We start from the raw sequence: 57,671 nt of genomic DNA, 5'->3' as shown, positions 1-57,671 counted from the left end.
TACTCCACGCCGGAGGACGCGTCTCTCCCGCACGGTTTGCGAAACCAGCCCGTCGCGCTCAAGTCTCTGAAGCGTTGCGGATACCGCGGTAGGACGTGGCACGTACGGCTGCGCGTCGCGCCGTGGCGTGTGCGAGGGATCGCTCGTGCATGCGTCCGTCTCAGTTGTGCCGTTGCCGCGTGTTAGAGGGGGGAGCGACCTTCCACTCGCGCAAGCAGATGCGTCACCAATGACGAAACTGTGTGCCGCGAGCGGCTTCGCTGTCGCATCTGAGCCACGTCTGACTGCCCGAGCTAGCGGGGAACGTGCGCGGGGAGGTGATCGAGCACGGATTTGCATCAAATTTGGATGCAAATCCGTGCTCAAGTAATGAGCGAGAGGGGATTTGAATAGCTGCGTTGATGGTGACCAGCACCTGAATCTGGCGTGGCTGCCGGGATTTGCCTGTCGCGGAAGCGGATTCTGCACGGTCGATGACTTCCCGGCTGAACAACCGCCGCCGTCAGGTGGTGCAGGACCGGGCCGATTGCCGTGAACCAGTGGACTCAACACAGCCTCATGGGTCCCGAGGACCGGGCATTGACTGTGGACCAATGTCGAAGAGTGCTTCCCAGTGGCTATCGCCGGCCTCGGGGCAGACAATCTGCCTGACCGCGTCGTTTATGTCGTCATATGGTTCTTCTGTGCCAGCGTGACCGTTGTGGCTAGGGGGTGGGGTTCCCCGGTGAGGTGGGCGAGCGCGGATGCGACTTCGTTGATTGTTGCCGTGGTGTAGACGCCGGTGGGTCCGGCGCTGCCGAGGGCATGGCGGGCGAATTCGCGTGCGGTCGCCCCGCCGTAGCGGCGTTCGACCCAGGTGGTTGTGGTGTGGCGCAGCCAGTGGATGGAGATGCCGTGGGTGATGACCCAGGGCAGATATCGGCCGAGGCGCTCGAACAGGTAGTTGTAGCGACGGCGAGTGATGGGTTTTCCGTTGCGTGCAGATACATTGAAATTCTGCCCAGTTCTGGCTGTAATATCGATTACTAGCGTTGGTATGCGTGGGATTCGTTGGTTGACGTCAGCCATTAAATGCTGGTTTTGATGACAGCCCCGACGGCTGGCCAGCAACCATGCTGGAGATGAGCGACCGGACGAGAGTGCAGTTTTGCCATCTCATGGCCGTCGACCCCTTGCAGTTGGCCTTGTCGTAGGTTCGTGCCCTGGGCAGGAAACGCAAAACACGGGCAACTGGGAAACGCCTGGTCATCGTGGGTACGTATCCCGTCTGAGGGATCGCGAAGCCCTGCGGAAGTTGGTCAACCGGTCCCAGCTATATTGCGCCCCAGGTGGAGCGCGTTGATGTCAACTCCGGTTGAATCGTCTTCAGGCTTGCTCGAGAAGACGCAGATCCCGATGCCGACGCCTGGACTCGCGCGTCGTCCAGATCATCCGGAATTGAGCGCAGCAACATGGCGCGACTGCAGAACGGCGCGAACTGACCTGCTGAGCGTAAACCGTCCTTCCAGCTCCGACTGGCGACGACGGCAAACTGTGGCGATAGCGGCGCAACAGCGTGCCGGATGCACTGGCCGCCGCTCATGTCGACAACACCAGCGGGCGGTCGCCGCAGAAGTCGGCGTTCGCGATCGGTGAGATGCCCGACACCCGACCGGCAATCCCATCAGCACATCCAACAGATCCATTTGCGTCACCGCCGCCAAGCCAGCCGCCTGGCGCCGTGCAATCTCCGCAGTATTGGAGAGATAGGCAACCCCCACTGCGGTGTTGAACATCCGCACAACCGCGGAGGAGGATCGCTCCAGCGTGTCGGTTGCGTGCCGGGGCCGTAACGACAGCCCGTGCCGCCTCGGCCACACCAGCACGACTCACGACGCCTCCACCTCTACTTCCGCCAACCGTTGCGCAAGAGACGAAACGGTGTTCCAGAATTCATACTCCCGCCGTCGGTACCAGCAACGACGATCACCAGTGATCTGACCCAATCGTTCAACCAAACCTGCGGCCAGCAGATCACGAATCGGACCGTAGTACACGCTCGCGGCGACTGTCCGGTCTTCGGCGAGCTGGGACAGGTTAACTCCCTGATCATCGCTCTCGGCCAGTGCCACCAGTAGTTCGAGCCGATAGCGATTGCCGAACAAAGCAGCCGACATCTGTCGATCCGGCGGGCATTCAGCTAGAACCATGAGCGAAGAAGATTAGTGATTAGCGAATCATGAATCAAGCCTCCTCTGGGGCAACACACCGAGCGCGATCCCCCAGTGAGGGTTACGGTAGCGATTGTCAGCGTGCCGAAATCACGTGAACCGCAGGATATTGCACCGAAATTGACGTGCGAGCATGGGGAACCGGGAGTTCAAGTCCCCTTAGCTCCACCAGGAATTCCATTTCAGGGCTCCAACCTGCATGTTTGTGATTCCAGCGGACCTTTCGCTTGTCACGTGAGCGAAGGTTTTCGCAGGTCACGAGCGTTTTCTGGGTTCTGTTCCTGTAAGGGGCCGGGGTCGTTCCCCTGCTGCTGGCTCACCAGGCCATGGCACATCACTATTCGACAGCGACCTGCCACTGGGGACATCACCCGCAAGCCCGCCGATGTCGTGCCCCGGGATTGGCCACCGGTCACGGCGATATCGTGACCGCCCTCGACTGCCCTGACCGGCTGATCGTGTCGGTACCCGCTGCGATACTTCCGTCATGGGGTATGAGGCTGTCCAGCCGAGAGCTCGCAGGGGATGCAAGGTGGGCGGGCACTCGGTGCGCGGGTACCACCGTTACACCGACCGCCCTCGCCGGCCGCCGCGCTACCGGTCGATGCATATCCACAGCCACCGCAGTGGGTCGGCCGTGCCGATACTGGTGGGCCGGCGGGTCGATCACGGGCGGTATGGTCCTGTGCGCGTGACCGGGCACGCGGTCTCACGCAAGCGGGTGTGGCGGTTGATGCGTGCGGCCGGGCTGCTGGGCAGGCATCCGAGTCGCCGACGCCTCGTCGGCGACTCGGCGCGGGTGTCTTCCCAGCGGAACGGCTGCATCGCGCCGCACCGGCGGAATGCGCGCTGCGGCTGCAGGAACAGCCGCCGGCTCAGCGGAGACGAGGCGGTGCCGGTGACCGCATGCACACCGACCGCGACCTGGCAGTTGCCGGCCTTGCCGAGCATGCCCGAGTACTGCCGGGTTGCGCACAGTAAAGCGTCACAATCCTTGGCGAACCCGGTGTCGTCGACCACCCAAGCCAGTGGTCGACTACCTCACATGTCTTGCGGGACAAGATTTTCCGCACCGTCACCGCCTCCCGTGGCGAGGTGGTGACGAACCGCTGGTGATCAGTCCACAGCCGCGGCGCCATCGGCTACCAGAGACTGCGAGCGCGGTGGTCACTCCGCGGGGACGACCGGAATGTCGAACAGGTGTCCCAGCCGGTCCCGTTTGGTCCGCAGGTAGGCGAGGTTGTCGGGAGTGACGATCGGCGGGCTGGGCACGCGTCCCACCACCTCGATGCCGAATCCGCCGAGACCGCCGTACTTGTGGGGATTGTTCGTGATCACTCGAATCCGGCGCACGCCCAACTGAGCGAGGATCGCGGCCCCAACGCCGTATTCCCGGCTGTCCACGGGCAGTCCGAGGGCAAGGTTCGCGTCCACGGTGTCGCAGCCGGATTCCTGCAGGGCGTAAGCCCGGAGCTTGTGGCCCAGCCCGATGCCACGCCCCTCGTGCCCGCGGAGGTAGACCAGAACCCCGACCCCTTCCCGCGCGATCTGCCGTAGGGCGGCGTCGAATTGGCCGCCACAGTCGCAGCGCAGCGAACCGAGCAGATCGCCGGTGATGCACTCGCTGTGCACACGCACCAGCACCCCCTCCGGGCTGCTTCCCGCAGCCACGACGTCTCCCATCGTCAAGGCCAGATGTTCCGTGCCGTCCAGCACCGAATCGAAGGACCATGCGGTGAACTCGCCGTAGCGCGTGGGCAGCCTGGCTGGGCCGCTCGGCTCGACGAGCCGATGGGTGTGCAGGCGGTACTGGACGAGATCGGCGATGGCAAGCCAGGGCAAACGATGCTCGGCGACGAAGGCGCGGAGCCGTTCTCCGGTCATCGGCATGCCGTTCGGGTCCATCAGTTCGGTGATCACGGCGACACCCGTGCCGCCTGCAATTCGCGTCAGGTCCACGGCGGCCTCGGTGTGGCCGGCGCGTTTCAGCACGCCTCCCCACCGGGCGCGCAGCGGGAACACGTGTCCCGGCCGGCGCAAATCCGTATGCCGGGTGTCAGGGGAGGCGAGCGCCCGGATCGTCGCCGCCCGGTCCGGCGCCGAGATGCCCGTGCCGGTGCTGACGTGATCGACGCTGACGGTGAACGCGGTCCGATGCTGGTCGGTGTTGTGATCCACCATCGGGTCCAAGTGGAGGCGGTCGGCGTGTTCGGCGGGCATCGGGGCACAGACGATGCCGCTGCCGTGACGCAGAAAGAAGGCCAGGACCTCGGGTGTCGCGTGTTCGGCCGCAAGCAACAGATCGGCCTCGTTCTCCCGGTCGGCATCATCGGAGACGATGGCCATTCCGCCCGCTGCCAGCTGGTGTGTCGCCGCCTCGACCCGTGCGGTGTTCATCGCCGGTTTCATCCTGCCCTGTCAACGGCCGCATTCAGCCGCCAGAACCGGCTCCGGTGGAACACCAGCGGTGAGCTCTCGCCCACCGCACGCGCAGCTGCCACTTCCAGCAACACGATGCTGTGGTCGCCCGCCGGTACCTCTGCGGTGATCACACAGTCGAACCAGGCGGTGGCACCGTGGACGAACACGGCGCCACCGTCGTTCGCCACCCAGCGCACCTGGCCGAAACGATCCCCGGTCTTGCGGCCGAGGGACCGGCACTGGACCCGCTGCTCTTCCGCCAGCACACTGATTCCCAGCCGCGGCGCGGCACGCAGCAGCGGCCAGGTCGCGGAGGTGTGCTGCGCACAGACTGACACCAGTGGTGGGACCAGAGACACCGGGACGAAGGAGCTCGCCGCGATACCAGCCGGTACGCCGCCGACGAGAGCGCACACGGCGGTGACCCCTGTCGGGAACTCGCCGTAGATTGCGCGCAGCGCCCCCTCGTCGCCCGTGATCGGTTCCAGCAGCGGCTGCGCGGTGTCGCACCCGGGATTGTTCATGCTCATCGACTCACCAGTTGTCCCTGGGGCCACTCGGCCGCACGCCCGGTGCGAACGTGAGCCCGGAAGCCCGGCCGATGCCGGCTTTGTCCTGTACCAATCCGCTCATGGATCAGCTCTCCTTGGTAGTGCTCGGGGCGGCGGGGCTCACGCCGCGCGCGCCGCCATTTCACCTTCATAGATGGCTTCATCGACGTGCCGCGGCGCGAGACAGTCGCCGATCCGGCGTACCTCGGCCACCTGGCCCCGCAGGGCGTGGTAGAGCTCGTCGTTGGGGCGGCGCAGCATGATGGGAATCAGCGAATCGATGCCGGTCGTCCGCCGCTGCCCGTCCCACAGCCGCGCGAGCACGGCCCCTGCACCGGTTACCTCGGCCACGTGATGCTGCGGGGTCAGTACCACACCTGCGGCGTGGACGCGCGGGTACAGGTGCCCGACGTCGAGGGTGTGCGTGACGTTCTCGCCCACGAACAGGTGCGTGCTCACCACTTCGACGGAACGCCCTTGCATGGCGAGCAACTCCGCCAGCCCCAGCGGCAAATAGTCACCGGTGTCGTCGACGATGAGCACGCGCTGCCCGCAGGCTCCCGGGCGGGCGATCGCTTCGACCGGGGTGAGGACCTTCGTGTGGGCGAGCCCGGGAATGCCCTCCCGGTGTGCCGAGGTCATCGAGAACCCGTCGGTGTTCCAGCTGGAGCCGGTGGCAAGGATGACTTCGTCCGGCAGCTCGGCAAAAATCGATTCCGGTCCCGCCTCGGTGCCGAGACGGATGTCGACGTTGTGCACGTTGAGCATGGTGGTCAGGTTGTCGATCAGCACCGACCAATCTCTGCGGGTGGGCAGCTTCGCCGCGTAGCGAACCTGACCGCCCAGGGATTGCTCGCGCTCGATGAGAGTTACGGAATGGCCACGGGCGGCGGCGATCTCGGCGGCCTTCATCCCCGCCGGCCCACCGCCGACGACCAGAATCCGCTTGGGGCTGGTCGCGCGCCGGAGTGTGCCGGCACCGAGTTCGCGTTCCCGGCCGGTCGCGGGGTTCTGCGTGCAGGTGATCGCCTCGTTGTGGAAGAGCCGGTTGATACACCCCTGGTTGATGTTGAAGCACCGGCGGATTTCGCGGGCGCGGCCCTTCCTCGCCTTGCTGATCAGGTGCGGGTCGGCGATGTGCGCCCGGGTCATCGCCACCAGGTCCGCGGCACGGTCGCGCACGATACGGGCCGCGGTGTCGAGGTCGACGATGCCGTTCGCGGTCAGTACCGGCACATCGCCGACGATCTTCTTGGCGCGCGCGGCGAATGGGACGAGCTGACCCGGCGTCTCGCTCATCGGAGAGATGAACTTGTGCAGGGTGTGGTGGTTGCCGCCGGAGATGCTGAAGTAGTCGAACAATCCGGTCTCGAAGAGCACGCGCAGGATTCGTTCGCCCTCGTCTGCGTCGATACCGCCGGGGAGGAACTCGTCGAAGGAGTACCGGAAGCCGAGGGGGAAGTCGGGCCCGCAGCGGGCCCGGATTGCCTCGCCGGTCTCGATCGCCATGCGGCAGCGGTTTTCCGTGCCGCCCCCGTAGCGGTCGGTGCGCCGGTTCGTCAGCGGCGACAGGAAGCTGGCGGCGAGATAACCGTGGGCGGCGTGGATCTCGGCGCCATCGAGGCCCGCGGTCTTGGCGTTGTGCGCGGTGGTGGCGTAGCCGTTGAGCACCTCGGCGATGTCGGCTTCCTCCATCACCTTGCCCATCTCTCGGTAGATAACCGACGGCAGTCCGGAGGGGGTCCACAGGGCACGCCAGTTGTCGAGGAACATCGTGTTGTGGTCCTCGCCGCCGAAGTGGGCGAGCTGGACGAATGCCTTAGTGCCGTACGGATGCACGGCTTCGGCCAACTTCCGGTAGCTGTCGATGCTTTCCTTCCGCCAGCCCTCGTGGGTCCCGTGCAGACCGCCCTTGCTCGATCGGTGCACGGCTTGGGCCTCGGTGATGATCAGCCCGACGCCACCCTTTGCTCGTTCCTCGTAATAGGCGACGCTCTGCTCGCTCATGAGATTCTCGTGCCCGTATCCCAGCGCGTGCGCGGTTACGACGACGCGGTTGGCGAGTGTGGTGGAACCGACGCGCAGCGGCTGCCACAGGCTGTCGAGTTCGGACATCGGATGCTCCTCAGGCGTTCGCGGTGACGGTTCCGGCACGGACAGAGGCGGTGCCCGTGGGTGTGCGCAGGCCCGCCTCCTCCATCAGCGGGAGAATCTGCTCGCGAAACTGCTCGAGTCCGGTCTGGTAGTCGAACCAGGACAGCGTGATGCCCGCCAGGCCGCTGGCGGCCATTTCCTGCATGCCCGCGACCACTTGTTCCGGCGTACCCACCAGCGGCAGCGCTCCCCATCCCGCGATGAGGTTCTCGGCGAGGGCCTGGCGTTCGTATTTACCAACGTCCTGGTTAGGGATCAGCGCAGCAAGCAGGTTGTCCACTCCGGACCAGTCGCCGTGGTCGTGCACGTAATGCCGGTAGAGCCGCTTGGCCTCGGCCTCGGTGTCGGCACACACGATATGCCCCATCCCGAACACCGAAAGCTCGCGGCCGTACTTGGTGCGTGCATTGTTCTGGGTGTCAGCGACCATCTTCGCCGCGGTGTCCAGGTTGTCGACGAGGATGAAACTGACGTCGGCGTACTTGGCGGCGAAGTCCCGGCCACGCGGACTCACCCCCGCGCTCATGATCACCGGATAGGGAACCTGGATCGGTTTCGGCTCACTGAAGCCACCGGGTATCCGCAGGAACTCGCCCTCGTGGTCGAACGGTTCGGTTTCGGTCCACAAGCGCTCGAGCACCTCGAAGACCTCGGCCGCGTAGTCGTAGCGGACGTCGTGTTCGCGCTGTGTCAGGCCGAACATCTCGATCTCTTTCGCGACCCACCCTGCCACGAGATTCAGCCCGAACCGGCCGCCGGAGATGTGGTCGATAGTGGCGACCTCCTTGGCCACCCGCACCGGATGCGCGGTTGGCACGTGCCAGGTCGAGAAGATCTGGATGCGCTCGGTGATCGCGGCGAGCCCGGCCGCCCAGGTGAACGTTTCGAAGGACCGGCCATTGAAATCCGTCGCACCGCCGAACCCTCGCCACCGGGCGACGGGGATGATCGCTTCGATGCCGGCTTCGTCGGCGGCGATGGCGATCTTCTTACTTTCCGCCCAGCTGACGGCGATCTCGCCGCCGCCGGAGGTCATCGAGCAACCTCCGCTGCAGTTGGGACCGAACACGGCCAGCTTGAACGCGTTCGGGCTCCCCAGGATCGGGGTTTCGCCGCGCTGCACACGACCATCGCTCATGACATTCCTCCGCTCGAGACGGCCGACGGCACCCTCGAGTACCACACCGTCGTGATATTTGAGATTCCACTCAACGGATTTCAAGTCCGCTTATCGGAGACTAGATAGCCTGTATATGTACGTCAAGCCCTCAGCATCGTTCACTTTACTTCTTGACAGCTTCCATTGAGTGGATCTAGATTCCATCTAGTTGAAATAGACGCGGGATGGAGCTGTAGTGACCTGGTTGGCGGACCGGCTGCACGGTGGTGGCGAGATGCTTGTGGCTCCCGGGGCCTTCGACGCCATGTCGGCCCGGGCGATCGCAGATCACGGATTCGAGGCGTTCTACTGCGGCGGCTACGCCGGCATCGCCAGCGCATGGGGGCTGCCCGATCTCGGTCTGCTCGGCCTCGGCGAGATGCGCGGCATCTACGAGCGGCTGCGTGCGTGCTGCTCGTTGCCGATGATCGTCGACGCCGACACCGGATACGGCGGGCTGCTCAACGTCGCGCGCACGGTGAGCACGCTGGCCGCCCTGGGCGTTTCCGCGGTGCAGATCGAGGATCAGCTCAACCCCAAACGCTGCGGGCACATTGCGGACAAGGAGGTCGCTCCGCTGACCGAGGCCGAGCAACGGGTGCGTGTCGCGGTCGAAGTCGGCGCCGAGCACGGCGTGGCGATCATCGCCCGCACCGATGCGCTTGAACGGCACGGGCTTGCCGCCGCGCTGGATCGCGCCAACCGGTTCCTGGAACTCGGTGCGACGGCCGCGTTCATCGATGCCTTACACACGGTCGAAGAGATCGCGGCGGTGCCGCGCGCGCTGCAGGGTCCCGCCGTCTACAACGCCGCCGACACCGGCCTGGCACCCCGGCTGTCCACGGCGCAGTTGAGCGAGTTCGGCTACGCCATGACCTTCTTCCCCATCGAGTTGCTCGCCGCGTCCGACACTGCCGTGCACGCAGCGTTGGACAACCTGGCCGAGCACGGGCAGCTCGACGGTGTGGCACGCACCAGCTTCACCGCCCTCAACTCCTCGCTCGGCCTCACCGATCTAGTGGCCTGGGAAAAGGCCATCGCAGACGAGCAAGACACCACAATCGGCAGCTACAGAGAGGAAGCGTCGTGACGCTCGCACAACCCACCGAGACCGGCCGGCTCGCCCAGTACCAGATGGTGATCAATGGGGAGCGCATCCCTGCGGCTTCAGGAGGGACGTTCGACAGCCTGAACCCCTTCACCGGCCGGCCGTGGGCCACCGCGCCGGACGGTGACGCCACCGACGTCGACAAGGCCGTGGCCGCCGCGCGCGCCGCGTTGTCCGGGCCCTGGGGCAAGCTGACCGGTTTCCAGCGCGCCGCTCTGCTGCGCAGGCTCGGCGACATCCTCGCCCGGGACGCGGACGTGCTCGCCGAGTTCGAAACCCGCGATTCGGGCAAGCTGCTTCGCGAAATGCGCGGGCAGATGGCCTACATGCCGGAATGGTTCTACTTCTTCGCAGGAATGGCGGACAAGATCGAGGGCAGTGCGATTCCGTCGGACCGGCCCAACTTCTTCGCCTATACGCGCCATGAGCCCATCGGAGTGGTCGCCGCCATCGTGCCGTGGAACTCACCACTGCTGCTGCTGGCATGGAAGCTGGCACCCGCGCTGGCCGCGGGTTGCACATTCGTGGTCAAACCCAGCGACTACACCCCGATCTCCGCGCTCGAACTCGCCAAGCGCGTCGAAGAAGCAGGATTCCCGCCCGGGGTGTTCAATGTCGTAACCGGTTACGGCCCCACCGTGGGCAAGGCGCTGGCCGCCCACCCCGACGTGGACAAGGTGGCCTTCACCGGGTCGACCGCGACCGGAATCGACGTTGCGCACTCCGCCGCGGACCAGCTCACCCGCGTCTCCCTGGAACTGGGCGGGAAATCCGCTCAGGTCGTGTTCGCCGACGCCGATCTCGACGCCGCCGCCAACGGCGTGATCGCGGGCGTGTTCGCCGCGACCGGACAGACTTGCATGGCCGGTTCACGGTTGTTGGTCGAACGGTCGGTGCACCAGACGCTGGTCGACCGTATCACCGCCCGGGCGAAGACTATCAAGCTCGGCGACCCCACTGCGGAATCCACGGAGATGGGTCCCCTGGCCAATGCGGCGCAACTCGAGAAGGTTCTGCATTATTTGAACGAGGCCAAGCAGTCCGGCGCGACCATCGCGACCGGCGGCGGCCGAGAAGAGTCGCTCGGCGGCTATTTTGTTCAGCCGACCGTCGTCACGAACGTCACACCGGACATGTCGGTGGTCTGCGAAGAGATCTTCGGCCCGGTCCTGTCGGTGCTTCCGTTCGACACGGAGGAGCAAGCCGTCGCACTGGCGAACGACTCGAAGTACGGCTTGGCCGGTGCGATATGGACGAAAGACGTACACCGCGCGCATCGTGTCGCTCACCGGCTGCGGGCCGGCACGATCTGGATCAACGCCTACCGCGTCGTCGCACCGAACGTGCCGTTCGGCGGCTTCAAGGCCAGCGGCCTGGGCAGGGAAAACGGCATCGACACGGTCCGCCAGTACACCGAGACCAAGGCCGTCTGGGTCGAACTGACCGGCGCGACACGGGATCCGTTCGTCATCGGATGACTTCCCGCCACCATGTTCACGCTCCGCGCCGTCGGCGGATACACTGCACGGCGTGGAGCGTGGCAACACCAGTGCGGGCGACGCCATGAAAAGTGACACGTTGGGCCCGGTCGCGCGAACCCTGCAGCTGCTCCAAGCGCTGGCCGAAGCCGCGGAGCCGCTCTCGCTCACGCAGCTGGCGACACAGCTCGACCTTCCCTCGAGCACGGTCCACCGCCTGCTGAAGCTCCTGCGCGAGCGAGGATTCGTGGAAGCCGATCCGGAGAGCAGGCGTTACCGCGTCGGCTGGGAATTCTTCCGGGTCGGCGCCCTGGTGGCCGCACGCCAGCCGTTGAACGAAATGGCGCGGCCGATACTTGCCGAGCTCACGGCGAAGTGCAACGAGAACAGCCAGCTTGGGATCTACCGTCCCGACGAACGGTGCATGATGTTCGTGGAGCAGGCACGCTCCACGCACCATCTGTCCTTCTCCATCCCGATGTACAGCCCGCAGCCACTGCTGTGGGGCTGCTCGGGGCGGGTGATCGTGGCGCACCTCGCGGATCCGGTCGTGCGGGAGCTGCTCGAGCAGGCAGGACCGGCGCCGGCCAGCGGAGCGCCGCCGCCAGATCCGGATCAGTACGCGACCGAGCTGCGCCGCATCCGGGCCCAGGGCTGGGACACCACGAGCGCGGAGAAGATCGCGAACTCGGTCGGTTTCGCCGCGCCCGTGTTCGACGCCAACGGGGTTGTCGGCAGCATCAGCATCACCATTCCCACGCTGCGATACCACTCCTACCAACAGGCTCAGTACGCCGAGCTGGTCACGGACGCCGCCCGCTCGCTGTCCCACTCGCTCGGCTACCTGCCCACGTCCGCCTGAGCCGAGTCGACACGCATCAGCTCAGGCAGGTGACGCCTAACGCTGGTTTCGCCGCCATCAACGGCGATGGTCTTCTGGCCGGTCAGGAACGTCAGGGCCTCGAGCGCCAGATACCGGACCACGTTGGCGATCTCTCCAGTGTCAATGCTGTCCGTCGATACCGATGGAAAGGGTTGCCAAGGCACGTCCATGCCGGCCGCAAGGCCGAGCCAGCCGTTGTGGTTGGGGCGATCAGCGGCGATTGAAGGGGCTCGACCAGTGTCGAAGTCCACGTGACCACCGGGCGGGCGCGGTATTCTCTTGCTCAGCCCGAGCGGTGTATGCGAGCGACTGATGACGGACATCGATCCATTCCAGACGCAACGTGATCTTGGTGCTGATGCGGTCACGGAGTTGAGTGCTGTCGGGTTGGAGAACGCCGACGAGATCGGGCGGGGTGGTTTCGGCGTCGTGTACCGCTGCACCCAGCCTGTTCTGGATCGCATGGTGGCCGTGAAAGTCCTTACCTGCGAACTCGATGAGAGCCGGGAGCGTTTCTTTCGCGAGCAACGAGCGATGGGCCGGCTGACGGGCCACCCGAATATCGTCGGGGTGCTCGAGGTCGGCGAAACCGAGACCGGTCGGCCATATCTGGTGATGCCGCATTATCCGCAGGGCTCGCTGCACGCTCGGATCCGCCGCGATGGCCCGCTGTCGGTGCAGGAAGTACTCCGCCTGGGGGTGAAGATGGCCGGTGCGCTGGAAACGGCGCATCGCGCGGAAGTTTTGCACCGGGACGTCAAACCGTCGAACATTCTGCTCACCGACTACGGTGAGCCAGCGTTGACGGACTTCGGCATCGCCCATCTCACTGGGGGCTTCCAGACGGCCACCGGTACGGTCACCGGTTCGCCGGCCTTCACCGCGCCCGAGGTCCTCGGCGGGAATTCACCGAGCCGTGCTTCGGACGTGTACGGACTGGGCGCCACCCTGTTTTGCGCGCTCACCGGTCACGCGGCGTTCGAGCGCCGCAGCGGCGAGCAGATCGTGGCGCAGTTCCTGCGGATCACTACCCAGTCGGTTCCGGATCTCCGCGAGCGCGGAATCCCCGAGGACGTGTGTGCAGTCATCGAGACGGCGATGAGTCGCGACCCGTGGGACCGCCCCACGGCCGCAGTATTCGGCGAACAGCTTCAACGGGTTCAGCTCGCTCACGGTTTCGGGGTCGACCAGATGGCGCTGCGGGCCGAACCGGGCGGCGAGCGGGCCCCGGCGGCCACGGCGGTGCCTGCACACTGGGCCAGTGTTCCCGGCCGCAGCGGCGTTGGGCTGCGCGACGGGGGTGCGGGGAACCTGCCACTGGAGCTGACCAGTTTTGTGGATCGGCGTAGCCAGGTGTCGGAGGTGAAGAACCTGCTGTCGGGGTCGTGTCTGGTGACGCTTACCGGAATCGGTGGTGTCGGCAAGTCACGGCTCGCGCTGCGAGTCGCCCAGAAATTGCAGCGGGATTTTGCGGGCGGTGTCTGGCTGGTCGAGTTGGGTGAGTTGCGCGATTCCTCGTTGCTGGCCGATGTCGTGGCCGCCACCTTCGGTGTGCGGCATCAGGTCGGCAGACCGATGCTCGAGGTGCTGGTGGAATTCTTGTCTGCGCGCGAGGTGCTCTTGGTACTCGACAACTGCGAGCAGGTGATCGAGGGGGTCGCGAAACTGGTCGAGTCGCTACTGCGGGCCTGCCCGCAGCTGCGGATTCTGGCTACCAGTCGTGAGGCCCTGGGCATCGGCGGGGAATCGGTGCTGCCGGTGCCGCCGCTGAAATTTCCGGACCCGAGAGCCGGGTCATCCCTGCGGGGAGCCGCGAGCTACGACGCGGTGACGCTGTTCGCGGAGCGAGCCGCCGCGGCGGTGCCGGGATTCCAGCTGACCGAGGACAACCGGCTCAGTGTGGCCGGGATCTGTGCACGGCTGGACGGGTTGCCGTTGGCGATCGAGCTGGCGGCGGCGCGGCTGCGGACGATGTCTGCCGAGCAGATCCTGGTGCGGCTGCACCCGGTTTGCCCTGTTGACCCGCGGCAGTCGGAGTGCGCCGACACGGCAGCAAACGCTGGGGTGGTGCATCGGCTGGAGCTATGACCTGTGCGCGCCCGAGGAACAGCGGTTGTGGGGTCGGCTCTCGGCATTCGCCGGAAGTTTCGACCTAGACGCCGCCGAGGACGTGTGCGGCGGCGACATGACCGAGCCCGAGTTCCTCGATGCACTGTCCGCGCTGGTCGACAAGTCGATCCTGATCCGGGAGGAATCGGGCACCGCGGTGCGCTTTCGGCTGCTCGAGACCGTGCAGGAATACGGCATGCAGAAGATCAAGGACGCCGGCGAGTATGCAGAACTGCGCAGGCGTCACCGGGACTGGTACGAGCGGCTGGCGCTCGAGGCAGAGGCAGACTGGGTGAGTCCACGCCAGCTCGAGTGGATCGCCCGTCTCACACGAGAGTTACCGAACCTGCGCAAGGCACTGGAGTTCAGCCAGTCAGAGGCGGACGCGGCCGGGTTGCGTACCGCCGCCGCTCTCTACAGTTTCTGGCTTTCGAGTGGGCGTCTCAGCGAGGGACGCCGCTGGTCCGAGCGCACGCTTGCCCGTAGGTCCGCCGCCGCGGCGGCGGCCGACCGTGCCGTGGCCCTCTACACGGCCAGCGTGTTCGCCGCGATTCTCGGTGACGTTCCGGCCGCGACCGGGCACGTGGCCGAGCTTCGCACCCTTGCCGAGCAGACGGCCGATCGCACAGTTGGTGCCCTGCTCGCTTATGCTGACGGGTACGCCGCTCTCAGCAGTGGCGATCTGGCTGGTGCGAGTGCTCGGTTGAACGATGCCGTCGAAGCATTCGGCACTAACGCTGATGTCTCATTCCAATTGAGGGCGCGGATCTCCCTCGGCTGGGCTTATGTACTACGGGGAGATATGCCGCGCGCCCTCGCTTGCCTCGAGAAGGTGCTGACCGTCGCGGAATCTCGAGGCGATACGGCGTACCGGTCGCTGGCACTGCGGACCATGGCACTTGCCGTCTGGCAGCAGGGGGAGCGGGAGCGGGCGGTGCAGCTGTTGGAGGAGGCCATTCGCTTGGCGCGACGGGTGGTCGATCCGCTCGTCGCCGCGGTCAGTACGGAGATACTGGCCTGGATCGCGGCTGAGAAGCGCGATGCGCGGCGCGCGGCCGTGTTGTTGGGCGCCGCGCAGGGGCACGGTCACGCGGTCGGCGGCTCCAGCATCATTTATCCCCATTTCGTTGCCTACCATGAGGAATGCGAGCGCCGCGCCCGCGAAATACTCGGCAGGCGCGGATACGACTCCGCCTACCAGGAGGGCATCGCGATGAGTTTCGAGGCGGCAGTCGACTTCGCGTTGGGTGAGCACCATCGAGCAGCAGCCGACTCTGTGTCGGCGAATTTGACCAAGCGCGAGCGTCAAGTCGTCGACCTCGTCGCGAAGGGATTGACCAACAAGGCAATCGCCGCCCGGCTGGTGATTTCGCAGCGCACAGCGCAAGGACATGTAGAGCACATCCTCGCCAAACTGGGGTTCACCTCGCGGACCCAGATCGCAGCCTGGGCCGCAGAGCACTCCCGCGACGAGCTCGCATGAGCGAATGGAGAGCGCAGTCACGACTCGTCGGCCACTCATCACCAGCGCTGGGGATGAGAAGCCCAAGAATCGGGATACATTCGCCAGGCCCACGTCAGTGAGTCGAACAAACTACGTTTCACCGCTCGCACATCCCTGCCGTCACCGGCACGTGGACGCAGGGCCTCGCGAGTCAGCTGCACGAAACGCCAACGATTGACGCCGAAGGCAACGAGCAGTTCGCCGGCGCTGGCGCCGCCGAACGGTGCCCATCGAATCGCGAATTCGAGTACCGACCTCGCGTCCGCATTCACCGATTTCACCGACTCCAGGAAATCGAATTGGTTCAGTGAGGACCTGACCCATGCGGGGTCGTAGGTAGCGTCTGTCGTCATGTGAGTCCTCGATCCCGAGCGCTCCGGATCGGCCGCGTGCCGATGGTCCGGTGCGGTACCGTCGTCCGGATGCCGCCTGCCTGTCGCGCAGGTGGCGAATACGGGGAACCTGTCCTTGACCGGTCTGGATTCGAACCTCACTCGGACCGGCTGGTCGGATGGCGGTGGGATCTCGCCTTCGATTGTGGTGTAGACCCAAGGTCCGCCGTCCAGTTCGACGATGGCGATTATCGACGGCTCCCATTTCTCGGAAGGTCTGTCGGCGCGGTGCACCACCTTCCACGACACTATCCACCCCGCACCGGACGAAGGCACCCATTCGAGAGCCTTCGACTGGCACGACGAACACGTGATAATCGGCGGCGCGAGCAGCACTGCGCAGTTCTTGCAACGCCGAATCATCAAGGTTGTCTCACCATCCGGCTCGACCGTGCTGTTGCTGCATTGCGAATTCTGTGGATTCATCGGAATCCTCGCCTGATAGTGCCTCCGCTGCCGACTACAGCCTCCTTGGCGCCAGGCGCTATCCGGACGGCCGAACTGCCACGGACATACCTATTTCTGGTAAGCGGTTCACCATGAAGGGGCAGGGTTGGCAACGCCTGCGATGACCACCGCCACATCGACACTCATTCGGACCGACGCCGGATCAATGTCCGTCGACAATGCGATCTTCAAGATCAAGGCAACCGACGACAGCGTGCTCGCCGACGCAAAGTTGTTATCCGTGCGGACGAATGTCTGCTCGGCGGAATTGCTGGTGCGACGGTCGCGTCGGCCGCCATCATCGAGCCGTTCGGCGGATTCGTCATCGGCTGCCTCGGTGGCATCGTCGCCGTCGGTGCTGTGGGCACCTGGCCGGCCAACTGCTGTCGGCACCGAGACAGCCAGCTGTCTCGGTGCCGAGGCCAGCGCGTATGCAGACCTGGCAGTACGAACGCCGCGCTGCTGCGCTGCGTCTCGACGACGGGGCCTCCTATGCTCGCTGTAGTGCTTGCGTTTCACGGCGTATGCCGTTATCCCGGTGCCTCAGCGCGGCACATACCGCTCGCAAAGGATTTTCAGTGACTCCGCATGCCGTCCAGCAGGGTGTCGAGAAAGTCGTCGGCGAGCTGCTCGGAGCTGGTCCGACCATCCGGCTCGAACCACAGGTAGGTGTAGTTCAGCATGCCGAGGATGCCTTTGACCAGCAGCCGAGGGACTGGTTTGAGCGTTCCGTCCGCAACGCCTCGGTCGATCGCTTGGCGCCAGTATCCCTCGTACCGCTCGCGCGCCGCGACAACGCGATCGCGGTTGTCTCCGGTCAGCGACGTGTACTCGCGGAAGAAGACCGCCCATTCGGCGCGATGTGTGGCGATGTTGCGGATCAGTGCCCTGGCCATCTCGCGTAGCAACTCGTCGGCGGGCAGGTCGGCCTTCAGCAGTTCCTCGGCGTGGTCGTTCATCCGGTCCACCTGAGTCTTGCTGATGTGGAACAGCAGTGCTTCCTTGCTTCCGATGTAGCGATACAGCGCGCCGCGCCCCAGGCCGACAGCGTCGCAGAGCTCGCTGATACCGGTGCCGTGGTAGCTGGTGCGAGCCCAGAGCTCGGCGGCTTTGCGGACAACTCGCTCCTGCTTGGCCTCGAACGTGCTGGTGGTCATCGGCTTCGCTTCCGTGTCATGCTCCCCATTGTCAAGCTGATTGTCCGGCAGGGGGAAGCACATCCCATCATGGTCAGCCGGCGGTCAACAGGGCGCCCGTGTCGGCGGAGTCGTAGCCCGACAGCAGTTCACGCGCGATGACCAGATACTGGATGGTAGGAGTACCCTCTTCCAGCCAGTTGAGCCGGGCATCCCGGTAAAGACGTTCGATGGGGTATTCGCGGGTGTAACCGATGCCGCCGTGAATCAGCAGAGCGCGGTCCGTGACGCGCCCGACGGCCTCCAGGCCGAACTGTTTGCACATCGCGGACTCGGCTGGGATCCGTTGGCCCGAATCCCACTTGGCCGCCGCGTCGACCAGCATCCTCCGCAGCGCGTAGACGTCGATGGCCATTTCCGCCAGATATCGCTGTATCGCCTGTCGGTCTCCGATCGGCCGCCCGAAGGTTACCCGGCTCTTGGCGTAGGAGGTCGAGAGTTCGAGGGCGCGTTCGGCGGTACCCAGTGAGCTGGCGGCGATGAACACGCGACTGATCTCCAGCGCCCGTTCGAGGTGCTGCTGCCCCTCGCCCTCGGCGCCGATCAGGGCACTACCCGGAACGGCCACGTTGTCCAGTGTGATGATCCCGTGCTGACCACCCTTGCAGCCCATCGTCTCCGGCAGTGGTCCGATGTGCAGCCCTCGGCTTCCACGCTCTACCAGGAACGCCGACACACTCGTCTCGCCGGTCTTGGCGAAGACCATGAAGTGCGTGGCGAGGTCGGAGTTGGTGATCAGCCACTTTCGTCCGTTGAGGACATAACCGGTCCCGTCGATGTCGGCGGTAGTGCCGAGGTCGGCGCCGGTGCCGTGATCCGGCTCGGTGAGGGCGAAGGCCACGGACTTCTCGCCGGTCGCCGCGCCGGGAAGAACGGCTTTGCACTGCCCCGCGCTACCCATCTCGGACAGCGCGTGGGCGAAAGAGTTGTGGACGTGCACGATCACCCGGAGCCCGCCTTGGATTTTGGCGAATTCGGCGATGATCGGAAGATACTGCCGAATCGAGAGCCCGCTACCACCGTATTCACGTGGAACCAGTAGTCCGAACGCACCGGACTCGCGCAGCGCCGGAAGGACCATGTCGTAGGGGATGCGCTCTTCGTTCTCGATTTGCTGCTCCAAAGGAGCCAGGCGGTCCCAAATGGTTGCGTGGATTCGTTGGGACAGCTCCTGGTACTCGCCGGGATCGATTCCTTCGTTAATCATGCGGATTCTCCTGTGTGAGTGAAACTTGCGGCGGTCAGAGAGACCAACCACCGTCGACTGTCAGAACCGTTCCGGTGCAGTAACTTGCATCCTCCGAGAGGAACACCGCGGCACCCGCGATCTCGTCGACCGTGCCGAATCGGCCCAACGTTGTTCGTCCCGCGATGTCTTGGCGTACCCGGTTGGAGACGCCGGCGGTCATGTCGGTATCGACGAAGCCGGGCGCGAGCACGTTGACGCGAATACCGTCGCGACCGACCTCCTTGGCCAGCGACCTGGCGAAGCCGATCATGGCGGCCTTCGCGCTGGCATAGGCGGTATCACCCGCGTGTCCGATGATGCCGACCACCGAAGAGATCAGGACGACACTGGGATCGTCGCCGCGAGTCAGTGCGGGGAGCGCGGCTCGCGTAAGGTCGGCAGCCCCTTTGAGGTTGTGTTCGACGACGTTCCACCAAAGGTCGGCGGCTGTGGATGCCAACCGGCCGCCCTGCCATTGACCAGCATTGAGGATCAGGCTGTCGAGCCGGCCCCATCGTGCGAGCACCGCATCGACGACCGTGTCCGCCGATGACGGAACCGACGAGTCGTAATGCACGGGCCGCACACGTTCGGGCAGGTCGGCAGCCAACTTCTCGGCGCCCTCACGGCTGCTTCGGTAGCTACAAGCGACGTTGCGACCGCGTTCGCCGAGCAGTCGAGTAATGCCTGCGCCGATACCGCGCGATCCGCCGGTGACCAGGACCGTCCTTACCGCATCAGAGTCGTTCTGCATCATGTCGATCATGGTAACGATCGGTACAACTTTTTGCCAGCCGTTCGATGATCGGCAGTAAATACAGTGTTCAAAGCATCTTTCTAAGATCAAATGCATGTGCCCTGCGTTGTAATGATCAGTACATTTGGTCTTGTGTTCCACCCGGAAACCTGCTTCTCTTGTGATCCAGCGCACTACCTCGCAGACACGGAGCAACTGAGGGGCGGACGCGCGCAGTACTCGTTCACCGCCCGCCACCGCAGTTGGGAGACCACCAGTGACAACAACAGCAGAGTTCGACGCCACGGATCAGCCGGTTGCGAACGCCCGGGCGAAACCCGCGCGCGTCGCGTTCGCCAGCTTCATCGGCACCGCCATCGAGTGGTACGACTTCTTTCTGTTCGGCACCGCGTCCGCCCTCGTGTTCAACAAGCAGTTCTTCCCGACGATGGACCCTGCGGCGGGCACGCTGGCGGCATTCGCCACCTTCGGCGTCGCGTTCGCGGCGCGCCCGGTCGGCGGAATCGTCTTCGGCCACTTCGGCGATCGCCTCGGCCGCAAGAAGATGCTGGTAGGTTCGCTGCTGCTGATGGGCTTCAGCACCGTTGCCATCGGACTGCTCCCCAACTATTCGCAGGCCGGCGTCGTCGCGCCCGCCTTGCTCGTTTTCGCTCGGCTGGTTCAAGGGTTTGCCGTAGGGGGTGAATGGGGCGGTGCGGTGCTCATGGCGATCGAACATGCGCCGGCGAGGCGAAAGGCGTTCTACGGCAGCTGGCCGCAGGCCGGGGTGCCTGCCGGTCTGGTCCTGTCCTCAGCTGCCTTCCTCGCGGTGAGCACCCTGCCGAATGATCAGCTGGTGTCCTGGGGATGGCGCGTGCCATTCGTGGCGAGCATCGTCCTCGTGGCCCTCGGGCTGTACGTCCGGGTACGCATCGTCGAGTCACCGGACTTCCGGGAGGTCCGGGAATCCCGCACGATCTCTGCGTTTCCGCTCCTCGATGTCCTTAAGGAAGCGAAACGCCAAGTGCTGGTGGGGATCGGTGTCCAGGCGGCGGCCAGTATCCCGTTCTACCTCGTCACGGTATTCACGTTGTCGTATGGCCCGACCCGGCTCGGGATTCCGAAGAACGACATCCTGCTGTGTCTGATCGTGGCATGCCTGCTCGATATCGGGACCGTCCCGGCTGTCGCCATGATCGCCGATCGGTTCGGCAATCGGAAGATCTTGATGATTGGTTCCGGGTACATGGCGGCGATCGCGTTCCCGTTCTTCTGGCTCATCGGTACTCGATCCCCCTGGCTGATCCTGCTCGCGATGATCCTCATCGTGACAATCGGACATGCCGTCACCTACAGCGCGATGGCGGGCTTTCTCGGTGAGATGTTCCCCGCCCGGCTGCGCTATACAGGCGCATCCGTCGCTTATCAGATGAGCGGGCTGATCACCAGTGGGCCCGCGCCGTTCGTCGCGGCGGCGCTCATTGCCACGGGGATCGGCTTGTGGGCCATTTCCGCCTACATCGTGGTGGGCTGCGCGATAAGTTTGCTGGCCCTCACCGTCGGTCCCGCCCGCTCCTAATGGAATTCGGAGAAATCGATGAAGACACCCGATGATGTCTGGGCACATGTGGAAGCCCAGCTCTCCGAGAATCCCGCCATTTCGTTGAACACCGCGCAGGAAGCGTGTGGCCGCTACGTGACGCAACGGGGTCGACTGGCGTTGACAGTCCGGCATGCGGACGGCTCGAGGGAACGCTGGACCTACCAGGAGCTGTATACGGCGGCGGCGAAGACGGCGCGCATGTTCGCCACGGCGGGACTCCGTCCCGGTGATCGGATCGCCGGTGTGCTGTCACGTCAGGTGGAGAGCTGGATAGTCGCGCTGGCCGCGTGGCGCAGCGGACTGGTGTATGTCCCCGTGTTCTGCGGTTTGGGCACCGACGCCATCGCCTACCGGCTTCGTTCCTCCGGAGCCGGACTGGTCGTAGTGGGCCACCGGTGGCGAAACACACTGGAGGCGGCATTGTCCGCCATGCAAGCCGATATCGCCGTCGTCACGGTAACCGGCCCGAAGGGAACCGGTTTGGTTCGGGGTGACCGGAGTTTCTGGGCGGAATGGGAGCGGAGCGCAGCAGACGGGCCGGAGGTGTCCACGGGGGCCGGCGATCCGGCGACACTCTTGTTCACCAGCGGTACGACGGGTGATCCGAAATCCTGTGTCATGCCGCATTCCGCGTTGCTGTCTGTTATTCCTTTCGCGCGATATTCGCTGGGCGTGACCGAACGGGATCTGCTGTTCACCACGGCAGACCCGGGATGGGCGTACGGGCTCTACTCCACAGGCGCCGCGCCGATGGCACTGGGTGTCCCGCGCGTCGTATACGACGGGGACTTCGATCCCGCAGCATGGTGGGCATTGCTGACCGAAGACGGTGTCACCTGCATTGCCGCTGCTCCGAGTGCCTACCGGAAACTGCTGACTCCTCTGCGCCGGCGAGGCGCGGCCGGCGATCTGCACGTGGCCGCCGCGGCCGGGGAGCCATTGGACGCCGCTACCGCGGCGGCATGGTCCTCGAACGGCGCGCCGGCGATTCGAGATGGCTACGGGCTCAGCGAAGTCGGAATGGTGCTCGCCGACCTGGCCGACGGTCCGCCGCCGATACCGGGCGCTCTCGGTGGTCCGATCCCGGGATTCTCCGTGCGGCTGGTCGACCATCAGGGGCGGTCGGTGGATGAAGGCGAGAGCGGATTGATCGCCATCGAACGACCTCGATACCAACTGAGCAGTGGCTATGAGAATCGGCCTGAGGCGTGGCGGGCGCGGTGGATCGACGACATGTTCGTCACCGAGGACCGGGCATGCCGGCGGCCCGATGGTCGCTGGAACTTCCTCGGCCGGGAGGACGACATGATCGTCACCTCCGGCTACAACGTCAGTCCGGTCGAGGTAGAGCGGGTGTTGTCCGAACATCCCGGTATCACCGAAGCAGCCGCGGTCGCAGCCGGCGGACCGCACGGCGGAACGATCGTGCGCGCCGTGCTCGTGCGTGCCGATGACACCCAACCGATAGCCGAACTGGAGAAGGAACTGCGTGTGGCAGTGACCAAACGCGTAGGGGCGCATGCCAGTCCACGGTCGTTCGACTACGTCGAGACGCTGCCCCGCAATGAAGTCGGGAAGTTGCGCCGTGCGGCACTTCGGAAAGACGTGTGAGAACAGTGAAGTACAAACGAACCTCTGTCGTCCTCAGCATTCTGCTCGCCGTGGCCGGCTGTGGAACCGAAGCGAAGACGCCCAAACGACCATCCGAGCCGCGTGTCGTGTCCTTCGTGCACGACATCCCGCAGGGACATCCACGCTTGCCGTATTTCGACGACTTCGCCGGCACTGTCGATTCGCGCTCGCGGCACGAAGCCGTGGTCCGGATCAATCCACAGCAGCAAGTTCTCGCCGGTCGCGCGTCGCTGGAGGCGGTACTGTCCGGACAGGCGAACATCGCCGCGGTGAATATGGCGCACCTCGAGGCGATCGAACCAACCACCGGCTTCATGAATCTGCCTTTCGGCCTCGATGACACGGTCATGTCGGACGCGGCCACCCGGGACGCGATTGTCGGCGTGCTCGCCGACCAGGTCAGACCGCACGGTATCGAGCTGCTGGGGCTGATGCGGGGCGCTGACCAGCTGTTCGCCTTTCCCCAGAACAACATCCGTCAGCTCGAGGACCTCCACGGCAAGCGGATACGGGTGGCCGGCGGCGGATTGTACGAACAATTGATGCGCAGTCTCGCCGCCGAGCCGGTGCCGATTCCGATTCCACGCCTCGGCGCGGCGATGGCGAATGGTGAAGTCGACGGAGCCTTCACCTCACCTGGGGGTTGGTCCACCGAGATCATCGGCAAGGCTCCACACGCAGTTCAGGTGCCAGGCCTGATGTTCATCAACTACGCCGTGGTGGCCGATGCCAAGTGGCTGGCCGGACTGAGCGCCGCGGAGCACACCGCCGTCACCGAGGCCGGACACAACCTGACCAACCGGTGGACTCAGATGGCTGGTGACGATGCTGACCTCGTGTCCCGCATGGTATCCAACCGGACTGGCACGTACTCGATCGTCCCGGAAGCCGAGGTGGTCCGCTGGCGACATCGAGTCGCCGATATCTCGGCCCGGTTCCTGAACGATCATCCCGAACTCGCCACCCGCCTTCGGCAGGAAGGGCTGTTCCGGAGATGAACCAACGGCAAGCCGGGAGGCAACCGATGCATGAGGCCGTGATCGTGGACATCGTCCGTACACCCAGCGGTCGGGGAAAGCCAGGTGGTGGATTGTCCACCGTGCATCCCGTCGATCTGCTCGCGACCGTCCTGCGCGAAGTGACCGGTCGCACCGGCATCGACCCTGGAATCGTCGACGACGTGATCGGCGGGTGCGTCACCCAGGCCGGAGTCCAGTCCGCGAACATCACCCGTCATGCGGTGCTCGCCGCCGGATTTCCGGTCGAGGTACCCGCGACGACGGTGGACCGCCAATGCGGATCCAGCCAGCAGGCAATGCATTTCGCGGCGCACATGATCTCGGCCGGCGCCGCGGAGGTGGTAATCGCCTGTGGGGTGGAGTCGATGAGCCAGGCTCCGCTGTGGTCGAACATCGGCGGCGCCGACCCGTACGGCGTCCAGGTGCCTGCCAGGTTTCCGGGATCACTGGTGCCGCAGGGAATATCAGCCGAGCTGGTGGCGGCCCGCTGGAAACTGAGCCGTCAGGAGCTCGACGAATACGCCTGCCGGTCACATGAGCGGGCCGCCCGCGCCGCAGCGGAGGGTGTATTCGCCGCGGACCTGGTCACGGTGCCCGGATGTGCCATCGACTCCGACGAGACCGTCCGGCCGGACACCACTGTGTCACTGCTGGAGCGGCTGACACCGTCCTTCCGCAACGACGAGATGCTCGACAGATTCCCTGAAATCGACTGGTGCGTCACTGCCGGAAATTCGTCACCGCTTACCGATGGCGCCAGTGCGGCACTGGTGATGTCGGCAGAGAAGGCGGCGGATCTCGGTCTGCGTGGTCGCGCCCGGATACATGCCACCGCCGTAGTAGGTGACGATCCGGTCCTGATGCTGATGGGTGTCGTGCCTGCGACGCGCCGGGTTTTGCAGCGGGCCGGCCTGTCCCTGACAGACATCGGCGTGTTCGAAGTAAACGAGGCTTTCGCCTGCGTTCCCCTTGCCTGGCAGCGAGAACTCGGCGTTGCACACGACAAGGTGAATGTCCACGGCGGCGCGATCGCGCTCGGGCATCCCCTCGGCGCCTCCGGCGTACGGATCATGTCGACGCTGATCGAGGCGATGGAGCACGACGAGGCGCGATGGGGTTTGCAAACCATGTGTGAGGCAGGCGGGATGGCCAACGCGACGATTGTCGAGCGGCTGCCACCCGACTGATTGATCGACCACACACCGTCACATCCACATACGCCGCCTTATCGCGGGCACTTGTAATCACCTCAACCGAAATCGCTACCCACCATAGGCATGGCCGTCGTTTCGCCACGCCTCCGAAACCGAGGAATGTCATGCAAATAACGAAACTCGCCCTGGCCGCCGCATTCACGACCGCCGCGGTGGGCATAGCCGTGGGCGGGAGTTCTGCCGCGCCCCTCGGCGGCGCCCCCGGCGGCGCTTCGTCCGTCGCGACCACCTCCGCCGAGACCGAGGCCGTCGGATTCACCGCGCACGCCACCGACACCCAGTCCATCGTCACCACCGACGCCGGATCGATGGTAGTCGAGAACGGCGTCTTCAAGATCGCGGCCGCGGACGGCACCGTGCTCACCGGCATGCCGCTGAAGGTGCGCGTCGACGACTTCGAATTCCCGATCGCAGCCGACATCGCCGGTCGCACCGCGACCCTGACCCCGCAGTTCGACATGGCTCACGCCACCTACAAGCCCGTCGCGCTGCCATACGAGGATCAGGCGCCGTGGAAGAACCAGTACGACCGTGAGCAGGCCGCCTGGACCCGCCTAACCAGCACCATCACCATGGGAGCCACACTCGGTACCCTGGTCGGCGGACTCGGCGGCGGCGCGGTCGGCTGTGTGCTAGGCGGTATCGCCGGCGCCACCGTCGCTTCCGCGACGATCGTCGGGCTGTTCGGCGCGTTCATCCCGGCCGCGGCCATCGGCTGCCTCGGCGGCATCATCGCAGTCGGTGCCCTCGGCACCGTCGCGGGCCAACTGCTGATCACCGCCCCGGTCGCCATCGGCGCGGCCATCCAGTACTTCTCGACGGTCAATTCCCCTCTCCCGGGTAAATGATCCGACCTGGGAAACGGGTGAATCGCAGGCTCTGAGTATCCAACAAGGCTGGTTAGGTCCACGTCGAGATCGAGGATCCGCTTCGGCAGCCGCAGCATAACCAGCCGTGAAACCCGGTTCGCCAGATACAGGTGCGCGTCGTAGAAACGCCGCGTCCTTGGCGAGCAGCTCATCCATGGCGAGCACGTACAGGTGCTCGATACCGTAGGCGTCGACTCAATTCAGACAGTTAATCCCGATGCGCCACAACAAGTTCCGCCAGCAGCAGGGGGCCACCGAGGGCGGGGATGGGCAGCATCCGTCGATCGGTGATTCTCAGTGCGAACCGGCCTTCTTCCGGCAGGCTGCCCGGACCCGATTTCTGGGGCATATCTGCCACAATTTTGTGTCCGGAGGGGGACACATGCGCTAACCACACGGATCGACCTGCGGAAACGCTAAGAGTGTGGCACAGCTCTCTGTTCCAACACCTCTCGGTGCTCGAGAACGTCGGCTTCGGATTACGCGCCCGCAGTATGCGCTGGGCTCGAGCCCGCACACACGCCGCTGATTGCCTGGCCGTGGGTGCCGATGCCGAATGCGTAATGCGCAGCGGCAGGCATGACCGGCATAGTCGTGAGATCTGTTTCTAGACAAGAAAGTTCGCTGTATCACCTATGCGACGACTTGATGAATCCGAGGTCAAAGGCCTGCTGTCCCTCGATACTGCCGCACATTTTGGCGACGATCGACTCGGAGGGATACCCGCACGTCACCTCGATCTGGTTTTCGTGGCTGGCGAGGTCCTCTATCTGACGAGCTACGCGGGTCGGCCCGCATCTGGATCGGATCATGCGAAACCTCGAGTCGGGCTCGGCATCGAAGTGGAGGCCGCTTTGCGCGCCGACGGTGAGAGGCCGAACAAGCAGGTCCGGGTTATGGGCGACGCTGCCGCTTCCCTCGATCGGGATGGGATGTGGATTAAGCGTTCGGGTTGGTTGGCGACGCCGTGTGCGGGTGCGCCGGGGCCGAGTTCGGGATCGCGCGATGCTACCCCGCGGGCAGGGTGGTAGCCGCCGAGGAGCCGGCCCAGTCGGCCGCGAGGGCGCCGGCCAGTGCCCAGGTGCGGTGCTGATCGTCCGGGCCGGCCAGATCCGTGGTGGTCAGCACGACCTCGGTGGCGCCTGCGTCGTAGTAGCGCTGGATTCCGGCGGCGATGGTCTCCTCGTCGCCGATGAGCGCCAGTTCCGCTGCCCGCGAGGCACCTTCGAGTTCGATGACCCGGCGATAGGACGGCACCTGCTCGTAGAACGCCAGCTGTTGTACCGCCGTCGCACGGGTGCCCTCGACATCGGAGGTGACGACTGCCGGGACGAAGGCGACGATGCGTGGTGTGGTTTCCGACGTCTTCGTGATCACCGGGACGATGTGCTCGCTCAAGGTCTTCGGGCCCGCCAGATACGGCAGGGTGCCGTCGGCGAGTTCGCCGGTGACGCGTAGTGCTTGCGGTCCCATCGCGGCCACCAACACCGGTACGCGTGGTTCTGCCCCGGGAACCGCGGTCGGCAGCGGCGGTGTGACCGTCAGCAGTTCGCCGTGGAAGTCGGCGGTGCCCGTGTCGAGCAATTCGCGCAGTGCGGTGAGGAACTCGCGCAAGCGGGTAATGGGCCGATCGAAGGCTGTGCCGAACGCGCTGGCGGCGAGCGTCGAACCGAGGGCCAGACCTAGATGATAACGCCCGTGCGTCGCGGCTTGGGCGGTCTGCGCCTGAGAGGACACCAGCAACGGATGGCGGCCGACCACGGGGATGGCCGAGGTGCCGACCTGCAGGCCCGGCACCTCCCGGCCCACGATGGCGGCGAGGGCGGGGGAGTCGTAGTCCATCCGCTGTCCGAACCACACCGACTCGATACCAAGCTCGGCGACCGAGCGGGCCTGCGCCACGATCTGGTCGACGTAGTTGCCCGAATTCGAGGCAGCGAGCGCAATTCCGAGAGTCATGGCAGGAGCAACCCGCGCGCGCGAGCGCCTGTTCCCGCACGGCGAGATGAAATCAGCTTGATCACAACGGTTTTCGTAGCCCCGGAGTCTTGGACCGCTCTTCTGGGGAGGCGACACACCGATGCGGCAGTGGCGACCGGGCGCGCTGTCATGTGTCCGACCGCCGCGCGACGCGCGTGGCGGACCTGCTGGAGCGGTCGTCGACGGCTCGGCACAGGTTAACCAACCTCACAGATACCTTTGCGCGGCAATATGTTTGGGCGTCATTCGCCGGTCTGGTCGGCGGCGAAGCGGGCGGCGATCTCGGCGGCGGTCACCTTGGCCAGCTCGACGAGGAACGGGATGCGCTCGGGGATCATGAGGGTGGTGGGGCCGCGCAGGCCGAGGGCGAAGCGGGCGTCGCCGGTTGGGGTCAGAATGGGCAGGCCGACGGTGCGGAAGCCGGGGTCGAGTTCTTCGTCGTTGTAGGCGTAGCCGCGGGATCGGGTGCGGGTGAGTTCTTCTCGCAGTTCGGCGGCGGTGGAGACCGAGCGGGCGGTGCCTTCGTCGTAGGGGAGGGTGGCCAGGAAGTCGTCGGGGGTGTCGGACCAGGCGAGCAGAGCTTTGCCCAGGGCGCTGGCGTGCAGGGGAAGTCGAACACCCATGAGGCGGTGGCCGTCGCTGTCGCGCCAGCGGCTGGTGCCGAGCAGCACGGCGTGGATGCTGTGGCGGATGGCGACCGAGGCGCTGGCGCCGGTGGTGGCGGCGAGCTGTTCGAGGCTGGGTTCGGCGAGGTAGATGCGGTGCTGGCGGTAGGCGATCTGGCCGTATTCGGCGAGGGCGCCGCCCATGCGGTAGCGGCTCGAGGTTTCGTTCTTGTCGAGGAATCCGGCCTGCACGAGGGCGCTCAATAGCCGGTGGGTGGTGCTGACCGCCAGGCCCTGCTGGCGGGCGATCTCGGATACGCCGCGTTCCTCGCCGCCGCGGAAGCAGTCCAGCACAGACAGGGCACGGGCGACGGTCTGCACTCCGGAAGCTTCCACGCCGGGGACGGTAACACGGCGCGGCGGTGCCGCTGGGCGACAGTCCTATCCGATATGTGGAAATCCTGGCGTGATCGGGTTTCCGCTCACGGTGAGCGAAAAGTGGTACAGCAGCGGAGCTTTCGCCCGGTCGGCCGAAAATAGGTGTCCGATAACGCTTCCATTGTGTACGTGTCAAGCTTTCCGATCCTCGGAAAGGATTACCTCGCAACGCTGCGGCTGCGCCCCTACTGTCGCTGCTCATTGATTGGCTTCGATCCCTGATTCGGAAGAGGTATTCCACGATGTTCCGCACGCGCAGGCCAAGCCGTTGGCGTCTCGCGCTCGCGCTCGCCCCTGTCGTTGCTCTGGTGGCGGCGTGTGGCTCGGGAACCGCCACCGAGGCGGGCCCGCAGGCGAAGCTGGTGCTGAAGGTAGCCGACCCTGGCAATTCCGGTCCGCTGGCGGTGGCCAAGCGCGACGGCACCTTCGACAAGGCGCTCGCGCCGCTGGGTGCGAAGGTCGAATGGGTCATCACCACACCGGGATTCAGCTCAATGCTGAAACTGTTCAACACCAAGGAACTCGATGTCTCCGGTGCCGCGTTCAGCCCGGTAGTCGGCGCGCTGTCCAAGGACGTGGCCGTGCGCATCGTCGCGGTGCAGGACCCGGCGGGCAAGGATCAGAGCGGCATCATCGCGGGCAAGGATTCCGGCATCCACTCCGTCGCGGATCTGGTCGGCAAGCGGGTCGCGGTCAATCCGGCCGGAAAGGGCGAATACATCCTGCTCAAGGCGCTGGCGCAGGCCGGCATCCCGGCCGACAAGGTGACGCGAGTGCCGTTGCAGCAGAAGGACGCGGCCTCGGCGTTCGCGACCGGCAAGGTCGATGCGTGGGCCTCGTTCCTGGTGCCGTATCAGGAGGCCAAGGCCAACGGCGGCGTGGAGATCGCCACCGAACAAAGCATCGGCTCCAAGGACAACTCGGTGGTGGTGTTCCGCACCGAGATCCTCGACAAGCGCCCCGAAGTCGCGGCCAAGTACCTCGAAGTGCTGCAGAGCCTGACCGCTCAGCAGCACGACAATCCCGCCGGGTTCGAGAACGTCTTCGAGCAGACCGGTCCGCGCGCGCTCAGTGGTGTGCGCCTGTCCGACGCTGTGCGGGTCGGGGCAGAGGCGACCGTGCCGCGGCTGCCGGCCGATTCCGATGCCGCCGATCTGGCCGATGTAGTAAATCTGTTCGCCGACAACGGCGTGATAGCCCGCAAGATCACTGCCTCCGACATCTTCTACGACCTGAAGGCCAAGCTCACTCCTGAGCAACTGGCCGCGCTGAAGACAGGCCGCTGACATGGCTGTGCTCGCCGTCCCCGCCGCCGAGGAAGACCTCGGCACTCTCGCTCCGCCGCGGACCCGGATCGAGAAGTCCAGGCCCGCATGGCTGTCAGTACCGTTGCGTGTGCTGCTGCCCACGTTGATCGTCGCCGCCTGGTGGATCGGCTCGGCCACCGGTGCGCTCTCGCCGCAGGTGCTGGCCGGACCGTCCAAGGTCTGGTCGGCGTTCACCGAACTGCTGGGCAGTGGCCAGCTGCTCGACTTCGCGGTGGCCTCCTTCACCCGCGCCGCGTTCGGTGTCGGGCTGGGTGTCGGTGTGGGGCTGCTGCTCGGCCTGATCGCCGGATTGTCCAGCCTCGGTGAGGAATTGGTGGACTCCACCATGCAGATCGTGCGGGCGGTGCCGTTCCTGGCGCTGGTGCCCTTGTTCATCGCCTGGTTCGGCATCGACGAGCTGTACAAGGTGGCACTCATCGCTGTGGCCACCGTCGCGCCCATGTACGCGTACACCTATCTGGGAGTGCGCAATGTGGACCGCAAAGTGGTCGAGGCTGCGCGCGGATTCGGTTTGAGCGGGGCGCGGCTGGTGCTGGAGGTGATCCTGCCCTCGGCGCTGCCGGGGATCCTGATGGCGCTGCGGGTGTGCTTGTCCATCAGCATCACCGGCCTCATCGCCGCCGAACAGGTCGGTACCACCGAGGGTGTGGGCTATCTGGTCACGTTGGCACAGGAGTACAACCGCACCGACTACATGGTGCTGTGCGTGGTGCTGTATGCGGTGCTGGGCTTGATCTTCGACGTCGTGGTGCGGTTGGCCGAACGGTATGCGATGCCCTGGCGGCGGCAGTTGGCAATCCGATGACCGCCGTCGAACAGTCGCCGCGTGCCACCGCGCCGGTCGCTGTGCGGATCACCGGACTGCGCAAGGCCTTCGGTGACAAGATTGTCCTCGACGGGGTCGATCTGACGATTCGCCGCGGCGAGTTCGTGGTCCTGCTCGGTCCGAGCGGCACCGGCAAGACGACCCTGCTGCGCCTGCTCACCGGCCTGGAAACCCCGGACGCAGGGCAGGTGCTGGCGCCCGCGGTGCGCACCACCGTCTATCAGGAGCCGCGGCTGATCCCGTCCAAGCGGGTACTGGCCAATGTGACTGTCGGGCAACGCCGTTCGAAGCAGATCCGGGAGGCGGGCCTGCGCGCGCTGGCCGAGGTGCATCTGGACGGCAAGGCTCGGCAGTGGCCGGCGACCCTGTCCGGTGGTGAAGCCCAGCGTGCGGCGCTGGCGCGGGCGCTGGTGCGCGAACCCGAACTGCTGTTGCTGGACGAGCCGTTCGCCGCGCTGGACGCGCTGACCCGGCTGCAGATGCAGGACCTGGTGGGGGAGTTGGTGACCCGCCATCACCCGGCGGTGCTCATGGTGACCCATGACGTGGACGAGGCGGTGCGCCTGGCCGACCGGGTGCTCATTCTCGATCGCGGCCGCTTCGCGGTGGACACCGAGATCGACCTGGCCCAACCGCGCGACGGCAAAGACCCTGCCGCGCTGCGCTATCGCGCGGCCTTCCTCACCGAACTCGGCGTCGGCGCCGCCCCCTCGAAGAACTCAGGAGCATAGATGACCACCACAGCACAGCCCGATCCTGCCGGCACCCTCTGGTACACCCGCTGCCCGGTGCCGACCGCCAGCGGGCTGGCTCACAGTCTGGGCTGGCTGGGCGAGAGCGCCCGTATCCACGGCCTGGACTTCGGGGTCCTGCAAGACGCCAGCCCGGAGCTGGCCGCCCGCCACTTCGACCACACTCTCGAGGGTTTGGTGCGTGAAGGCGGCAACGTGCCCGCGCTGGCCGCGCGCGCTCAGGGCTCACCGACCCGGCTGATCGGGCTGACCTGGATCGACGAAGCGCAGGCCATTCTGGTCGGCCCGCAGTCGCCGGTGAGTTCACCCGCCGAACTGGCGGGGCTGCGGATCGGTATCCCGGCCTGGGCGCAGGATCAGGCGCGCAGCTTCCCGCGAGCGATGGCCCTGCACGGGTTCACCAGCGCCCTGCGCCTGGGTGGGCTCACCCTCGCCGATGTGCAGGTCGTGGAGCTGCGTGTGGAGCGGGATCCGCAGGTGCGCACCGAGGTTCAGCAACGTGCCCGGTCCATCACCTGGGGCGCCGACGAGTTGCTGCGCGGTGAGGTGGACGCCATCTACGTCAAAGGTGCCCGCGCTCAGGAAGTCGCCGCGCAGCACGGGCTGCGGGTGGCGGTGGACCTGGACGCCACCGACACCAAACATCTGCGCGTCAACAACGGCACCCCACGCCCGATTACGGTGCATCAGGATCTGCTCGACACCAACCCGGACGCGGTGATCGGGTTCCTGGCTCAGAGCCTGCGAGCCGCGGACTGGGCGACCGACAATCTCGACGGCGTGCGGGAGGTGCTGCAACGCGAAACCCTGTCCGGGCCTGAGGGAGTCGCGGCCGCCTACGGCACCGAGTTCCATCATGGTCTGCATCCGTCGCTGGATCCCGAACGCCTGGAGCTGCTCGGGGTGCAAAAGCAGTTCCTCTATACCCACGGTTTCCTGGCCGCCGATTTCGACCTCGACTCCTGGGTCGCCCGCGAGCCGCTGGCGCGGGCGCGGGAGCTGGTCGCCGCCGGGCAGGTCGCGGCATGACCGAGTATCTGTGGCGACTGCCCAGCCATGGTGACGGTCGCCGGGCTCGCCCGCAGTTGCGTCACCGCGGTGGATTCGGTGACCCGGTCCCGACACCGGCGTCCGGGCGCTTCGTACGCCCGGACGACCGGGAGCCGACCGATGTACGTCCCGGGCACTTCGGGCCTTTCGACGATCTGCACCAGGTGATCAACGCCGCCGAGCTGGCGGGCCTCGACGGTGTGCTCGCGCCGTACGACCCGCTGGGCGAGGAATCGTGGATCGTGGCCGGCGGTGCGTTGCGCGCCACCCGCCACGCGCGCGTGATCGTCGAATTCCAGCCTGCGTTCGGCACTCCGGTGTACGCGGCGAAGGTCTCGGCCACCCTGCAACGGCTGTCCGCGGGACGGCTGGGCTGGCGGCTGGCCGTCGACACCGACGCCGAGGAAGCGCGTACCCGCGGCGACCGGGTCAGCGGGGACGACCGATATGCGCGGGCAGCAGAGTTCCTGACCGTGGCGCGCGGGGTGTGGAATGCCGATCCGGTGCCCGGCGCCGGATTCCAAGGCACCGGGTTCGATTTCGCGGGCGAATACTACGACGTGATCGACGGCGGCTTCCGCGGCATTCTGTCCGGGTTGTCGTTCCCGACGGTGTACATATCGGGCACTTCGGAACCGGCACTGGATCTTTCGGCCCGCCACGCTGATGTGCACCTGTTCACCGAATCCACCGGCGGTCCGGCCGCGGCGCTGGCGCGGCTGCGAGAGCGTACCGCCGAGACCGGTCGCCCTGTGCGCGCGGGGCTGGAGCTGCCGGTGATCGCCCGGGAAACCGAGGACGAGGCGTGGGCACGCGCGGAACGCCAATGGCGCGAAGTACATCCCGACGGCCCCGGCGCGCGGTCGCTGAGTCTCGACGATGCCCGCTGGGCCGGGTTCGCCGAACTCGGCTACCCGCAGCCGGTCGGCCTGGTCGGCAGCTACGAGCAGGTCGCCCAGCAGCTGCAGGTCTACGAGGCCGTCGGCTTCGACAGCATCGTGTTGTCCGGGCACCCGCACATCGAGGAAGTGCACCGCGCCGGTGAGCATTTGCTGTTCCTGGCCGATCCGGCCGGCCGCACCCTGCAGGAGACCACGGCATGAGCATCGACATCTATTGGCGCATCGGCATGGAAGGCGACCATGCCTCCCTGCGCACCCCGCGCCGCTACAACCGCGGCCACGCCAACGGCTACGGCCCCGGCAATATCGCCCCGGCCGTGCGCGGGGGCGCACTCGATGGCTACAGCTACATCGACCACGTCGCCGCCGTCGCCAAAGCCAGTGAATCGGCGGGTTTCCTGGGCGGTCTGTTGCCCTCGTTCCCCGTGACCGAGGACCCGTGGGCCTTCGCCGCTGCGCTGGCCCGCGAGACCACCACCTACCGGTTCATGGTCGCCTTCCAGCCCGGGTTCCTGCATCCGGTGCAGGCCGCGCGCATGTCGGCCAGCCTGCAACGCGCCACTGGTGGACGGCTGGTCTACAACATCATCAGCGGAGGCGGTGGTCCGGCCCAATTGTGGTGGGGCGACAAGGTATCCCACGACGACCGCTACGCACGCACCAGCGAATTCCTCGACGTGCTGCGCGGGGTGTGGGACGGACAGCCCTTCACCCACGACGGCCGGTTCTTCGGCACCGACGCCGCCGCCCTGCCGCCGGGCCTGGCCGGGCAACCCTTCCCGGAGGTCTACTTCTCCGGGTCCTCGGGTGCGGCAGTGCAGGCCGCCGGCCGTCACGCCGACTACTACCTGTCCTGGCTCGAGCCCTACGCCGATCTGCGCGCCAAGTTCGACGGGGTGCGCGCACACGCCGAAACGATCGGGCGCACCCCGAAATTCGCGGTCCGCATCGACATCGTGGCCCGTCACACCGAGGAAGCGGCCTGGGCCGAGATCCGCAAAGGCTGGGCCTTCGTCGATCGCGACGCCGCCAACCGCGCCGCCCAAGGTGATTCGGTCGGTGCGGCCCGCATCAAAGGCTGGGTGCCCGAAACCATCACCGGCTACCGCGATCTGGAAGTGCAGCCCAACGTCTGGTGCGGGTTCAGCCTGATTCGCGGCGGGCCCGCCTTCGGTCTGGTCGGCAGCCACGAACAGGTCGCCCAACGCCTCGACGAGTTGATCGATCTCGGTGTCGACGCCTTCATTCTGGCCGGCAACCCACATCTGGAAGAGGCCTACCGGATCGGTGAGGAAGTTCTGCCGCTGCTGGGTCGCACCCGTCTGACCACCCCGACCACTCCCGTGCTCACCCACGCCTGACCAGGAGAAACCATGACCACCACCGAGATTCGGCTCGACGAGACCGTGCAGGCCTTCGTCGACGGCGCGACCCGCGACGCGGAGAAGGCCTTCCGAGTGCTGCGTGCGACCGGCACCGTCACCGGCAACGGCACCGTCAATTTCGTCGAACGCGTACCGGGCACCGAGATCGCCATCGCCCTCAACGAACCGGGCCCATGGGCCGACGACCGCACCGTCGCGCCGGTCGTGGCCGGCTTCGACGGTGACGTACTCTCGGGCGCCGGATCCGCCGGGTTCGTCACCGGCTACGCCAAGGTGTTCCGCGCGCACCCGGAGATCACCTCCGTGGTGCACGTGCACAGCCCGTGGCTGGGCGGCTGGGCCCAGACCCACCGCGTATTCCCCATCCGCTACGCCGCGGTGCAGCGGCTGACCCTGTCCCGGCAGATTCCGCCGCATATCGACCGCAGCATCGGCGCCGGGGATTTCATCCTCGACCAGCTCACGCGGGACCCCGACCTGATCGCCATCTTCGAAGCCAACGGCGGCGCCAACGTCATCGGCCGCGCCGGACTGCTGGAGCTGGCCGAGCTGGTGGTGCTGCTCGAGGAAGGCGCCCAATATCAGGCCATCGCCGAAACACTCGGCGGCTCGGTCGATTTCGACAAATCCAACCTGGCCGTCCAGTGGGGTCGCACCGGCCTTGCCGACGAAGCCCGCCGCCGCGGCCTGATCTGACCACTTCCCAGCATCCCCAGGAGCCTTTCCATGACCGTTCGTGTCGGCTACTTCCCGCACAACAACTCCCTGTTCGTCCTGCGCCACCGCGGCATCCTCGAGCGCACCCTGCCCGAGGTGGAATGGGTGGATCTGCGTGCCCTGCCGCAGCCGAAGCGCGTGGATGTGAAAACCGCACTGCCGTCGATGCATTCGGACTTCTTGTTCACCGATCCCGGCTACGACTTCATCGGCACTGGCTTCACTCCACCGGTCACCGCCTTGGCCCACGGCCGCGACATCGTCTACGTCGGCATCTCCGGTCCGCGCATCGAGAACGGGCGCCTGGTCACCAAGGCCGACAGCGGCATCCAATCGGTCGCCGATTTGAAGGCCAAGCGCGTCGGCATCGCCCACGGCTCTTGGCAGACCACCCTGCTGCTGTTCGCGCTGGAAAAGGCCGGACTGGGCTGGGCCGACATCGAACCGGTCGACACCGACGTGCACGACGGCGGCGCCGCGCTGACAGCCGGCGACCTCGATGCCTGGGTCGGCGCCTACCCGGGTTTGACCGCCGTGGAGGCCGTCACCGAACTGCGGACGCTGATCGACACCGAGTCGCTGTTCAGCCACCCTTCGCTGTGGTTCACCCGCCGCGACTTCGCCGAGAACAATCGCGAAGCCCTCGGGGCGATCATTGCCGCGCTGCAGGAATCCGATGCGTGGATCGCGCAGAACCCGCGCGCGGCCGCCCAGTACTTCGTCGACGACATCGTCGCCCGGGGTGGCAGCGCCGATCTGGACGCCTGGGAGGCGGCGCTGCGCGGGCGGCCGTTCGGCATCGGCCCGGTGACCGAGGAATTCCTCGACGAACAGCAGCACGCCGCAGACCTGCTCGCCGCGAACGGGCTACTGCCCCAGACGATTCGCGTGCGCGAAGCGGTCGACGCATCTATCGGTGAGTTCATCGTCGCGAGCCACAAACCGGCGACCGCCAACTGACAAGCACTGTCCGGCCGCTCGAGTGAGCGGCCGGACAGCATCGGTGCGACCACGGACAGTTGGGTGCTGAGCGAGAATCCACCCCGACAACCAGTCTCGATGCGGCCGATTCTTTCGGGCGCTCATGAAGCATGCTGGGGACGCACGATCTCTCCTGTAGCGCCAACTGGACGAGACTCTAAATCTGGTGATCTGGGCGTACCGCCGCCGCCAAGCAACGCAGCCCGTCTGTGAGGGCGGCTCGCTGGTCTGCGGTGAGGCATTCGGTGAGAGAGGTTTCATAGTCGAGCAACTCGCGGACTATCCGCTCGATCAGCTCATGGCCCTCGGGAGTAAGGGTGACCAGGACGCCGCGGCGAGACGCGGTGGTCGGCTCGCGGGTGATCAAGCCTGCGGTTTCGGCACGGGCCAGCCGCTGAAAGACCTTGCAGCGCAATGGAATGCCAACATTGCCGCGAATCTGCTCACCGCGGTGCTGACCACTTCAGCCCTGCGCGACCGTCTCGGCCCGGGAGGGTCGGTGATCAATGTCGGCTCGATAGGCGCCGAATACGCCTCGACTTCATACGGCGCGGCCAAGGCCGCCCTGGCCGCCTGGTCGGCGGGCCTTTCGGCCGAGCTGGCGCCGACGGGAGTAACTAGCTTCCCCACACGCCCGCCACATCACCGGCCAGACGATCCACCTCAACGGCGGCGCCTACACCACACGCTGAACTCCGCTCACCGGTTGGCGACCACCGGGCAAATTGGTGCGGAACAATTCCGGCATGGGTGACCCGTTGCCGGGAATCGAACCGTACCGAAACTCCTTTCCGTTGCCGGGATTTGACTTCGGCTCCCAATACGAGCAATCCAAACCGTTGACGGCGGCCGGACCGCGGAAGACACACTGTGTCAACCAGATCCAGCCACCGCCGCTGCCGCCGCGGGTCCGCGGTCTTATGCGAGGGCTTTCAGCCCGGAGAGATGGTCTTCGTATCCACCGGAAAACGGGGTGCGTGTTGTCTGGCGTGTGAGCCATCATTCGGACATGGACGTGTGGCAGGGCATCGGCGGCAGCAGGTTGGACTGGGGTTGTCTGCCGCCGCGGGTGCGCGGCGGGATCGAGGATGTCGTCGGTGCGCGGGTGATTGCCGCGCAGAGCAAACCCGGAGGGTTTTCCCCGGGGCTGGCTGCCCGGTTGCGCTTGTCCGATGGCAGGCGGGTGTTCGCCAAGGCGATGTCGGACTCGCCGAATCCGACAGGTCCGAGGCTGTTGCGTCGAGAGGCCGAGGTGCTCGACGGGCTTCCGGCGGGCTTGCCGGTCGCGTACCCGATCGGCCACTACGACGACGGCGACTGGGTGGCCCTGCTGCTGAGCGATATCGACGGCGATACGCCCGTGTTGCCGTGGCGTCCGCAGGAGTTGAACCGGGTGTTGGCAGCAGTGCATACCCTTGGTGAAGCATTGACCCCCAGCCCCATTCCGGCGCCGACCGTAGCTGAGCTGCTGGTCAACGATTTCGCACAGTGGCGCGCGCTCACCGAACGACCCTCGGCCGTCGAGCGGTTGCCGGACTGGGTCGGCGATCATCTGGATCTGCTTGCCGCTCTGGAGCACGGGTGGGCCGATGCCGCAGCCGGGCACACGCTGCTGCATATGGACCTGCGCGCGGACAACGTGCTGCTGACGGGCGAACAGGTTGTGATCGTGGACTGGCCGCACGCGGCGATCGGAGCGAACTGGATCGATCCGATGTGCATGGTGCCCAGCATCGCCATGCAAGACGGCGGCGACCCGGAAACCCTGTGGCAGCGCCTGCCTTACACGCGCACAATCGACCGCCGCAGCGTCAACGCCGTACTTGCCGCGCTCACCGGCTTTTTCCTGGTCAACTCACTCAAACCCCCGCCACCCGGCCTGCCACGGCTACGGGAATTCCAACGCCGACAAGGAGAATTCGCCCTATCCTGGCTCGAGAATCGACTCAGCTAAGGCTCTTCGAGACGTCGGCCGATGCCCGCACATCGTGCCGTTCACTTCGGATCACCTGGCGGGCGTATTGGACCTGTGCCACGTCGAGGTTGGCCGTCGTTTCCATCGATCACTTCAAGGCGCTGCAGCTCTTCGACCGCTGGCGGGCCTTCGGAAAGCCTGTCCTCGTGGGACCGAAGTTCCATTCGACGCTACCCGTCCATCGATGTCTATCGAGCCGTCTTCGACGTCGGAATTAGTTCCAGCACAACGCTTTCGGAGGGATTGGCGTCGCGCCCGCGCGACGATCGCACGTTCTGGAATCCCTGACCGCGCCGTGGGCTATTGACACACCGCGACTCCACGGTCAGCTCCTGCACCAGGCCTTCGGCGTATGCCGTGTCTCACGTTCGATATCACTGGAATGCACGGCATGCAGATGTCATCGATATCGAAAGTCTGTGCGCGAGAGGCGACTTGAACCAAATCTCTCGGCGGGTTCCGCGACGATGGGCACTGGGGAGAGGCTGCGGAACGGCAGCATGATGCCGGTCGAAGCTGTCACGTCTCCCGCGTCGTCGCGGTCTGTTCACATGGGGGGAGTCCGATCCGAAACCGCTGGCTTGTTGGCTGCGGGTAGTCGAGCAGATGTCGGCCCGCTCATTCCTCATCCGAACGCTGTCTCTGACCACCAGCGTGTTTTCGGAGAAAAGGCACGACATGTTCCAGGAACGCTGCCGGTCGTTCGTTGTACGGTTCGTGACCGGTCGGTAGCGACACCCATTGCGCGTGCGGTATCGCGCGCCGTGCTCGTCGCCCGTCGAGGGCGGACGGGACGACGGGATCGCGACGCCCCCAGATCAATAGCGTCGGCACGCTGACTCCCTCAGCCGAGGCGCTCAGGTCGAACGCCGGGTCTGTGAAGCTGCGCCACATGGAGGAGTACACGGCCAGGCGAGCGCGATCGTTCTTGATCTCCTTGGTACGGCGATAGGTTTCACGAGCACTGGGGGTTCTCAAACGGCCGAGATACGCCCGCGCCATGGGGCCGACCAGGTGCCTGGCAATGGATGGGCGACCGAATACCGATCGACACGCTGCGCGAGTGAGTGGGTTCTGCCTCGTGAAGCCGCCTGGGTCGACGAGCACCAGACTGGTGACCATGTCCGGTCGGAGTTGCGCGAGCCGGACCGCGACATAGCCTCCCACGCTGTTACCGATGATCGAAACCCGCTCGATCCCATGGGCGCTGAGGGTATCGAGCACCTCTCCCGCAACGTTGACCAGCGATGCGGCAGTGATCGTTTCCGGGGCATGGGCCGTTGAGTCGCCGTAGCCGGGCCAGTCGACCGTGGCAACGGTGTGCTCCGAGGTCAGGGCCGGCAACACCGCATCGAAATCCTGACTGTCGCCCGGATTGGCATGCAACAGCAGCACAGCTGAGGATCCTGCGTCGGGATGCCGAGCCAGCCGAAGCGCAACATCCCCCAGCACGGTCGGCGCAACAAGGGAGGTTGCCGCCGTTCCTGCGCCGCGCGGACCTGCAGTATTCGGATCAGTAGTCATGCTGCGCCCCGCTTCATCCGAATTCGTCGGCTGGTCAGATTTGCGACAATGACCGACCTGTCGGTCATATCGATTATCGCGCATCGCGATTCGCCCCCGCGGTCGAGTCCCCTCCACCCGGCCGCGGGATCACCTGTGTCAGGGGTGGCGAAACCGAACGCGCGCATGCCGATGAGCGATCCTTCTCATGCACGATGTGTGGATGCGTTCCACTTTCGCTGGCGTGGCGCAGTTGAGGGCTGTGCCTCGGGTCGCTGTATCTCGATAGCGTCGAACAGCGGCTGTCCGTTATGTGACTCAGTAATAGACCGGGCCGGGTACTCCGCCGCCCACTGCGATAGCGTCGCCAGTGATGGCGATGCTGCGCGGCGATGCGAGAAAGGTAACCACGTCGGCGACCTCTCGAGCGTCGATGACCCGGCGCACCGAGTTCTTTGTGAGGCCGGCTTCGAGTTCGGCGACCGTACTGCCGGATTCCTCGGCTTGCGCGGTCAAACGGTCGGTGAGGCGTTCGGTTCTGGTCAGGCCCGGATGCACGACCGTCACATTGACACCCTTCGGGCCGAGTTCGTCCGCGAGGTTCTTGGTCAAGGCGGATACGCTGACGTTGCGAATGGTCTGGGCGATGGAATTCGCCTGTCGCGCACCGAGTCCGCTGATATTGATGATCCGGCCCCAGCCTTGCGCGACGAAGTGTGGAGCGACCGCACGCGCGGTCCGCAGATAACCGAGCACTTTGATCTCGATCTCACGACGGACGATATCGTCGGTGGTCGCGGCCAGATCGGTGGGGGATCCGGCGCTCCACGGCGTTGCGGCGGAATTCACCAGAATGTCGACACCGCCCAATTCGGCGACGCACACCCGCTGCGGCGTCGTGACCGCGCTGCTGCACCGCCAGCTCGCCGACTTCGCGGCGCGCGGCGAGATCGTCGCCGGCCTGCGGGGCCACGCAGGGCGGGATCCACAACTGGACGCCGCGCATCGCATCCACCAATTAAGTGATGGTCCTACCAAAATCAATGTCTCGTTTGTCGGGTTTTTGTGATGACGGCGTCATCACGGGTGAGGAAACTCTCCTGGCCCGGAAACCGGGCCAGGAGAAGGAATCCAGATATCACCGCTCGTGCGATTCTTCGAGAACGGTCCGTCCGAGCATGGCGTAGCGGGCCGGGTCACGCTGTTTCAAGTACAGCGCGTAACCAATGCCGCACCCGGCGACGAGGGCCACCAGCCACGGGGTAGCGCGCAGCACCAGCGAGCCGGATTCGGTCCCGGCGGCGGTGCCCATGTTCACCACCAGCAGCACGACTACGCCCAGCATTGCCAGACCACCGAGCAGCGGCGCGACCAGTGTTTTGAACCAGTGCCGGGTCTCCGGGTGGTTGGTGCGGAAGTAGGCCAGCACTGCGAACGAGCACAGTGCCTGCACAACGAGGATGGCCATGGTGCCCAAGATGGCCAGCAGGGTGTAGGTGCCCGAGTAGGGGTCCTTCCCAGCCAGGCCGAAGGCCAACACCAATAGCGCGGCGACGATGGTCTGGACCAAGCCGGCGATATGCGGCGAGCCGTGCTCGGGGTGGGTGCGGCCGATCGTGCGCTGCAGGGCGGGCAGCACGCCTTCGCGGCCCAGGGCGTAGAGGTAGCGGGCGGCGCAGTTGTGGAAGGCCATACCGCAGGCCAACGAACCGGTCATCATCAGCCACTGCATCGCGGTGACCGCCCAGTGTCCGACGTAGGTGGTGGTCGGGTGGAAGAACACATTCATCGGGTTGTCCGAGCCGGCCAGGGCGACCGATTCGTCGAGTCCATTGCCGGACATGGCCATCCAGGACACCAGTACGTAGAACACGCCGACGCCGAGCACGGCGATCATGGTCGCTTTGGGGATGATCTTCTTGGGGTTCTTGGACTCCTCTCCGTACATGGCGGTCGACTCGAACCCGACCCAGGACCAGAACGCGAAGAACAGGCCCAGTCCCGCCGACGGCCCGGTGAACGCTGCGACCGGGTTCAGCGGCGACAACGAGAAGCCGTGCGGGCCACCGCCGTGGGCCGCCACGGCAGATGCCATCACCGCCAGCACCGTGATCTCGGTGAACAGCAGTACCACCAGCAGCTTCTCCGCCACCGCGACACCGAACCAGGTTCCGATCGCGTTGATCCCCAGCATCGCGATCGCGAACACCCACCACGGCACATGCGTATTGAACTGAGCCAGTACGGTATTGGTCCCGAAGCTGGCGAAGATGCCGACCAGCGACGGCTCGAACACCATGTACGCGAAGGTCGCCAGCAGGCCCGACGCCAGGCCGACAGTTCGGCCCAGACCGTGGGAGATGAACCCGTAGAAGGCGCCGGTGGCGGTGATGTGCTTGCTCATGGTGGTGAAGCCCACCGAGAACACCGCCAACACCGCCATGGCGATCAGGAACGCTGCGGGCGTGCCCTTGCCAGTGCCGGAGGAAATCATGAACGGCACGTTGCCGGTCATGGCGGTGATCGGCGCGGCGGTGGCGATGGCCATGAACACCACCCCGAGCAGTCCGATGGCGTTGGGTTTGAGTCGGTGCACGCCATCGGGTTCCGGCCCGGGCGACGGCGCGGCGGCCGCGCGGGTGATTTGCTGTGTCATCGAATTGCTCTCTCTGCTAGCTGTTTTCCGGTGTGGGGGTGATGCTGGGTGACTGACCTGGCGGCAGGGTCGGTGCGGATCGAGCCTTGATCGAGACGCCGGAGCGGCCGGTCCGGATCATCTGGTCGACCAAATCGCGGGCGATGACGGCGCCACCGGTGTAGCCGAGGCCATCGGGCGGATGGATGTTGGAGATGCAGTTGCGCTCGGAGTCGACCCGACCGGGACGTGGCTGGTAGGTGAGATAGATGCCGAGACTGTCGGCGACCGACAGCCCGGGCCGCTCCCCGATCACCACCAGCACCACCCGCGCACCGAGCGCCTGGCCGATGTGGTCACCCAGCGCAACCCGGGCCTGGGTGGCGAGCACCGGCGGCGCGAATGTGTAATCCGGCACGAACTCCCGAACGAGCGCGGCACACAACCCAGCGGCATGATCGTGGACCGCAGTGGCCGAGAGCCCGTCGCACACGACCAGCGCGAGGTCGGCGCCAGCGGGGGCCAGCTGCGTGAGATCGGCCGGTGTCCGGCCCAGATCGGGCCGGCGCAGGTACCGGTTGCGGTCCCCGGCGGCGCTACGCACGTGCACCGGGCTGCCCAGGCCGAGCCCGGCCAGCGTCGTACGCAGTGCGTCGGTGTCCAGTGCGGTACACACCGCATCGCGAGCCAGCGCATGCGATGCGCGCAGCGCCAGCACTTCCGTAGTGGCCAGGGTGTCACCGGCACGACGCAGCCCTATCCGGGCCTGGGTGTGGGCCCGCAGCGGCTGCCACGGATCAGCGGCCGCCGCACCGGAGACAGGCGGAACCTCGCTGGTACTGCCGAGGCCGGCGGAAGTTCTGGTGGGCAGGACGGTGCTGGTGGTGCTAGCGGGCTCGGCGAGCGGTAAAGCACCGGCATCGGGTGTGAATGCGGTGCTCATCGGGTACCGGCCAGCGCACGTAGCGGCGATGCGGCCGGACCTGCTGGAAGGACACGCCCCAACTCGTCGGCCATCCCCAGTTGGTGCAGCCATGCCTCGAACTCCGGCGCCGGTCGCAGCCCGCAGGTTCGGCGCAGGTACAGCACGTCATGGAAGGACAGGCTCTGGTAGCCGAGCATGGTGTCGTCGGACCCTGGCACGGTGATGACGAAGGCCGTCCCGGCGACCGCCAGCGCGGTCGCCAGCAGGTCCGCGTCATCGGCGTCGGCCTCGGCGTGATTGGTGTAGCAGACATCCACACCCATGGGCAGGCCGAGCAGCTTGCCGCAGAAGTTGTCCTCCAGTCCTGCCCGGGTGATCTGCTTGCCGTCATAGAGATATTCCGGGCCGATGAAGCCGACGACGGTGTTGACCAGCAACGGGTCGAAGGCGCGGGCGACACCGTAGGCGCGCGCCTCCAGGGTCTGCTGGTCGATCGGCCGGCCACCGGTGCCGCGGTGCGCGTCGGCCGACAGCGCGGCCCCCTGCCCGGTCTCGAAGTACATGACGTTGCGGCCGACGGTGCCACGGTTCAGCTGCTGCGCCGCCTCGTTGGCCTCTCGCAGCAGTTCGAGGGTGACACCGAACCCGCTATTGGCAGCCTCGGTACCCGCGATGGACTGGAACACCAGATCCACCGGTACGCCACGCTCGATCAGGTCGAGGGTGGTCGTGACGTGAGTCAGCACACAGGACTGCATCGGGATGCCGTACCGCAGCCTGATGTCGTCGAGCAGGTGCAACAGCTGCGCGATGGTGTCAGGGGCGTCGGTGGCCGGATTGATGCCGATCACTGCGTCACCGCAGCCCAGCAGCAGTCCGTCGAGGATACCGGCGGCGATACCACGTGGGTCGTCGGTGGGATGGTTGGGCTGCAGTCGAGTCGCGAGCCTTCCCGGCACGCCGATGGTGGTACGGAATGCCGCCTGCGGGGCGAACGACCGGGCGACGGTGATGAGATCCTGGTTCCGCATCAGCTTCGACACCGCTGCGGCCATCTCTGGGGTGATCCCGGGCGCGATCGCCGGAATTGTGAATTCCGCTGTGCCCGCAGTGACTTCAGTGAGCAACCAGTCGCGGAACGCCCCGACGGTCAGCCCGCCCACCGGCGCGAAGGCGGCAAGGTCGTGGGTGTCGACGATGAGCCGGGTCACCTCGTCGCTCTCGTACGGCACCACCGGCTCGTTCAGGAAATCGACAAGCGGTACCTCGGCGAGTCGCCATTGCGCCGCGACTCGTTCGGCATCCGATTCAGCTGCACACCCGGCCAATTCGTCTCCGGAACGCCCCGGAGTGGCCTTTGCCAGCAACTGGGCGAGGCCATCGAAACTGTATGTCCGTCCACCGATTACTTGCCGAAAGCTCACCGTGAAACCTGCCCTCTCGCACCCGTGACGGCACCGAGATGTGCGGTCCGTCGTGAATTCCGATGGGCCGAAACGCTAATGAGTTGCTGTTACGGCAATGTGGGGCCGCGATGACCGGCGCCGAGAATTATCGAACGAATATTTCTCAACCCCGGAAAGACTCCGGTAACCGTGAGTAACGAAAACGAAACGGGGGGCCAGCACACTGAGACTCTTTCGCGGGCGAACGGGCCCGCGGTGAAACAGAATGGCTGTCCCCGTTGAACGTACCCACATCGACACCACCACTGGTGGTCGACCGATCATCGATCAGCGGGCTGCGCCGCCGCACCCTGACCTTCGTTCCGGTGTTCGCGCAGTCGGTGGCCGCCATCGCACCGTCCGGGACCGCCGCGGTCACTCCGCCGTTCGTCATCGCCACCATCGGGGGCGGCGCGAGCGTGTTCGCCTTCCTCGCGGCCGCGGTGCTGACCTGGTGCATCGCCCTGGTCATTCGCCCGATGGCACAACGGCTCGCCGTCACCGGCGGGCTGTACACCTATGTGGCCAAGGGCCTGGGCCCGGTCGCAGCGATCCCGGTCGGCTGGTCGGCGATCGTCGGCTATGCCAGCGTCAGCGTGGCAGGACTGCTCGCTGTGGCCAGCTACCTCGGCAACGTCGAATCGATCACCAGCGCCGCGACCGGCGCGACCAGCGCCACCACCGCCGCGTTGACGGTCATCGCCGCCCTTGCCGCGGCCGTCGCACTGGTGCTGATGGTGCGCGGTATCCGATTGTCCGCGGTTGTCACCCTGCTCGTGGAATGCGTGTCGGCGGTGGCGATCCTGGCGCTGCTGGTTTACCTGCTCACCAACGCAGGACACAGCGCCGATATGCGTCAGGCTGTCGCCTGGCGGGGCGGTATCGGCGATTACGCGGACGGCGCCGTGGTAGCGATCAGCGCGTTCGTCGGCTTCGAGAGTGCGACAACGCTGTCGGCGGAGTCGTTCCGCCCGTTCCGCTCGGTCCCCAGGACACTGTTGTGGACACCGCTGGCAGCGGGCGTGATCTATCTGATCGCGGTCGGCGCCGAGGCCATCGCGCTGGTCATCGACCCCGCAACCGCCAGCGCCACACCGCTGTCGGATCTGCTGCTGCGCGACGATTCACCAATCCTGGCCATCATCCTCGACCTCGGCGTCGCCGCATCATTCTTCGCCTGCACCGTGGCCTCGCTCAACGCCCTGGTCAGGATCCTGTTCACGATGGGCCGCGAGGGAATCGCGCCGCGCGCGACCGGTCGCACGCATCCCCGGTTCCACACTCCGGTTCCGGCCATCCTAGGGACGATAGCCGTGGTCGCCGGATGCGCGATCGCGGTGCTGTGGTCGGCGGTGCCGCCGCAGGACGGCATCCGGCTGTTCCTGACCCTCAGCTCGTTCGGCTACCTGGGCTCCTATCTGGCCGCTTGCCTGGCCGGCCCGATACTGCTGCGCCGCATCGATGAACCGAGCAGAGCGTTGCTGGTGCTCGGGGTATCCGGCGCGGCAATGATGGTGCTGGTGGTCGTTGCTGCCGCATTCTCGCGCCAACCGGGCAACCAGGTCGTCGTCGCGACATATCTCACGATCATGCTGGCTGCGATCGTCTTCACGGCAGGCCTGCGCCGATTCGCGCCGGACCGGCTGCGCCGCGTCGGCATCTTCGACGAGCCACAATGCGAACAGCTGCTCCAGACCGCCATGTTCCGGTAGCCATCGTGAAGGATTCCCGGCGCAGCAACTCCGTTACCAACACGATCGCCATTCTGGAGATCGTGGCCGAATATGGCGTCGGGATCACCGCGAAGGAGATCGCACTGCGCCTGGACATGGCGCCCGCCACTGTTTATCGGCTGCTCAATTCCCTGGTTGCCGAGGAATTCCTGATCCGCACCGCCGACCTGCGCGGATTCGGTTTGGGCATGCGGTTGCGCGGACTCGCCGAAGCCCTGAACACCCCCACCGTACCGACCGCCGCCCGCCGCTGCCTCACCGAATTCCGCGACTCGACCCGATTCGCCGTAACCCTGATGCATTTCGGTCACAGCACTGTCCGGGTGATCGACCAGGACCCCGATCATCCGGTAACGGCCGAACGTCAACTCTCCAAACACCTGCACGCCTCCGCCGCCGGAAAACTCCTGCTGTCTTCCCGGACCCAATGGCGGCTGCTGATACCCGCTCCGGCCCGGCTCACCACACACACGCTCGTCGACCACGGCGCCCTCGCGGCGGACATCGAAACCATCCGCGGCAGCGGGTACGCCCGCGCTGCCGACGAACTCGTGCCGGGGTTGACCTGCTTGGCGTATCCAGTCCACAACGAGTCCGGAACCATCACCGGCGCACTGTGTCTCACCGGCCCCAGCAACCGGCTCGACACCCTCGAATCCCACAGCGAGCCCGCCCGCAAATACGCAACCTTGCTCGGGCCCCTGGTCTACTGACGACAACGATCCGCCGACACGAAGCGTTCGCTAGCGGTTTGTTCTGCCGAGCGGTGATCGCGGTTGGTCGGGCCCGTGAATCCGCCCGGTGAGTCCGGAGACTTATTGGTGTGACAGCTCGTCGGTGATGCGTTTGCTCCCGTCAAGTCGACGGTCCGGATCTGCATGCTGTTGGTGGGGATTCGCATGCTTGTCCGTGTCAGAGTGCGAGGGCTGAACTTCGGGTCCGCGTGCAATTCCGGTGGTTTCGATAGAAGTTCAGGTGTTCGTGTGCTGCTCGCTGCCAACTGAATTCGGCGGCGAGTGTTTTGCCGCGTTCGATTCGGGACGGATCCGGCCGTAGCGCCAGCGCCATGTTCTCCGCCATATGGGCAGGTGTGGCGGCATAGCGGACGGTGTCCCGGAATACTTCGTGCAGCACAGGAAGATCGCGGGCGACGACCGGAACACCGGCTGCCAGCGCCTCCATGGCGGCGAGCCCGAACCCCTCTTTGGTGGAGAAGAACGGGACCAGGTCTGCTCCAGCCATAAGTGCTGCTAGGTCGCGGTGGGCGACGGTACCGAGGATGACGGGCTGGATGCCGAGTTCGGCGACTCGGGCGTCGAAGCGAGCACGGTAGTCGCGGTAATCGAAAAGTGTTTCACCACCGGCGATTACGAGGTGAAGCTGTGGGTGATCGCGTCGTAGGAGTGCGAAGGCCTCGAGGAGGTCGATGCTGCCCTTGCGGGGTTCTATGCCGCCGAGGGCCAGTACGTAGCGACCGAGTCGATGCTGCCATGCGGTGCGCGCCGCGATTGCGTCGGGATGGTCGTCGGCGGCAGCGGCGAAGCGGTCGTATTCGACGCCGTTGGGAATGACGGTCGGTCGTAGCCCCCAGCGAACGCTGACTTCGGCTGCGACCGCGGCGGATACGCAGATGTGGGCGTAGGGCTCGACGATCGCACGTTCGTGGCAGCGGGCCAGTTCGGGGGTGGTGAACGTGTCGAGATGGTGAATGGTACGGATTCGGTTGTCGACCGCGTTGGCGCTGATGCAGTCCTGGGCATGCACGATGTCGTAGACGTCTGGGGTAAATGCTTCACGTAAGGCGTTGATGGAGCGAATGATTCGTGTGCCAACGGGTTCGGCGTCGATGCTTGCGAACGGGACCACCCGCAGATTTACCGACGGGTCGATCGGGCGGAAGAACGCACGGTCGCCGCCGCGGCCGAGTGTCCACACCGTGATATCGGCTCCGAGTCGGGCGAGGGCTTCGGCGAGATTGAGGGTGTGTACGACTCCGCCTCGGGGTTTGGTGGAGTAGGTGAGCAGTGCGATTCGCATCAGTGGCCGCCTTTGACGGTCATCAGGTTGTGGTACGCGTCGACTCGGCGTTCCTCCAGGTGCCGCAGCACGCGCCGGGCTCGGTCGACTTCGGCGTCGATGTCGATGTCGGCGACCGCGAGTCCGCCCTTGGACCAGGTTTTGGCGAGGATGTCGCCGCCGGGGCCGATCACCTTGGCTTGGCCGAGGAAGCGCAGGTTGCCGGTGATCCCCGTCTGGTTGGAGGAGGCGAGGACGACCTGGTTCTCGGCGGCGCGGGCTTGGTCGTAGAGGTCGAACAGGCGGGACTGTCGATCGTTGGGCATGCGGGAGGCGCGATCGGTGACGCTGGCGGGCCAGGCCGACAGGGCGGCGATGGTCCGGGCACCATCGAGAGCGAGAGCGCGTGCGGATTCCGGAAAGGTCTTGTCATAGTCGATGAGCATTCCGATCCTGCCGACCGGGGTGTCGAACGCCGCGAAGCGATCTCCCGCGGCATAGGCAAGGTGCTCTCCGGCGGGCTGGTGCACCTTGCGGTGGCGGCCCAGGACACCGTCTCCGGTGAGGCATACCGCGGCGTTGTAGCGGGCGCCGTCGGCGTGTTCGGCGTAGCCGACACAGATGGTCATGCGCCCGGCCAGTCGGCACAGCAGGCGAATTTCGGGTCCATCGGGGTCGATCGCCTCGGGCCCGGTGGCCGGATCCGGGTTGCGCAGGTCTCCGATGTAACCGCCGAGTGTGGCATCGGGCAACACGAGCAGGTCGACACCGTCCTCGGTGAGCCGGTCGACGATACCGGTGATCTTGTCCAGGGCTCGGGCGATGTCGGCACCGAAATGTGCTGCGACGGCAGCTATTCGGGTGACAGCCATGGAATCCGCCTCACGCCGCCGCGGTGGCACGGGCCGTGACGGTGACCTGGTCGGCGAGGTGCTCGGCGTCGCGGGCGATGGCGGCGAAGCGGCCCGAGCCCCAGGTGTACAGCCACGGCAGTCCCAGGAAAAACAGTCCCGGTGTGGTGGTGACGCCGCGGTTGTGGCACGGATGACCTTCACCGTCGAAGACGCCGACGCGCAGCCATCGATAGTCGGTCCGGAAGCCGACCGACCAAACGACCGAGGTGATATCCCTTGCGGCCAAATCGAGTTCGGTGATCTCGCGCTCGGGCCGCCACACTGGCCGATACCGTGGTTCGGTGGGCGCGTCGATGCCGGCGCGGGCGATGTAGGCGTCGATGGAGTCCTTGATGCCCTCGGCGGTGGCATCGGCGGCATCGAGGTCTTTCTCCAGTGTCGGTTCGAAACGTGCTGCGCCGTCGGTGACGTCGACCATCCGCCCATACAGAGCCATCCCTTCGACCGCGAATTGGCGCAGGTCGATGTCGCGGCCGCCGCCGCGGCCGGTGACGTAGTGGTTGGTGTTTTCGCGTTTGCCGAGGCCGCCGGGCTGGTCTTCGATGGGGATGTCGTAGTGGCCCATGTCCTGTAGCCAGGCCACACAGTCGCGACCCCGGTAGAAGCGGGCGACCCGGGGTGCACCACCGACCGCGAGATGCACCCGCCGACCTTCCAGGTGCAGGTCCTCGGCGATCTGGGCGCCCGATTGGCCCGTGCCGACGACGAGTACGGCGCCGTCGGGAAGTTCAGCGGCGCTGCGGTATTCGGCGGAATGCAGTTGGTGAATCGAGCTCGGCAGCCGCTCGGCGAAGCGCGGAATCGTCGGCGTGTGGTAGCCGCCGACCGCAACCACCACCTGGCCGGAATGCAGGGAACCACAGGTTGTTTCGATGTCGAAGCCGCCACCCGCCGCGACGGTCACCGCGGTGACTTCGACGTGTTCACGGATCGGCGGAGCGAAGGTGTCGGCGTAGTCGCGCACCCACGCATAGACCTCGTCGCGTTTCATGAACCCGTGCGGGTCCGGTCCGTTGTAGCTGTAACCGGGCAATACGCATTGCCAGTTCGGGGTGACGAGAGTGAAGTTGTCCCAACGGGTATCGCGCCATTCGTGGGCGATGGTGTCTCGTTCGAGGACTACGTGGTCGATGCCGCGGGCGGTCAGGTGCCAGCTCATGGACAATCCGGCCTGCCCGCCGCCGATCACGACGACGTCGCGGTGTTCCACGGCGGAAACCGAATCTGCTTGCGGGGTCATGGTTTTCCTCCAGAGGTCGCCGCCTGCACGGACGATGGGCTCATCGAGAGCACTCGCACAGTTCCCGGTGAGGTACGGGCTTGCGCGGCAGATGCTTCGATGGCGTCGAGCGTCTGCATGGCTGAGCTGCAGTAGAAGCCGAACTTCTCCTTCACACGTTCGGCCGCGATGGTCAGTGCTGTTGAGACCCGGATGAGGAAGTCGTCGATCGGATAGTCGGCACCGGCGGCCAGATGGTCGTGGATCACCAGCGAAGGTGAATAGCAGGACTGGACAGTGCCGTTCGGCCAGCGGATGTCGCAGGTCATCTCAGGCATGGACGGACTCCAGCTGTTCGGCTGCGGCGGGCTGTCCGACTACACCGTGCCGCGCGACCACGCTGTGGTAGATCTCCGGGCGGCGATCGCGCAGGTTGTACATGCCGCCGCCGCGCGCCAATTCGAGGACGTGCTCGACATCGACCGTCGCGGTCGCCAGACCGGGTTCGACGCCGGTCGTGGCGAGAATGTCGCCGCCGGGACCAACGATCTTGGCGCTGCACACGAAGCGCAGGGAGCCGAAGGTGCCGGCCTGGTTCGATGCGACCCACACCAACTGGTTCTCGACTGCGCGGGCGCGGTCGAAGATGTCGAAGCGCTGGGTCCAGCGGTCGTCCTCGAGGCGTTCGGCGGTCGCGGTGCGGGCGGTCGGCCAGGCCGAGAGCGAGGTGATGATCTCCGCACCGTCCAATGCCAGGGCGCGTGCGGCTTCGGGGAAGGCCTTGTCGTAGCAGATTTGCATGCCCATCCGGCCGATCGGGGTGTCGAAGGCGCGGTATTCGGATCCGGCCGCGTAGCAGAGGTTTTCGCCGAGCGGCTGATGCACCTTGCGATAGGACCCGAGGACGCCGTCGCCAGTGAGGGTGACAGCGGCGTTGTAGCGGAGGTCGCCATCGGCCTCGCAGAAGCCGAGCGTGACGACGATCTCGCCGGCCATGTCGGCGACGCGGCGCAGTTCCGGCCCGTCGAGGGCGAGGGCGGGCGGCAGGCTGCGCAGGCGGCGCTGCTTGGCCTCCTCACTTTCCCCGCCGCCGCCCAGGCTCGGGAGGTAACCGCCCAGGCAGGCTTCGGGCAGCACGAGCAGCCGACTGCCGCGCTCGCGGGCTCGATCGATCAGTGTGCCGATGGTGGCATAGCAGGCGTCCATGTCGCGGCCGAATTCGGCGGCGGCGACGGAAATGGTGAGTTCGGTCATGAGTGTCCCAATCCAGTAACGGTGCCGGGCACCGCGTTGGTGGTTGTTCCGTCCGGCCAGCGCAGTCGCACACCGGGTGCCGCGGTGAGCGTCCCGCAGACCGTGGAGGTCGCCGGTCCGGGAGTCGCGATCGCCGCGCCCCGACGGTCAGCGGTGAGCATGGCGAATCCGGGAAAGCAAGTGAGCCAGTCCGCGAGCGCAGCGTCAGCAGGCCGGGGGATTCGCGCCACGTCGAGCTCGATACCGACGCCGGACGCTTCGGCGAGCATGCCCGCTGTTCCGGCGATACCCGCCATGCTCACGTCCTTGGCTGCGGCCGGGTTGGTGGCGGCGACGAACCGGCCCAAGTCCCGCAGCTCCGTGCTCGTGCGATGGGATGACGAATCCCATTGACGGCCTTGGTATCCGGTACGCCAACGGCCGCCCAGGTCGGCGGTCAGACGGAGCTCGTCGCCGACCTTGCCGCCGCCTCCGGGCACCGGTCGCGGGGTGCGGCCGAGCGCGATCACCGACAGCGCGGCGGGACCGAGCTGGGTGTGTCCGCCCAGGATCGGCACTCCCCACCTGTCGCTGGCTTGCGCGAGGCCGCGCAGGATCCGGATCAGCAGCGAGCGGGTGGGTGCGGCGACCGCATCGAGAAGCCCGACCGGTTCGGCGCCCATCGCGGCCAGGTCGTTGAGATTGACCAGGGCCGAGCACCATCCGGCCCATTCCGGATCGCGTTCGACCATCGACGGGATGATCGCATCGCATGCGGCGATCAGGTCGCTGCCCGGTACCGGCGCGCCGTCATCACCACGGAATCCGGTGCCGCCCAACGTCATCGGCTGATCGCCGAGGCCGTTCAGCAGCGGGCCGAGCATCGCTTTGGTGGACTGGGCCAGGCGCTCGATGCGATCGATGGGCCAGCGCATCCAGACATGTGCAGCGCCGCCGATCTCCGTATCGCCCAACCGAATCCAGCCCAGGTGGGTGAACATCGCGGCATGGCGAGCTTGCACCGTGGCCTCGAAGCGCAGGACATTATTGCTCTCCGCGTAGGCGCATGCGGCATGCACCAGGGCATTGCCGACGCCGCGCGTGCGGCGACCGCAGTCCACGACGAGTCGGCTACCGGTCCACCAGCCGAGATTCTCGGCGGTGGCCGGGGCGAGCCGCACGCCGCCGAGCACCGATCCGTCCGGCGTCGAGGCGACGAGCACGATTGTGCGCGGATCATCGTCCACGTCGTCGGAATCAGTGCCCTGGAACAGACCCTGTTCCACCACGAAATTCTGGCGGCGCAGCGCCCGGTAGGCAGCGAGCTGGCGGGTGTTCGCCGGGCGAATCAGGAATCCGTCCGCCGGTTCCGCCGGATACGGATGCCCGGACAGCACACAGTAATCGGGTGACAGAGCGCCTGCTGCCACGGAGACGTCGAGCCACGAGAGCTGTGCGCCAGCGGTTTCGATGGTGGTCATGTCAGCCTCCAGCGGTCTGCAGTACGCTGCACGCCCCGCACGCCGCACACCCTGCCTTCTGCTGCGCGCCGAGCATTCCGGCAACCCGCAATTCCTGTGCGACCCTGCGGGTCACGTCTTCGAGGAGACGCGGCGGGGGTGCGGTCGCGCCGTCGACATCGACGGCGAGGGTGCCGTTCAGCGGCCGGAACGGCACGATGAACGGATACACCCCCATCGCGATCAATTCCTTTGCACCGGCGACCAATTCGTCCGGATCCTCACCGAGGCCGACGAGCAGGTACGTGGACACCTGATTGCGGCCGAACACGCGCACGGCCTCGGCCCACGCCGCCCGGTATTCGGCCAGAGGCACGGTCGATTTGCCCGGCATCCATCGGCCGCGCACCTCGTCGTCCAGGGATTCGACGTGAATGCCGATGGAATCCGCACCGGCTTTCCGCAGTTCGGTGAGAACGGCCAAGTCTGCGGGCGGCTCGCATTGCACCTGGATCGGCAGATCCGGCACCGCCGCTTTCACCGCGCGGACGCAGCGGGCCAGATGCCTAGCGCCACGGTCTTTACCGGCCGAGGTGCCGGTGGTCATCACCATCTGGCGCACCCCGTCGAGCCGGACCGCGGCCTCGGCGACTTCGGCAAGCTGGTCGGGTCGTTTGACCGCGATCGTGTGGCCCGCGTCGAGTGATGCTTCGATGGCGCAGAACCGACAGCGTTGGTCTTCCGCATACCGGATGCAGGTCTGCACCACCGTGGTGGCGAGCACGTCGGCGCCGTGTAGTTTGGCGATCTGCTCGTAGGACACGCCGTCAGCGGTGCTCCGGTCGTAGAACCGGGGGCGCCATACCGGCTCGACGGAGACGCCCAGGTCCGCTCCGTCGAGCAGCAAGCGGTCGCCCCGCAGGGTGTACGGACTGTCGGACCGGATGGGAATGGCAGCGCCGGCACCCCCGAACAGCACATGACCGTCGTCGCTGGGCCCGGCTCCGGAACGGCGCTGCACGGGCACGTCGACGCGGATGCCGAGTAGCGCGAGGTCTACTCGTGTGGATATCTCGGTCATGGCGCCCGACCTACACCTGATAGGTGGAGTTGATGATGGCGCCCTTGCGCGCGTAGTGGATGAGCGCGTCCTGTACATCCAGCGGATGCGCGGGAATGACCCCCTCGATGAGGTCCTCTTCCCGGGCACCGTGCAGGGCCAGGCCGAACCGGCAGGCGAACACCTTGCCGCCCTCCTTGATGAAGGTTGCCAGCGCCTCGTTGATGTTCTGCTCGCCGGGGAACCCGCTGTCTCCGGTGGTCGGAAACCCGCGGGTCGCAACGCAGTTGATCGCACCAGGGCCGTAGAAGTAGATCGCCGATTCGAAGCCCTTGCGCAGTGCGCGGGTCGCCTGCAGCACAGCCACGAAACTCACCGACGACTCGTGCGCGATACCGTGCACGAGCGTGAAATAGGTTTCGCCCGCCTCGGCCCGATAATCGGGGAATATCTTGGTGGAGCCATAGATATTGGTACCTTTCGGCAGCGCCGGGTGCGGGATTTCGGCCAGCGACTTCGCGATGTTCTCCTCGATCGCCTTGTCGATCTCGGAAGTCGACTTCGTGGGTGCGGACATCTGATTCGTCTCCCTACGCGCAATGGAATTGGAATCGGCGAGAGGCGTATCGCCGTTCGAAAGTTGCTCACCGATGAATCGAGTTGACTCCCGAAGTGTTTCCAGTTGGTCACGCGCGGAAGAATTGGACGTTGCCGAGTGTTCACTGTCGCCAACGGGTGCGCGGTCGTCCTATTCCGCTGTGCGGCAACGGAATACGACAGATGGGCCGAGTAGTTGACCATGCCGAGTATTGCGTCGAGTCGGTGCGGTGTAATCGTCGTTCTGGTCTTTTCGGCACTGTGTTAACTGTCGCCACATGTCCTCGCGCGCGATCTGTAACATCTACGACACCGCTACTGCCCGGTAATATTGACTACCGCACGGGTAATCGAAGCCCGCGACTCTCGAACGCGTCGATGCGCCAATTGTCGGAGCCAGTTCATCCCCTTAGACCGTGTCTTACGTGGTTGTAGCGTCTGATGCTGCGTTCATAAGTCTCCGGTGGACTTCGTGGGGCTCCTTGTATGAAGCGCGGGGGAGTTACCGCTGTCAGTGGTGCGGCAGCACTCGGTAGACGATCTCCACGCCACCGCCGTCCAACGGCCGTGAACTCTCGAATTCCAAACTGGTCTGCGGGTTCAGCGAATCGGTCAGGCGCATGCCGCTGCCGACGAAGAACGGTAGGACCACGAGTTCGAGTTTGTCGAGAACGCCGAGGGCGCGGTAGGTCTCGATAGTGCCGGGGCCGCCGATGAGGTGCACGTCGCCGCCGCGATTGGCCGCGCGGATCTTCTCCAGCAGCCGCTGCGGATCGTCGTCGACGGTCACATCGTCTGGAGTGCCCTCGGGCCAGTGCGAGCCGAGCACGAAGACGTCCAGGTCCGGCCAGGGCCAGCGATCGGCGGTGAGGGCGGGTTCAAAGGTGGTGCGGCCCATCAGGGCGGCCTCGCAGGTCTTCAGGAATTCGGCGATACCGTGACTGCCCGGGCCGTGCACCGGATCGATGACCTGAGGTGGCCAGCCGTCCGGAGTCGTCACATAGCCGTCGGCGGTCATACACAGGCGAGCCAGGATTTGCACGAGTTCGTCCTTTCGTCGAGTCACAGAGGAGACGGCGCCTGCTGCCGAAACTCATCGGCGGACGCAGAAGAGCATGACCGGGATCGTGCACCAGATCCTGGACTGTATTCCGGGCCGCCCGATCGGCAACCACGCTGCCGAGCAGGTCGTCAGCGCAATCGGCTGCGTCGGATCCGGTTGTGCTGCATGGTGTTCGGTTTGTGACCGACGAGTTGTCGAAACGTCTTGTGCCGGACGAGTTGTGGACTCTGGCCGAGCCATTATTGCCCGAGTTCACGCCGCGCCCGCAGGGTGGTGGCACCGCGCCGACCGATGAGCGGGTGGTGTTCACGGCGGTGGTGTTCGTGGTGACCAGCGGCTGCGCTTGGCGGATGCTACCGCCGTCGTTCGGCGTGACCGTCCCGACGGCGCATCGCCGGTTCAGCGTGTGGACCGAGGCCGGTCTGTGGCGGCGTCTACATCGCGCCGTGCTGGACGAGTTGGGCAGCGCAGGCTTGATCGACTGGTCGCGGGCGGTGATCGACGCGGCGTCGGTGCGAGCGAAAAAGGGGGATCCATGACCGGTCCGAGCCCGGTCGACCGCGGTAAGTCCGGCTCGAAGATCCACGTGTTGTCCGACCGTGCGGGAATCCCTCTGTCCGTGGGGATTTCGGCCGCCAACACCAACGACGCCGAGGCATTGAAACCGCTCGTGAAAGCACTGCCCGCCATACGATCGCGGCGTGGCCCGCGTCGGCGCAAGCCCGGCAAGCTGCACGCCGATAAAGCCTACGACACCGCGGACCTGCGGCGATGGGTGCGTGACCGGGCCATCGCGGTACGGATCGCACGAAAGGGCATCGAATCGTCCGAGCGCCTCGGCTGTCACCGCTGGGTGATCGAACCGACGATTTCCTGGCTGACCGGATACCACCGGCTCAACATCCGCTACGACCGCAAAGCTACACACTTCCTCGCCTTCCTCACCCTCGCCGCCACGCTCACCTGCTACAAGAAACTCACGAGGGCGAAATCAGCGACATGAGACACGGTCTTAG

At 65.9% G+C, this 57,671-nt stretch carries 51 protein-coding genes and 3 pseudogenes; 23 read left to right on the top strand and 31 right to left on the bottom strand.

What is annotated here, in order from left to right:
• Positions 1–660 precede the first annotated feature (660 nt).
• The 7 genes from ACHQ4I_RS07640 to ACHQ4I_RS07610 form a co-directional block, all read right to left on the bottom strand.
• The gene (locus tag ACHQ4I_RS07640; RefSeq protein ID WP_420770984.1) at positions 661–1,068 is read right to left on the bottom strand and encodes a hypothetical protein; all 408 of its coding nucleotides are present in this window, start codon (positions 1,066–1,068) and stop codon (positions 661–663) included.
• 800 nt (positions 1,069–1,868) lie between these two features.
• Entirely contained in the window at positions 1,869–2,156 is a 288-nt protein-coding gene (locus tag ACHQ4I_RS07635) for a hypothetical protein (protein ID WP_420770983.1), read from the bottom strand.
• A 720-nt stretch (positions 2,157–2,876) separates the two neighbouring features.
• Positions 2,877–3,230, bottom strand: coding sequence for a transposase (locus ACHQ4I_RS07630; RefSeq protein WP_420770982.1), 354 nt, complete (start codon positions 3,228–3,230; stop codon positions 2,877–2,879).
• A 147-nt stretch (positions 3,231–3,377) separates the two neighbouring features.
• A complete protein-coding gene (gene ribA, locus ACHQ4I_RS07625; RefSeq protein ID WP_420770981.1) occupies positions 3,378–4,607 on the bottom strand; it encodes a GTP cyclohydrolase II in 1,230 nt (409 codons plus the stop codon).
• A gap of 8 nt (positions 4,608–4,615) precedes the next feature.
• A complete protein-coding gene (locus ACHQ4I_RS07620; RefSeq protein WP_420770980.1) occupies positions 4,616–5,161 on the bottom strand; it encodes a flavin reductase family protein in 546 nt (181 codons plus the stop codon).
• A gap of 141 nt (positions 5,162–5,302) precedes the next feature.
• Entirely contained in the window at positions 5,303–7,297 is a 1,995-nt protein-coding gene (locus tag ACHQ4I_RS07615) for an oxidoreductase (RefSeq protein ID WP_420770979.1), read from the bottom strand.
• A 10-nt stretch (positions 7,298–7,307) separates the two neighbouring features.
• Entirely contained in the window at positions 7,308–8,474 is a 1,167-nt protein-coding gene (locus ACHQ4I_RS07610; RefSeq protein WP_420770978.1) for an LLM class flavin-dependent oxidoreductase, read from the bottom strand.
• Between the two features lie 217 nt (positions 8,475–8,691).
• Between ACHQ4I_RS07610 and ACHQ4I_RS07605 the strand changes: the two genes are divergently transcribed.
• The 3 genes from ACHQ4I_RS07605 to ACHQ4I_RS07595 are packed head-to-tail and all read left to right on the top strand — an operon-like array spanning position 8,692 to position 11,943.
• Complete coding sequence (locus tag ACHQ4I_RS07605) at positions 8,692–9,585, top strand: isocitrate lyase/PEP mutase family protein (protein ID WP_420770977.1); 894 nt, start codon at positions 8,692–8,694, stop codon at positions 9,583–9,585.
• A 44-nt stretch (positions 9,586–9,629) separates the two neighbouring features.
• A complete protein-coding gene (locus tag ACHQ4I_RS07600; RefSeq protein ID WP_420771120.1) occupies positions 9,630–11,081 on the top strand; it encodes an aldehyde dehydrogenase in 1,452 nt (483 codons plus the stop codon).
• 52 nt (positions 11,082–11,133) lie between these two features.
• A complete protein-coding gene (locus ACHQ4I_RS07595; RefSeq protein ID WP_420770976.1) occupies positions 11,134–11,943 on the top strand; it encodes an IclR family transcriptional regulator in 810 nt (269 codons plus the stop codon).
• Here the strand turns inward: ACHQ4I_RS07595 and ACHQ4I_RS07590 are convergent.
• Entirely contained in the window at positions 11,922–12,287 is a 366-nt protein-coding gene (locus ACHQ4I_RS07590; RefSeq protein ID WP_420770975.1) for a hypothetical protein, read from the bottom strand. The two genes, ACHQ4I_RS07595 and ACHQ4I_RS07590, sit on opposite strands and share 22 nt — an antisense overlap.
• Here ACHQ4I_RS07590 and ACHQ4I_RS07585 point away from each other — a divergent pair.
• Positions 12,277–15,556, top strand: a pseudogene (locus tag ACHQ4I_RS07585) (protein kinase domain-containing protein). The gene ACHQ4I_RS07590 and the pseudogene ACHQ4I_RS07585 overlap by 11 nt on opposite strands.
• Positions 15,557–15,594: 38 nt before the next feature.
• Here the strand turns inward: ACHQ4I_RS07585 and ACHQ4I_RS07580 are convergent.
• The 6 genes and pseudogenes from ACHQ4I_RS07580 to ACHQ4I_RS07555 all read right to left on the bottom strand — a co-directional run bounded on the left by ACHQ4I_RS07580 (position 15,595) and on the right by ACHQ4I_RS07555 (position 19,738).
• Entirely contained in the window at positions 15,595–15,930 is a 336-nt protein-coding gene (locus ACHQ4I_RS07580; protein ID WP_420771119.1) for a hypothetical protein, read from the bottom strand.
• Between the two features lie 189 nt (positions 15,931–16,119).
• Positions 16,120–16,332 (bottom strand): annotated as a pseudogene (locus tag ACHQ4I_RS07575) (Zn-ribbon domain-containing OB-fold protein); the annotation flags it as partial.
• Between the two features lie 171 nt (positions 16,333–16,503).
• Positions 16,504–16,935 (bottom strand): hypothetical protein, encoded by a 432-nt coding sequence (locus ACHQ4I_RS07570; RefSeq protein ID WP_420770974.1) that lies wholly within the window; start codon positions 16,933–16,935, stop codon positions 16,504–16,506.
• A 56-nt stretch (positions 16,936–16,991) separates the two neighbouring features.
• On the bottom strand, positions 16,992–17,573 hold the full coding sequence (locus tag ACHQ4I_RS07565) for a TetR/AcrR family transcriptional regulator (protein ID WP_420770973.1): 582 nt from the start codon (positions 17,571–17,573) through the stop codon (positions 16,992–16,994).
• Between the two features lie 73 nt (positions 17,574–17,646).
• Positions 17,647–18,819 (bottom strand): acyl-CoA dehydrogenase family protein, encoded by a 1,173-nt coding sequence (locus tag ACHQ4I_RS07560; RefSeq protein ID WP_420770972.1) that lies wholly within the window; start codon positions 18,817–18,819, stop codon positions 17,647–17,649.
• Between the two features lie 34 nt (positions 18,820–18,853).
• Positions 18,854–19,738 (bottom strand): SDR family NAD(P)-dependent oxidoreductase, encoded by an 885-nt coding sequence (locus tag ACHQ4I_RS07555; protein ID WP_420770971.1) that lies wholly within the window; start codon positions 19,736–19,738, stop codon positions 18,854–18,856.
• Positions 19,739–19,853: 115 nt separating this feature from the next.
• Between ACHQ4I_RS07555 and ACHQ4I_RS07550 the strand changes: the two genes are divergently transcribed.
• From ACHQ4I_RS07550 to ACHQ4I_RS07530, 5 genes are all read left to right on the top strand, one after another.
• Positions 19,854–21,155, top strand: coding sequence for an MFS transporter (locus ACHQ4I_RS07550; RefSeq protein WP_420770970.1), 1,302 nt, complete (start codon positions 19,854–19,856; stop codon positions 21,153–21,155).
• Positions 21,156–21,173: 18 nt separating this feature from the next.
• Positions 21,174–22,790: an AMP-binding protein gene (locus tag ACHQ4I_RS07545; RefSeq protein WP_420770969.1), complete on the top strand. Its 1,617-nt coding sequence runs from the start codon at positions 21,174–21,176 to the stop codon at positions 22,788–22,790.
• Between the two features lie 5 nt (positions 22,791–22,795).
• Positions 22,796–23,809, top strand: coding sequence for a TRAP transporter substrate-binding protein (locus ACHQ4I_RS07540; RefSeq protein WP_420770968.1), 1,014 nt, complete (start codon positions 22,796–22,798; stop codon positions 23,807–23,809).
• Positions 23,810–23,835: 26 nt separating this feature from the next.
• The gene (locus ACHQ4I_RS07535) at positions 23,836–25,017 is read left to right on the top strand and encodes a thiolase family protein (RefSeq protein ID WP_420770967.1); all 1,182 of its coding nucleotides are present in this window, start codon (positions 23,836–23,838) and stop codon (positions 25,015–25,017) included.
• 131 nt (positions 25,018–25,148) lie between these two features.
• Complete coding sequence (locus tag ACHQ4I_RS07530) at positions 25,149–25,892, top strand: DUF8020 domain-containing protein (protein WP_420770966.1); 744 nt, start codon at positions 25,149–25,151, stop codon at positions 25,890–25,892.
• 229 nt (positions 25,893–26,121) lie between these two features.
• Here the strand turns inward: ACHQ4I_RS07530 and ACHQ4I_RS07525 are convergent, their stop codons facing one another.
• The 3 genes from ACHQ4I_RS07525 to ACHQ4I_RS07515 form a co-directional block, all read right to left on the bottom strand.
• Positions 26,122–26,262: a hypothetical protein gene (locus tag ACHQ4I_RS07525; protein ID WP_420770965.1), complete on the bottom strand. Its 141-nt coding sequence runs from the start codon at positions 26,260–26,262 to the stop codon at positions 26,122–26,124.
• Positions 26,263–26,921: 659 nt separating this feature from the next.
• Complete coding sequence (locus tag ACHQ4I_RS07520) at positions 26,922–27,872, bottom strand: TIGR03564 family F420-dependent LLM class oxidoreductase (protein ID WP_420770964.1); 951 nt, start codon at positions 27,870–27,872, stop codon at positions 26,922–26,924.
• A gap of 263 nt (positions 27,873–28,135) precedes the next feature.
• Positions 28,136–28,894 carry an IclR family transcriptional regulator gene (locus ACHQ4I_RS07515; protein WP_420770963.1) on the bottom strand — a complete coding sequence of 253 codons (759 nt, stop codon included), beginning with the start codon at positions 28,892–28,894 and terminating at the stop codon, positions 28,136–28,138.
• Positions 28,895–29,178: 284 nt separating this feature from the next.
• Between ACHQ4I_RS07515 and ACHQ4I_RS07510 the strand changes: the two genes are divergently transcribed.
• From ACHQ4I_RS07510 to ACHQ4I_RS07465, 10 genes are all read left to right on the top strand, one after another.
• Positions 29,179–30,222 carry an NrtA/SsuA/CpmA family ABC transporter substrate-binding protein gene (locus ACHQ4I_RS07510; RefSeq protein ID WP_420770962.1) on the top strand — a complete coding sequence of 348 codons (1,044 nt, stop codon included), beginning with the start codon at positions 29,179–29,181 and terminating at the stop codon, positions 30,220–30,222.
• Position 30,223: 1 nt separating this feature from the next.
• Positions 30,224–31,069 (top strand): ABC transporter permease, encoded by an 846-nt coding sequence (locus tag ACHQ4I_RS07505; RefSeq protein ID WP_420770961.1) that lies wholly within the window; start codon positions 30,224–30,226, stop codon positions 31,067–31,069.
• Positions 31,066–31,821: an ABC transporter ATP-binding protein gene (locus tag ACHQ4I_RS07500; RefSeq protein ID WP_420770960.1), complete on the top strand. Its 756-nt coding sequence runs from the start codon at positions 31,066–31,068 to the stop codon at positions 31,819–31,821. The genes ACHQ4I_RS07505 and ACHQ4I_RS07500 overlap by 4 nt, the downstream gene beginning before the upstream one ends.
• Positions 31,822–32,871: an ABC transporter substrate-binding protein gene (locus ACHQ4I_RS07495; protein WP_420770959.1), complete on the top strand. Its 1,050-nt coding sequence runs from the start codon at positions 31,822–31,824 to the stop codon at positions 32,869–32,871.
• A complete protein-coding gene (locus tag ACHQ4I_RS07490; RefSeq protein ID WP_420770958.1) occupies positions 32,868–33,995 on the top strand; it encodes an LLM class flavin-dependent oxidoreductase in 1,128 nt (375 codons plus the stop codon). Before ACHQ4I_RS07495 ends, ACHQ4I_RS07490 begins: the two co-directional genes overlap by 4 nt.
• Entirely contained in the window at positions 33,992–35,155 is a 1,164-nt protein-coding gene (locus ACHQ4I_RS07485; protein ID WP_420770957.1) for an LLM class flavin-dependent oxidoreductase, read from the top strand. Before ACHQ4I_RS07490 ends, ACHQ4I_RS07485 begins: the two co-directional genes overlap by 4 nt.
• A gap of 12 nt (positions 35,156–35,167) precedes the next feature.
• Positions 35,168–35,875 (top strand): class II aldolase/adducin family protein, encoded by a 708-nt coding sequence (locus tag ACHQ4I_RS07480; RefSeq protein WP_420770956.1) that lies wholly within the window; start codon positions 35,168–35,170, stop codon positions 35,873–35,875.
• Between the two features lie 30 nt (positions 35,876–35,905).
• The gene (locus ACHQ4I_RS07475; protein WP_420770955.1) at positions 35,906–36,856 is read left to right on the top strand and encodes an ABC transporter substrate-binding protein; all 951 of its coding nucleotides are present in this window, start codon (positions 35,906–35,908) and stop codon (positions 36,854–36,856) included.
• A gap of 187 nt (positions 36,857–37,043) precedes the next feature.
• Entirely contained in the window at positions 37,044–37,631 is a 588-nt protein-coding gene (locus ACHQ4I_RS07470; RefSeq protein WP_420770954.1) for an SDR family NAD(P)-dependent oxidoreductase, read from the top strand.
• Positions 37,632–37,886: 255 nt separating this feature from the next.
• Positions 37,887–38,831: a phosphotransferase family protein gene (locus tag ACHQ4I_RS07465; RefSeq protein WP_420770953.1), complete on the top strand. Its 945-nt coding sequence runs from the start codon at positions 37,887–37,889 to the stop codon at positions 38,829–38,831.
• A gap of 639 nt (positions 38,832–39,470) precedes the next feature.
• Here the strand turns inward: ACHQ4I_RS07465 and ACHQ4I_RS07460 are convergent.
• Entirely contained in the window at positions 39,471–40,247 is a 777-nt protein-coding gene (locus ACHQ4I_RS07460; RefSeq protein ID WP_420770952.1) for an alpha/beta fold hydrolase, read from the bottom strand.
• A gap of 426 nt (positions 40,248–40,673) precedes the next feature.
• Positions 40,674–41,234, bottom strand: a pseudogene (locus ACHQ4I_RS07455) (SDR family NAD(P)-dependent oxidoreductase); the annotation flags it as partial.
• Here ACHQ4I_RS07455 and ACHQ4I_RS07450 point away from each other — a divergent pair.
• Positions 41,209–41,424: a hypothetical protein gene (locus ACHQ4I_RS07450; protein ID WP_420771126.1), complete on the top strand. Its 216-nt coding sequence runs from the start codon at positions 41,209–41,211 to the stop codon at positions 41,422–41,424. The pseudogene ACHQ4I_RS07455 and the gene ACHQ4I_RS07450 overlap by 26 nt on opposite strands.
• A 69-nt stretch (positions 41,425–41,493) precedes the next feature.
• Here the strand turns inward: ACHQ4I_RS07450 and ACHQ4I_RS07445 are convergent, their stop codons facing one another.
• Genes ACHQ4I_RS07445 through ACHQ4I_RS07435 form a run of 3 tightly spaced genes read right to left on the bottom strand, consistent with a single transcriptional unit; the run spans position 41,494 to position 45,339 of the window.
• Positions 41,494–43,011 carry an APC family permease gene (locus ACHQ4I_RS07445; protein ID WP_420770951.1) on the bottom strand — a complete coding sequence of 506 codons (1,518 nt, stop codon included), beginning with the start codon at positions 43,009–43,011 and terminating at the stop codon, positions 41,494–41,496.
• Between the two features lie 16 nt (positions 43,012–43,027).
• Positions 43,028–43,933, bottom strand: a complete 906-nt coding sequence (gene eutC, locus ACHQ4I_RS07440; RefSeq protein ID WP_420770950.1) for an ethanolamine ammonia-lyase subunit EutC — start codon at positions 43,931–43,933, stop codon at positions 43,028–43,030.
• Entirely contained in the window at positions 43,930–45,339 is a 1,410-nt protein-coding gene (locus ACHQ4I_RS07435) for an ethanolamine ammonia-lyase subunit EutB (RefSeq protein ID WP_420770949.1), read from the bottom strand. The genes eutC and ACHQ4I_RS07435 overlap by 4 nt, the downstream gene beginning before the upstream one ends.
• Positions 45,340–45,599: 260 nt before the next feature.
• On the opposite strand from ACHQ4I_RS07435, the gene ACHQ4I_RS07430 reads away from it, so the two are divergent.
• Both ACHQ4I_RS07430 and ACHQ4I_RS07425 read left to right on the top strand, forming a co-directional pair.
• Positions 45,600–47,072 (top strand): APC family permease, encoded by a 1,473-nt coding sequence (locus ACHQ4I_RS07430; RefSeq protein WP_420770948.1) that lies wholly within the window; start codon positions 45,600–45,602, stop codon positions 47,070–47,072.
• Between the two features lie 5 nt (positions 47,073–47,077).
• Positions 47,078–47,806, top strand: coding sequence for an IclR family transcriptional regulator (locus tag ACHQ4I_RS07425; RefSeq protein ID WP_420770947.1), 729 nt, complete (start codon positions 47,078–47,080; stop codon positions 47,804–47,806).
• A 199-nt stretch (positions 47,807–48,005) separates the two neighbouring features.
• On the opposite strand, the gene ACHQ4I_RS07420 is transcribed toward ACHQ4I_RS07425, so the two are convergent.
• The 9 genes from ACHQ4I_RS07420 to ACHQ4I_RS07380 all read right to left on the bottom strand — a co-directional run bounded on the left by ACHQ4I_RS07420 (position 48,006) and on the right by ACHQ4I_RS07380 (position 56,634).
• A complete protein-coding gene (locus ACHQ4I_RS07420) occupies positions 48,006–49,130 on the bottom strand; it encodes an MSMEG_0565 family glycosyltransferase (protein ID WP_420770946.1) in 1,125 nt (374 codons plus the stop codon).
• Positions 49,130–49,981 (bottom strand): carbon-nitrogen hydrolase family protein, encoded by an 852-nt coding sequence (locus ACHQ4I_RS07415; RefSeq protein ID WP_420770945.1) that lies wholly within the window; start codon positions 49,979–49,981, stop codon positions 49,130–49,132. The genes ACHQ4I_RS07420 and ACHQ4I_RS07415 overlap by 1 nt, the downstream gene beginning before the upstream one ends.
• A gap of 10 nt (positions 49,982–49,991) precedes the next feature.
• Entirely contained in the window at positions 49,992–51,263 is a 1,272-nt protein-coding gene (locus ACHQ4I_RS07410) for an MSMEG_0569 family flavin-dependent oxidoreductase (protein ID WP_420770944.1), read from the bottom strand.
• On the bottom strand, positions 51,260–51,580 hold the full coding sequence (locus tag ACHQ4I_RS07405; RefSeq protein WP_420770943.1) for an MSMEG_0570 family nitrogen starvation response protein: 321 nt from the start codon (positions 51,578–51,580) through the stop codon (positions 51,260–51,262). The genes ACHQ4I_RS07410 and ACHQ4I_RS07405 overlap by 4 nt, the downstream gene beginning before the upstream one ends.
• Entirely contained in the window at positions 51,573–52,496 is a 924-nt protein-coding gene (locus tag ACHQ4I_RS07400) for a carbon-nitrogen hydrolase family protein (RefSeq protein ID WP_420770942.1), read from the bottom strand. Before ACHQ4I_RS07400 ends, ACHQ4I_RS07405 begins: the two co-directional genes overlap by 8 nt.
• Entirely contained in the window at positions 52,493–53,956 is a 1,464-nt protein-coding gene (locus ACHQ4I_RS07395) for an MSMEG_0567/sll0787 family protein (protein WP_420770941.1), read from the bottom strand. Before ACHQ4I_RS07395 ends, ACHQ4I_RS07400 begins: the two co-directional genes overlap by 4 nt.
• Position 53,957: 1 nt before the next feature.
• Positions 53,958–55,016, bottom strand: a complete 1,059-nt coding sequence (locus tag ACHQ4I_RS07390) for an MSMEG_0568 family radical SAM protein (protein ID WP_420770940.1) — start codon at positions 55,014–55,016, stop codon at positions 53,958–53,960.
• A 10-nt stretch (positions 55,017–55,026) separates the two neighbouring features.
• Positions 55,027–55,572 carry an MSMEG_0572/Sll0783 family nitrogen starvation response protein gene (locus tag ACHQ4I_RS07385; protein ID WP_420770939.1) on the bottom strand — a complete coding sequence of 182 codons (546 nt, stop codon included), beginning with the start codon at positions 55,570–55,572 and terminating at the stop codon, positions 55,027–55,029.
• A gap of 531 nt (positions 55,573–56,103) precedes the next feature.
• Complete coding sequence (locus ACHQ4I_RS07380) at positions 56,104–56,634, bottom strand: dihydrofolate reductase family protein (protein WP_420770938.1); 531 nt, start codon at positions 56,632–56,634, stop codon at positions 56,104–56,106.
• A gap of 200 nt (positions 56,635–56,834) precedes the next feature.
• On the opposite strand from ACHQ4I_RS07380, the gene ACHQ4I_RS07375 reads away from it, so the two are divergent.
• Positions 56,835–57,658, top strand: a protein-coding gene (locus ACHQ4I_RS07375; protein WP_420770937.1) for an IS5 family transposase whose coding sequence is annotated in 2 segments (ribosomal slippage) — positions 56,835–57,182 and positions 57,185–57,658 — 822 coding nt in all. Because the reading frame shifts where the segments join, the coding sequence is not laid out codon by codon here.
• Positions 57,659–57,671: the final 13 nt, after the last annotated feature.

The sequence above is a fragment of the Nocardia nepalensis genome, assembly GCF_048910785.1.
GTDB classification, from domain to species: domain Bacteria; phylum Actinomycetota; class Actinomycetes; order Mycobacteriales; family Mycobacteriaceae; genus Nocardia; species Nocardia nepalensis.
Note: the sequence above shows the minus strand (reverse complement) of the source record. Positions and strands in the feature narration are given on the sequence as shown.

Coding starts and splice junctions, on each gene's coding strand:
- ACHQ4I_RS07480 (WP_420770956.1), top strand. CDS start 35,168: ATGACCACCACCGAGATTCGGCTCGACGAGACCGTGCAGGCCTTCGTC.
- ACHQ4I_RS07535 (WP_420770967.1), top strand. CDS start 23,836: ATGCATGAGGCCGTGATCGTGGACATCGTCCGTACACCCAGCGGTCGG.
- ACHQ4I_RS07445 (WP_420770951.1), bottom strand. CDS start 43,011: ATGACACAGCAAATCACCCGCGCGGCCGCCGCGCCGTCGCCCGGGCCG.
- ACHQ4I_RS07450 (WP_420771126.1), top strand. CDS start 41,209: ATGTCGACACCGCCCAATTCGGCGACGCACACCCGCTGCGGCGTCGTG.
- ACHQ4I_RS07415 (WP_420770945.1), bottom strand. CDS start 49,981: ATGGCTGTCACCCGAATAGCTGCCGTCGCAGCACATTTCGGTGCCGAC.
- ACHQ4I_RS07610 (WP_420770978.1), bottom strand. CDS start 8,474: ATGAGCGATGGTCGTGTGCAGCGCGGCGAAACCCCGATCCTGGGGAGC.
- ACHQ4I_RS07405 (WP_420770943.1), bottom strand. CDS start 51,580: ATGCCTGAGATGACCTGCGACATCCGCTGGCCGAACGGCACTGTCCAG.
- ACHQ4I_RS07590 (WP_420770975.1), bottom strand. CDS start 12,287: ATGTCCGTCATCAGTCGCTCGCATACACCGCTCGGGCTGAGCAAGAGA.
- ACHQ4I_RS07390 (WP_420770940.1), bottom strand. CDS start 55,016: ATGACCGAGATATCCACACGAGTAGACCTCGCGCTACTCGGCATCCGC.
- ACHQ4I_RS07395 (WP_420770941.1), bottom strand. CDS start 53,956: ATGACCACCATCGAAACCGCTGGCGCACAGCTCTCGTGGCTCGACGTC.
- ACHQ4I_RS07520 (WP_420770964.1), bottom strand. CDS start 27,872: ATGACTCTCGGAATTGCGCTCGCTGCCTCGAATTCGGGCAACTACGTC.
- ACHQ4I_RS07620 (WP_420770980.1), bottom strand. CDS start 5,161: ATGAGCATGAACAATCCCGGGTGCGACACCGCGCAGCCGCTGCTGGAA.
- ribA (WP_420770981.1), bottom strand. CDS start 4,607: ATGAACACCGCACGGGTCGAGGCGGCGACACACCAGCTGGCAGCGGGC.
- ACHQ4I_RS07475 (WP_420770955.1), top strand. CDS start 35,906: ATGACCGTTCGTGTCGGCTACTTCCCGCACAACAACTCCCTGTTCGTC.
- ACHQ4I_RS07635 (WP_420770983.1), bottom strand. CDS start 2,156: ATGTCGGCTGCTTTGTTCGGCAATCGCTATCGGCTCGAACTACTGGTG.
- ACHQ4I_RS07400 (WP_420770942.1), bottom strand. CDS start 52,496: ATGACCGAACTCACCATTTCCGTCGCCGCCGCCGAATTCGGCCGCGAC.
- ACHQ4I_RS07495 (WP_420770959.1), top strand. CDS start 31,822: ATGACCACCACAGCACAGCCCGATCCTGCCGGCACCCTCTGGTACACC.
- ACHQ4I_RS07510 (WP_420770962.1), top strand. CDS start 29,179: ATGTTCCGCACGCGCAGGCCAAGCCGTTGGCGTCTCGCGCTCGCGCTC.
- ACHQ4I_RS07490 (WP_420770958.1), top strand. CDS start 32,868: ATGACCGAGTATCTGTGGCGACTGCCCAGCCATGGTGACGGTCGCCGG.
- ACHQ4I_RS07640 (WP_420770984.1), bottom strand. CDS start 1,068: ATGGCTGACGTCAACCAACGAATCCCACGCATACCAACGCTAGTAATC.
- ACHQ4I_RS07385 (WP_420770939.1), bottom strand. CDS start 55,572: ATGTCCGCACCCACGAAGTCGACTTCCGAGATCGACAAGGCGATCGAG.
- eutC (WP_420770950.1), bottom strand. CDS start 43,933: ATGAGCACCGCATTCACACCCGATGCCGGTGCTTTACCGCTCGCCGAG.
- ACHQ4I_RS07420 (WP_420770946.1), bottom strand. CDS start 49,130: ATGCGAATCGCACTGCTCACCTACTCCACCAAACCCCGAGGCGGAGTC.
- ACHQ4I_RS07485 (WP_420770957.1), top strand. CDS start 33,992: ATGAGCATCGACATCTATTGGCGCATCGGCATGGAAGGCGACCATGCC.
- ACHQ4I_RS07505 (WP_420770961.1), top strand. CDS start 30,224: ATGGCTGTGCTCGCCGTCCCCGCCGCCGAGGAAGACCTCGGCACTCTC.
- ACHQ4I_RS07465 (WP_420770953.1), top strand. CDS start 37,887: ATGGACGTGTGGCAGGGCATCGGCGGCAGCAGGTTGGACTGGGGTTGT.
- ACHQ4I_RS07580 (WP_420771119.1), bottom strand. CDS start 15,930: ATGACGACAGACGCTACCTACGACCCCGCATGGGTCAGGTCCTCACTG.
- ACHQ4I_RS07545 (WP_420770969.1), top strand. CDS start 21,174: ATGAAGACACCCGATGATGTCTGGGCACATGTGGAAGCCCAGCTCTCC.
- ACHQ4I_RS07600 (WP_420771120.1), top strand. CDS start 9,630: ATGGTGATCAATGGGGAGCGCATCCCTGCGGCTTCAGGAGGGACGTTC.
- ACHQ4I_RS07565 (WP_420770973.1), bottom strand. CDS start 17,573: ATGACCACCAGCACGTTCGAGGCCAAGCAGGAGCGAGTTGTCCGCAAA.
- ACHQ4I_RS07525 (WP_420770965.1), bottom strand. CDS start 26,262: ATGCCCCAGAAATCGGGTCCGGGCAGCCTGCCGGAAGAAGGCCGGTTC.
- ACHQ4I_RS07410 (WP_420770944.1), bottom strand. CDS start 51,263: ATGACCCCGCAAGCAGATTCGGTTTCCGCCGTGGAACACCGCGACGTC.
- ACHQ4I_RS07500 (WP_420770960.1), top strand. CDS start 31,066: ATGACCGCCGTCGAACAGTCGCCGCGTGCCACCGCGCCGGTCGCTGTG.
- ACHQ4I_RS07615 (WP_420770979.1), bottom strand. CDS start 7,297: ATGTCCGAACTCGACAGCCTGTGGCAGCCGCTGCGCGTCGGTTCCACC.
- ACHQ4I_RS07530 (WP_420770966.1), top strand. CDS start 25,149: ATGCAAATAACGAAACTCGCCCTGGCCGCCGCATTCACGACCGCCGCG.
- ACHQ4I_RS07560 (WP_420770972.1), bottom strand. CDS start 18,819: ATGATTAACGAAGGAATCGATCCCGGCGAGTACCAGGAGCTGTCCCAA.